Origin of the sequence: Rhizobium sp. AC27/96, assembly GCF_001692325.1 — a bacterium.
Classification (GTDB): Bacteria; Pseudomonadota; Alphaproteobacteria; order Rhizobiales; family Rhizobiaceae; genus Rhizobium.
This window is the reverse complement of record NZ_LXKN01000075.1, coordinates 168,759-226,109: the sequence shown is the minus strand read 5'-3', so window position 1 is coordinate 226,109 and position 57,351 is coordinate 168,759. Positions and strand designations below refer to the sequence as shown.

Here is a 57,351-nt window from a genome sequence, read left to right as displayed (position 1 = left end):
CGGCGGCGGCGAGGCGCCCGCCCTTGATGGTCGAAAGATGCTTACGGATGACGTTCATTGCCGAAATCGGCGCGCCGGAGGCGAGCAGCGCCTTGTTGACGGCGATCTCGTCGGCGAGCGTCAATGCACCTGCGGGTGAGGGTAGCAGCGCCGAGCCGCCGCCGGAAATCAGGGCGATCACCAGATCGTCCTCTGTCAGGCCCTCGACAAGCTTCAGCAGCCGGCCGGAGGCGACAAGCCCCGCCTCGTCGGGCACGGGATGGGCGGCCTCAATGATTTCGATCTGGCGGCAGGGCGCCGAAAAGCCATAGCGCGTCACGACAAGCCCTTCCAGCGGACCCTCCCAGCACTGCTCCAAAGCCGCTGCCATCTGGGCCGAACCCTTGCCGGCGCCGATGACGATAGTCCGTCCCTTCGGTTTGGCCGGCAGATGCGCGCGAATGCCGGTCAGCGGATCGGCCGCGCGAACGGCGGCGTTAAACAGCGAAGTCAGGAATGCGCGGGGATCGGAAACGGTCATGTCGAACTGCCTGTCGTGCGATGAGCTTGTAACGATTTGGTGGCTTAACTCGCGCGAAGACGCAAGGGGCGGGATCGGCAATTGTGTCCGATGATGTGAATCCCTATGTTGGTGGGGAGAGTTTCACTGTTTTATTTAAGGGATTTTCGAAATGGCCGAACTGAAAGTGAAGACAAGACAGACAGGTGCTACGGCGACTGTTGGCCGCACCGGCCTTCCGCATGTGACGTCGGTGACCGGCGGGGAGATCGACATCGTCACCTCGCCGTCGCAGCCGGGATTCAACCCGCTCGACCTGCTTTATTCGTCGCTGTCGGCCTGCCTGGTGCTGAGCGCCCGCATGGCGGCAAGCAGCCTCGGCGTGCTGGACAAGCTCACGGAAGTCACCGCCGTTGTCACGGGCGAAAAGGCAACTGAAGGACTTTCCCGCGTCGAAAAGTTCAACATCGCCTTCACCATCAAGGGCGATTTCGGCGACGAGATCCGTAACGCGATCGCGCATGCCGCTGAAGACGAAATCTGCACCGTGAGCAATACGATCCGCGGCAATCCGAAGTTCGAGACGGTGATTTCGGGGTGAGGTTTGTTTTTATCCCGCCCCTTGCGGGCGGGAAAGCAAAATCAGCATTTAGCCGGAAGGCTAAGTGCTAGATTTTGCAAGGGCGGGGGCAGGTAGGGGCGCACTTGCTTGCCAGAATTAGAGCACTTCCAGGAAAAGTGCGTAGCGGTTTTCCGTCCGGAATGCGTCAAGAAACAAAAAGATAGGGCGTTTTCGCGATTCGAAGAAAGGTGGAAATGCTCTAGAATGAGCTAGAAGCAGTCCCCCTCTCTTGCAATTTCAATGGCTTAGTAATTGCGCAAGGCTTCGAGCATGTAGAGCGTCCTGTGTCGCAATTCCTAAACCAATGAAATTGCTTTCTCGCCCGCCAGGGGCGAGATGGGATCTCACCGTTCCGGCAGCTCAAATCCCTCAAGATAAGGCCCAAGCTCGGGATCGATATCCACCTTCACGGCATTGGTGTAGATCGCGGTGGCGATCATGATGCCGGCGAAGGCGACGAGGTTGACGAGCGTGGACTCGTCATAACGTGCCTTCAGCCGTTCCCATAGGCCTTCGGGAATGGCGTTGGAATCCCTGGCGATGGCCTTGCCGAACTCGATCAGCAGCGCTTCGTCTTCGCTCGGCACGATCGTCTCGGGCGTCAGGCCGGCATTGATCAGCGCACGGCGAAAAAAGCCGACGGGGATGATCGAGCGGCATTCCGTTGCAATGGTTTGGCAGAGCAGCCAGACGGCGCGGTCGTCCAGCGCCGGGCGCAGCTCCTCGCGCAGCGGGAACCATTCGGCATAGATGCGATGCGCCACCGGCGAATGCAGTAGCGTCCGCTTCATGTTCGTCATGCGGCCACGCAATTCGACCTCGCGGTCATGCTCGGCACGCACCGCGTCGGAGGCGGTCTCGTAATCGATCGGCGTAATATGGCTCATGTCTGTCTCTCTTACTGCGCTGCCGCAGGTATTGCCTTGAAGAAGCGGTTGTCCGGCCGCGGCAGGCCCAGATGTTCGCGCAGTGTCGTGCCTTCGTATTCGCGGCGGAAAATGCCGCGGCGCTGCAGCTCTGGAACGACGCGGGTGGTGACGTCAAGCAGGCCCTGCGGCAGGAAGGGGAAGACGACGTTGAAGCCGTCCGAACCTTCCTCATGCAGCCATTGCTCCATCTCGTCGGCGATCGTCTGCGGCGTGCCGACGAAGGCAAGGCCGGCATAGCCGCCGAGACGCTGGGCAAGCTGGCGAACGGTCAGCTTCTCCGCCTCGGCAAGCGCGATGACGCGTTCGCGCCCGCTTTTGCTGGCATTGGTTTCCGGCGTTTCCGGCAATGGTCCATCCGGGTCGAAGTTTGACGCATCGTGACCAAGTGCGATCGAGAGCGACGCGATGGCGCTGTCGTAGTGAACGAGGCTGTCGAGCTTGGCGCGCTTGGCCTTTGCTTCCTCGACGGTGTCGCCGACGACGATGAAGGCGGCCGGCAGGATCTTCAGGTGATCCGGGTTGCGGCCGATCTGTTTCATCCGTCCCTTGATGTCAGCAAAGATCGACTTGCCATTAGCGAGATTGCTTGGGGCGGCGAAGACGGCTTCCGCCGTCTCGGCGGCGAGCTGGCGGCCGACGTCGGATTGTCCGGCTTGCACGATGACAGGCCAGCCCTGCGGCGAGCGGGCAATGTTGAGCGGGCCGCGAACGCTCAGTTCCTCGCCCTTGTGGGCAAGCACATGCATCTTTTCCGGGTCGAAGAAGATGCCGGTCTCGGCGTTACGGATGAAGGCGTCGTCGGCGAAGCTATCCCAGAGGCCGGTAACGACGTCATAAAATTCGCGGGCGCGATGATAGCGCTCGCCATGTTCGACATGTTCCTCGAGGCCGAAATTGAGGGCCGCGTCGGGATTGGATGTGGTGACGATATTCCAGCCGGCGCGACCGCCGCTGATATGGTCGAGCGAGGCAAAGCGGCGGGCGATGTGATAGGGCTGGTCGAAGGTGGTCGATGCGGTGGCGACGAGGCCGATCCTGTCGGTGACGGCGGCGAGCGCAGACAGCAGGGTAAAAGGCTCGAAGGACGTCACCGTGTGGCTGCGCTTCAGCGCCTCGATCGGCATATTGAGAACGGCCAGATGGTCGGCCATGAAGAAGGCGTCGAATTTCGCCTTTTCGAGCTCCTGCGCGAAGCTCTTGATGTGCTGGAAATTGAAATTGGCGTCCGGATAGGAGCCGGGGTAGCGCCATGCGCCGGTGTGCAGGCTGACGGGACGCATGAAGGCCCCAAGCTTCAATTGCTTCTGTTCGGTCATGGGCTCTCTCTCGAAAATCGCCGGGTCGCCACGACATCGCGACGCCGTCGCCAGCTGAAATATGCACTACGACGTAGGCGTGCTCCTCGCGCATTCAAAGAGCCGATTTCATTTATTTGATCGGTTGCGCGGAATATTCATCCAGCTCGCGTTTCAACACCGATCTGCCCCGCAAAAACCCTAACCAGCCAGTCTATGAAGACACGGACACGAGGCGAAAGCTGTCGGCTGCGGGGATAGAGCATCGAAACCGGCGTGCGGGTCGGCGGGAAGTCCTTCAGAATATGCAGCAATTGACCGGCTTCCAGAGCATCCTCGGCGTGGTAGCGCGGGACCTGGATCAAGCCGAGGCCGAGCTTGGCGGCGACAAAATAGCTCTCGGCCGCGTTGACGGAGATGGTTGCGGGCAGGGTAATCTCGCGCACGGTGCCACCTACCTCGAACTCAAGCGGCAGCAGCCCGCCTGTTGCGGAAGAGCGGAAGCCGACCATGCGATGGCCGTCGAGCGCGTCCGGATGCATGGGCATGCCGAAACGCTCCACATAGGCCGGAGCGGCAAGCGTTACCTCCTCCAGCATGGCGACGCGGCGCGCGATCATGTCGCTGTCCTGCAGTGTGCCGACGCGCAGCACGCAGTCGATCCCTTCGCGAATGAGATCGACGAAACGATCGCCCTCGGTCATCTGAAATTCGATCTCAGGATAGGTCTCGAGGAACGAGGGTAGGTTCGGCAGGACGAAATGGCGCGCCAGCGTGCCGTGTACATCGACGCGCAGCACTCCTTTCGGCTTGGCGCCGGCGAAGGCGCCTTCGGCGTCTTCTATATCGGAGAGGATGCGCAGGCAGCGCTGATAATAGGCCTCGCCGTCGAGTGTCGGGCTCACATGCCGCGTCGTGCGCTGCAGCACGCGCACGCCGAGCCTTGCCTCCAGCTGCTTGATCGCATCGGTTACCGTCGAGCGGGGCAGGCCGGTGTCTTCCGCTGCCAGCGTGAAGCTGCGTCGCTCCACCACTCGGCAAAACACGCGCATGGCATCGAATCTGTCCATCTTATTTGTTCGCTTATTTCGGATAGTGATGCTGGTTAATGGCTGATTATCCGCTTCATGAAAAGGGGCATCTTCTCCTCATCGAAAGGCGCTGAGGCGCAAAACAAGCAAGGATGAGGAAAATGAGCAGCAATTCCAACAAAGTAGCCATCGTGACAGGTGCATCTCGCGGCATCGGCGCAGCCATTGCAGAGCGACTGGCCGCAGATGGCTTCACCGTCGTCATCAACTATGCCGGCAGCGAGGCTGCCGCCGAGGAGCTGGCCCGCAAGATCGAGGAGAAGGGTGGCAAGGCGCTGACCGCCAAGGCCGATGTTTCCGATGTCGAGGCCGTGCGCCGCATGTTCGATGCAGCCGAGGCAGCTTTCGGCGGCGTCGACGTGGTGGTCAACAATGCAGGCATCATGCAGCTAGCCAAGATCGCCGATGCCGATGACGCGCATTTTGACCGCCATATCGCCATCAACCTCAAGGGCACGTTCAACACGCTGCGCGAAGCCGGCAAGCGCCTGCGCGATGGCGGCCGCATCGTCAACTTTTCGACCAGCGTCGTCGGGCTGAAGCTCGAATCCTATGGCGTCTATGCGGCGACAAAGGCCGCCGTCGAGACGCTGACGGGGATCATGTCGAAGGAGCTGCGCGGCCGCTCGATCACCGTCAATGCCGTCGCCCCCGGCCCAACGGCCACCGACCTCTTCCTGAACGGCAAGAGTGACGAACTCATCGACCGCATGGCCAAGATGAACCCGCTGGAACGCCTGGGTACGCCGGAGGATATCGCCGCCGCCGTCTCCTTCCTCGTCGGCCCCGATGGCGGCTGGATCAACGGCCAGACGCTGCGCGCCAATGGCGGCATGATCTGAGCCATTCGGGCGGCAGGGCAATGCCTGCCGCCACTATCCCCCAGCAAGATTTCATTGTCAGCAACTGACCATCCAAAAGGAACAGGATCATGAGCAAGCAAATCATCGTCATATCAGGCGCATCGAGCGGTTTCGGCGCTCTGACGGCGCGCGCCCTCGCCAAGGCGGGCCACACTGTCTATGCCGGCATCCGCGAAACCAAGGGCCGCAACGCGCCGCAGGTCGAAGCCGTCGCCGCTTTCGCCAAGGAGAATGGTGTAGACCTTCGCGCCGTCGAGCTCGATGTCGCCTCGGACGCATCGGTGGAAGCCGGCATTGCCGAGATCATTGCCCAGCAAGGCCGCATTGACACCGTCATCCACAATGCCGGCCATATGTCCTTCGGCCCGGCCGAGGCCTTCACGCCCGAGCAGTTTGCCCAGCTTTACGACATCAACGTGCTCAGCACCCAACGCGTCAATCGCGCCGCGCTCCCTCATCTGCGCAAGCAGGGCAAGGGGCTGGTCGTCTGGGTATCCTCCTCCAGCACCCGCGGCGGCACGCCGCCCTATCTGTCGCCTTACTTCGCCGCCAAGGCAGCGATGGATTCGCTCGCCGTCTCCTATGCGTCCGAGCTGACCCGCTGGGGTATCGAAACGGCGATCATCGTGCCGGGCGCCTTTACGAAGGGAACGAACCATTTTGCCCATTCCGGCTCGCCCGCCGACAAGGCTCGCGCTGCCGAATATGACAACGGTCCCTATGCCGGCGTTCCCGATCAGGCTTTGAAGGGGCTTGCCTCGCTGGAACCGGCCGATGCCGACGCTGCCTCGGTTGCCACCGCCATCGTCGATGTCGTTGATATGCCCTTCGGTACGCGTCCGTTCCGTGTCCATATCGATCCGTCCGAGGATGGTGCGGAGATCGTCAACGGCGTTGCCGATCGGGTGCGGGCGGAGCTTTTCCGGCGCATTGGCTTGGAGGATCTGTTGAAGCCGCAGGTAAAAGGCTGAGGCCTCGCTCTTCCCCTTCCAGAGTGTCAAATCGCCGCTTCTGTGCCACAGGAGCGGCTTTCGCGTGCTTCCATCGAGATTATTTTGCATCCTGTGGCATTCCAAGCCTGTACGTTTCGTACTAAAGCGAATCCTTTAGAGGGTCGGGAGATATCCATGGACGCGAAGGACATTGGCGAAATTGCCAGCTGGCTCATGCAGGCCGGCCTCAAGGGCATGGCGGAAGTCGATATCCTCTCGGGCTTCTGCGAGCAGTGCCGACAGCATGGTCTCAACCTCGACCGGGCCATGGCGCTGATGGATACGCTGCATCCGGTTTACGAGGGCCGTGCCTTCCGCTGGGACGGTAAGCAAGTGATCGAGCGCGAGTTCGAATATGGCCCGTCGCATCAGGGGATTGCGTCGGAGAATTGGCAGCGCTCCGCCTTTCATCATCTGCTGACCACGGGTGGGGATGAAGTGCGCCGGCGCATCGGCTTTGGCGAGCCTACCGATTTCTACGGGCTCGACACGCTGCTGGCCGATGGCCACACCGACTACATCGCTATGATACACCGCTTCGAAGAGGGCGGTACGATCGGCGAGATGGATTGCTTCTATTCCAACTTCGCCACGGCCGGCGAGGTGGGCTTTCCGGACGAAGATCTGCGTGTGCTGCGCAAGCTGACGCCTGCGCTCGCACTGGCGATCAAGTGCACCGGCATGAGCCGCATTGCCCGCACCATTGCCGAGGTCTATCTGGGGGAAGATGCCGCCCGGCATGTTCTCGAAGGCAAGATCACGCGCGGCAAGACCGAGCGGATTTCGGCGGCGCTCTGGTTTTCCGATCTCGCCAACTACACGCGCATCTCGGATACGGCCGAGCCGGATGAGATCATCCCGATGCTGAACGCTTATGCGGATGCGGTCATTTCCTCGATCCATGAGGCAGGCGGCAATGTGCTGAAGCTGATCGGCGACGGCACGCTGGCGATCTTCAAGGCGAGGAATTCCGCAGATGCCTGCGCGGCTGCGCTTATGGCGGAATCGCTGCTGCGGCAGAGGCTGCGCGATCTCAATTCCCAGCGGCAGATCGAGGGCAGGCCCGTGACCGACGTCTATCTCGGCCTGCATATCGGCGATGTCTTCTACGGCAATATCGGCAGCATGGACCGGCTGGACTTCACGGTCATCGGACCGGCTGTTAACGAGGTCAGCCGTATCGCTTCAATGTGTCGCTCGGCCGACCGCAATGTCCTGATGTCGTCGAACTTCGTCGAGGCTCTGTCGACGCATAATAGCAACGATCTGGTTTCCGTCGGTCGCTATGCGCTGCGTGGCGTCAACCGGCCGCAGGAACTGTTCACGCTGTTGTCTTCGGCGGCGTAAACGCTCTATTTTTTTGCTTTTATGCAATTGCAGGAAAGCCGCTGTGCAGTTTTCCTGCAATTGTTTTAGCGGCGACCGGCGGCGAACATCGGACCGCCCTTGCTCGAGGGAAAACCGTAGCCGTTGATCATGACGAGATCGATGTCGCTGGCGCGAGCGGCGATGCCTTCCGAAAGCAGGGCGTCGCCTTCGTCGACCATGGCTTTCAGCAGGCCGGCAACGATCTCTTCGGCGGTGAAGCGCTTCGGCACGATGCCTTTCTTGGCGCGGGCGGCTTCGATCATCCCGGTTACTTCGGGATCGACAGTCCGCTTGCCCTCGGGATAGGCATACCAACCACGACCCGTCTTCTGGCCAAAACGGCCGGCCTCACAGAGCCGGTCGGCGATGACGACATAACGTTCCGAAGGATCGCGCGTCGCCGCCTGCCGCTTGCGGCGAGCCCAGGCGATTTCCAGTCCCGCCATGTCGAAGACGGCGAAAGGCCCCATGGGAAAGCCGTAGGCTTCCAGAGCCGCATCGATCTCCTGCGGCAGGGCGCCATCCTCGACCATGTATTCCGCTTCGCGGCGATAGGCGGAAAAGATGCGGTTGCCGATGAAGCCTTCGGTGACGCCGGAGACGATGGGCAGCTTGCCCAGCCGCTTTGCAAAGGCAAGGGCGCTCGCCAGCACGTCCGGCGCCGTCTCCTTGCAGTCCACCACCTCCAGCAGCCGCATGATGTGGGCGGGCGAGAAGAAGTGCAGGCCGACGACCCGCTCGGGCCGCGCGGTGGCGGCGGCGATGACATCCGGATCGAGGTAGCTTGTATTGGTCGCGAGAATTGCGTCGGCGCGGATGATCGTATCGAGGCGCTGGAACAGTTCGGTCTTGACGGTGAGGTCGTCGAAGACGGCTTCGATGACGATATCGGCCTGCGCCAGTTGCTGCATATCGGCGGTCACGCTCAATCGGCCCAGACGGTCTTCACGGCCAGCCGTGTCGAGGCGGCCGGATTGAACGGCCTTGTCGAGTAGGCCGGCAATCCGCTCGCGACCCTTCTCCGCAGCCTCGATGTTCTGCTCGACGCCGATGATGCGGTAGCCGCCGTTCAGTGCTGATACGGCGATGCCTGACCCCATAAGGCCGGTGCCGACGATGCCGACGGTTTCGATCCTGCGCGGGGTAACCGCCTCCAAACCGTCGACCTTGCCGGCGGCGCGCTCAGCAAAGAAGACATGGCGGAGAGCTGCAGCTTCCTCGCTGTCACGAAGCATAATGAAGGTGCGGCGCTCCTCGGCAAGTCCTTCCGCTAGGGGAGTGGTCGCTGCGAGGCACACGAGGCGGACGGCTTCCGTTGGCGCATTCTGGCCGCGCGCCTTGCGCAGCGCGTCGGCGGCAGTCTTTTCGATGGTTTCAATGGGCGCAGCTGGAACGGAAAGCGCACCGGTACGGCGCAAGGAGGAGGCGTCGAGCCCTTTGATATCGGCCATGGCGTCTGCGAGCAGCGCGCTTTCGGAAACACCGTCGACAATGCCGAGCTTGAGGGCTTCCGAGGCAGAGATGATCCGTGCGCCAGCGATCATGTCGATAGCGGCAGAGACGCCGATCAGGCGCGGCAGGCGTTGCGTGCCGCCGGCGCCGGGAACGATGCCGAGCTTGACTTCCGGCAGGCCGATCTTGGCTGAAGGAACTGCATGGCGGCGGTGGCAGGCCAACGCCACTTCCAGGCCGCCGCCAAGTGCTGCGCCATTGATCGACGCTGCGACGGGTTTCGCAAAGGCTTCGATGCGTGCGATGACATCTGGCAAATGCGGCTCGACCGGCGGTTTGCCGAATTCCTTGATGTCAGCGCCGCCGATGAAGCTGTTCCCTGCGCCAGTCAGGACAATGCTCTTAACCCCGCCGTCTTTCTCCGCGTGATCCAGCGCCGCCATCAACCCGGCCCTCACATCGGCGGAGAGCGCGTTGACGGGCGCGTTGTCTATGGTGACGACCAAGATCCCGTCGGCAAGAGCCGCCGAGATGGTGTCCGAAAAACGCAATGCCGACATGATCTTGACCGTCTGTTGGATGCTATTCCGGAATGATCGCGGTTGCCTGGATCTCGATCTTGGCGCGATCCTCGACGAGGGCGACGACCTGTACGGCGGCCATGGCGGGGTAATGGCGGCCGATGGTTTCGCGGTAGGCCTGTCCGATAGCCTTGAGGCTGCCGAGATATTCCTGCTTGTCGGTGAAATACCAAGTCATCGAGGTGATGTGCTTCGGCTCGGCGCCGCCTTCGGCAAGGATGGCGACGACGTTCTTCAACGTCTGGCGTACCTGCTCGGCAAAGTCGTCGCTTTCGAATTCGCAGTTGGCATTCCAGCCGACCTGGCCGCCGACGAACACCATGCGGCCGGTTGCCGCCATGCCATTGGCATAGCCGATCGGCTTGGCCCAGCCTTCAGGTTGCAGGATGGTGTGCATCGGTCTTCTCCAGATGAGAGGTCAGCGCGGCGCGGATATCATCCGGCCAGGCAAGCGATTGATGGTTATCGAGCGAGGTGGCGACGACGCGGTGTTTTGCCGTCCACAACACATGGCCGTTGGCCGAGACCTGGTGTTCCAGGTCGAGAGAGGAACGGCCGATGCCGCGCACCGTCAGCAGGAATTCGAGGTCGTCGCCCTGCAGGCCCGGCTTCATGAAGGTCAGATCGAGCCGTACCGTAGGAACACCGATGCGTCGACCGTCGATCATATGCCTCCAGGAAAAGCCTATCGAGGCGAAGTAATCTTCCAGCACCCCGACGAGGATGTTCAGATAGGACGGGAAATAGGCGATCCCCGAGGGATCGCAATCTCCGAAGCGCAGGGGTCTGGTGGTTTTGAACGCCAAGGCCGGCCTCAGTTCGAAAAGGCGGCGATGCCTGTAATGGCGCGGCCGAGAATGAGGGCGTGGATGTCGTGCGTGCCCTCGTAAGTGTTGACCACTTCGAGGTTGACGAGGTGGCGGGCGATGCCGAACTCGTCGGAAATGCCGTTGCCGCCAAGCATGTCGCGGGCTGCGCGGGCGATATCCAGCGCCTTGCCGCAGCTGTTGCGCTTGACGATCGACGTCAGCTCGACGGGCGGATGTCCGTCTTCCTTCATGCGGCCGAGACGCAGGCAACCCTGCAGGCCGAGCGTGATCTCTGTCACCATGTCGGCGAGCTTCTTCTGGATCAGCTGATTGGCGGCAAGGGGCCGGTCGAACTGCTTGCGGTCGAGCACATATTGCCGCGCCTTTGCATAGCAATCCTCAGCCGCGCCGAGGGCGCCCCAGGCGATGCCGAAGCGCGCCGAGTTGAGGCAGGTGAAGGGACCCTTGAGGCCGGAAACGTTCGGCAGCAGGTTTTCCTCCGGCACGAAGACATTCTCCATGACGACTTCGCCTGTGATCGAGGCGCGCAGGCCCACCTTGCCGTGGATGGCAGGCGCCGACAGCCCCTTCCAGCCCTTTTCAAGGATGAAGCCGCGGATGAGGCCATCCTCGGTCTTTGCCCAGACGACGAAGACATCGGCAATCGGCGCATTGGAGATCCAGGTCTTTGTGCCGGTCAGGCTGTAGCCGCCATCGACCTTCTTGGCGCGCGATGCCATCGAGCCGGGGTCGGAGCCATGGTTCGGCTCGGTGAGACCGAAGCAGCCGATCCATTCGCCGGTCGCAAGTTTCGGCAGATATTTCTGCTTCTGCGCCTGCGACCCGAAGGTGTCGATCGGCACCATGACGAGCGAGGATTGCACGCTCATCATCGAGCGATAGCCGCTGTCGACCCGCTCGACTTCGCGGGCGATCAGGCCGTAGGCTACATAGCCGAGCCCGGCGCCGCCATATTCCGGTGCGATCGTCGGGCCGAGCAGGCCGAGTTCGCCCATTTCGCGGAAGATCGTCGGATCCGTCTTTTCGTTGCGGAAGGCTTCGAGCACGCGCGGCGCTAGCTTCTCCTGTGCATAGGAGTGTGCGGTATCAAGCACCATGCGTTCTTCATCGCTCAGTTGCTCCACCAGTCGGAACGGGTCGGCCCAGTCGAAAATCTCGCGGCTCATGCTCTCAATCTCCCATCAGTTTGTCTTTAGAAGTTCGCGCGCGACGATGAGTTTTTGAACCTCCGTCGCACCTTCATAGATGCGAAGCGCGCGGATCTCCCGATAGAGTTTTTCCGTTATCTCGCCTGACCTTACGCCACGTCCGCCGAAGAGCTGGACGGCGCGGTCGATAACGCTCTGCGCGGTTTCAGTCGCCGTCATCTTGGCCATGGCTGCCTCGCGGGTTGTCGGCAAGCGCTGCACGTCGCGACGCCAGGCCGCCCGGTAGGTGAGGAGGGCCGCCGCGTCGATGCCGGTCGCCATATCGCCGAGGGCGGCTTGCGTCAACTGAAGGTCGGCGAGCCTTCCGCCAAACATCGGACGCGCGCGGACATGGGCAAGCGATTCATCGAGCGCGCGGCGGGCAAAGCCGAGGCCTGCTGCCGCAACCGAGGCGCGGAAGATATCGAGCGTGCGCATTGCGATCTTGAAGCCTTCGCCTGGTGCTCCCAAACGACGCGAAGCGGGGATGCGGCAATTCTCGAAGCGGATCGTCGCCAGCGGATGCGGTGCGATCACCTCGATACGTTCGGCGATGGAAAAGCCGGGATCATCGGCGAAGACGACAAAGGCGGAGATGCCGCGCGTCCCCGGCGCCTCGCCGGTGCGGGCAAAGACCGTATAGACATCGGCGATGCCGCCATTGGAAATCCAGGTCTTCTCGCCGTCGAGAACGTAATGATCGCCCTCGAGACGGGCGGCGCAGCTCATGGCCGCGACATCGGAGCCGGCATCCTTCTCTGATAGCGCGAAAGCGGCAAGCCAGTCACCGGCGCGCACTTTCGGCAGCACGGCGGCGCGCAGCTCAGGTGAACCGGAGAGCCCGATGGCGCCGGTTCCAAGCCCCTGCATGGCAAAGGCGAAGTCGGCAAGCCCGTCATACCAGGCGAGCGTTTCGCGGGCGAGGCAGACGAGGCGGGAATCGATCAGCGGCTCTTCATGCGACGAACCCGTTGCGGCAGCGAGTAGCCCGGCATCGCCGAGCGACTTCACCAGCTTGCGGCACGCAGCATCGACATCGGCATGGTCGATGGAGGCCATGGCGGAGGATTTGCCGAAGGCATCGACCTCGGCGGCAAAATGGTGATGGCGTTCCTCGAAGAACGGCCAATCCAGATGGTCCCGCGTCGGGCCGGGGAGGCTGCTTGCCGTCGACATCAGCTAGTCCCCCTGGAATTCCGGTTTGCGCTTGGCGGCGAAAGCCTCGAAGGCGCGGCGAAAGTCCTGCGTCGCCATGCAGACGGCCTGGGCCTGCGCTTCGGATTCGATCATCTCGTCGATACCCATCGCCCATTCCTGGTTCAGCATGGTCTTGGTCATGCCATGCGCGAACCAGGGGCCATCGGCGAGCGAACGGGCGAGCTTGACGGCTTCCTGTTCCAGATCGGCGCTGGCGTGCAGGGTGTTGTAGAAGCCCCAGGCATGACCTTCGCTTGCCGTCATCGAGCGGCCGGTAAAGAGAAGTTCTGCGGCGCGGCCCTGGCCGATGATGCGGGGCAGGATGCCGCAAGCGCCCATATCGGCGCCGGCGAGGCCGACGCGGGTGAAGAGAAAGGCCGTCTTGGCCTCAGGCGTCGCGAGCCGGAGATCGGAGGCCATGGCGAGGATAGCGCCGGCGCCGGCGCAGATGCCGTCGACTGCAGTGATAATCGGCTGCGGGCATTTGCGCATCGCCTTGACGAGATCACCCGTCATGCGCGTGAAGGCCAGAAGCTCGGGCATGGCCATGCGGGTCAGCGGTTCGATGATCTCGAACACGTCGCCGCCCGAGGAGAAGTTGCCGCCGGCGCCGGTCAGCACGATGGCGCGGATATCCGACGCATAGGCAAGATCGCGGAAGAGATCGCGCAGCTCCGCATAGCTATCGAATGTCAGCGGGTTCTTACGTTCGGGGCGATTCAGGCGGATGGTGGCGACACGGCCGTCCTCGCTGACTTCCCAGAGGAAGTGCTCAGGCTTGTAATCCTTGAAGGGTTTCAGATGTCCCTTCATCGTCATGTCCCGATCGCTCATCCCTTTAAATCTCCCCACCGGCAACCGCGATTGCCTGTCCATTGATCGATGCCGCCGCTGGCGATGCCAGCCACAGGACGGTGTCGGCGACTTCTTCCGGTGTGACGAGCCGTCCCTGCGGATTGGATTTCGTGAGTTCGCCGAGTGCCTGTTCGGCCGTGCGCCCGGTCTTGGCGACGATGGTCTCGATCGACCGCTGCACGATCGGTGTATCGGTGAAGCCGGGGCAGACGGCATTGACCGTCATGCCGGTCTTGGCAAATTCCAACGCCAGCGAGCGGGTGAGGCCGACGACGCCGTGCTTGGCTGCGACATAGGCGGAGACGTAACCATAGCCCTTCAAGCCGGCGGTCGAGGCGATGTTGATGATGCGCGCGCCGGCGCCATGTGCTTTCAAATCGGGCAGGACGGCCTGCGTCACCAGGAAGACGCCGGTGAGATCGATCGACAGGACATGATTCCATGTCTCCAGGCTGGTTTTCTCGAAAGCTGCGCTCGGGGCTTCGCCGGCATTGTTGACGAGAATGTTGATGGCCCCGAATTTTTCGCGCGCCCTGGTCAGGCCACGGGCAATAGCCTCGGGACTTGTGACGTCGAACCCATCGAGGACGAATGCCTTCGCACCGATTTCGGCGGCGATCGCTTCCAGAGGTTCCTTGCGGCGGCCGGCCAGGGTAACGCGCGCGCCGTCTGCTGCAAGCGCCCTTGCGATCGCCGCACCGATGCCGCTGCCGGCACCGGTGATGAGGGCGTGACGGTTGCCAAGTTTGCCAGAAGTCGTCATCCGATCCTCACTTCGCCGGCGCGGTGGTGGCCGCGCGCGCAAGATTGGTTTCATATTGCGTCTTACCGGAGAGATACTGCTTCGGCCAGGGGATCGATGTCAGGCCGATCTTGGCGGCTTCGTGCAGCGGCCAGGCGGGATCGGCCAGATGTGGGCGGGCGACGGCGCAGAGATCGGCACGGCCGGCGGCAATGATCGAGTTGGCGTGGTCCGCTTCCGAAATCGCGCCGACGGCAATAGTGGGAATGCCGATCTCGTTGCGGATCTTGTCGGAGAAGGGCGTCTGGAACAGGCGGCCGTAAACCGGCTTTTCCTCTTTAGAGACCTGGCCGGACGAGCAATCGATCAGATCGGCGCCGGCTTCCTTGAACATGCGCGCGAAGATGGCAGCATCTTCCGGCGTGTTGCCGCCATCGGTCCAGTCATGGCACGACAGGCGGATGGAGATTGGCTTATCTGCCGGCCAAATCGCGCGCATCGCGTGGAAGATTTCGAGGGGATAGCGGGCGCGGTTTTCGTGGCTGCCGCCATATTCGTCGTCGCGCAGGTTGGTGATCGGCGACAGGAAGCTAGACAGCAGATAGCCGTGGGCGCAATGCAGTTCCAGCCAGTCCGCGCCGGTCTCGATCGCCAGCTCGGTCGAGCGGATGAAATCGGCCTTGACGCGCTCCATGTCGGCGCGGTCCATGGCCTTCGGCACCTGGCTATTCCTAAGGTAGGGGATTGCGGACGCCGAAATCAGCGGCCATTCACCTTCCGCCAGCGGCTGGTCGATCCCTTCCCAGGCGAGCTTCGTCGCGCCCTTGCGGCCGGCATGACCGATCTGGATACCAACCTTGGCGGCGCTGCTCGTGTGGACGAAGTTGACAAGGCGCTTCCATTGCTTGGCTTGTTCTTCGTTCCAGAGGCCGAGGCAACCGGGGGTGATGCGTGCATCCGGGGTGACGCAGGTCATCTCGGCGAAGATCAGGCCTGCACCGCCAAGGGCGCGCGAGCCGAGATGAACGATATGGAAATCGTTCATGACACCGTCTTCAGCCGAATACATCGCCATCGGCGAGACGACGATGCGGTTGATGAGCTGGACGTCACGCAGGCGATAGGGTGTGAACATCGGCGGCAGGCAACGGTCGTTGCCGACGGCAAGCCCGGATTTTTCCGCGAACCAGCGCTCGAAACCTTCCAGCCAGTCCTTGTCGCGAAGCCTCAGATTCTCGTGGCTGATGCGCTGCGAGCGTGTCAGCATCGAATACATGAATTGCGGCGGTTCGAGCGTGTCGGCATAGCGGCGTCCGACGACCTCGAACCATTCCATCGCGTTGCGAGCGGCATTCTGGATGCGGGCGACGTCGACGCGGCGGATTTCCTCGTAGGTTTCAAGAACGGCCGGTATCTTGTCCTTCTCGTGTCCGTGGATCTGGAACTGTCGGGTCAACTCGATGGCGTCATCTATGGCGAGTTTTGTGCCGGAGCCGATGGCGAAATGCGCGGTGTGGGCGGCGTCGCCCATCAGCACGACATGCGAATTGCCGTTGAAATGGCTCCACTTGCCGCAGATCAGGCGGTTGAAGTTCAGCCAGGCCGAGCCGCGGATGTGGCGGGCATTGGTCATCAGCGATGCGCCGTCGAGTACTTCGGAAAACAGGTTTTCGCAGAAGGCGATGGAGCCATCCTGATCCATCTTGTCGAGACCGTGGGCGAGATAAGCTTCTTCCGTCGTCTCGACGATGAAGGTCGAAGTCTTGTCGTCGAATTTGTAGATATGCGACTGGAACCAGCCGTGCTCGGTCCGCCGGAAATCGAAGGTAAAGGCGTCGAACAGCTTGTCGGTGCCGAGCCAGATATAGCGGTTCGGCCGGGTGATCATGTCCGGCTGGAAGACCTCCGGATAATGATTGCGGATGCGGGAATTGAGGCCATCCGAACCGATGACCAGATCGGCGTCGGGATAATCGAGATCGGAATTTACGTCGGTCTCGAAGATCAGTTCGACATCGAGGGCCTCGCAGCGCTTCTGCAGGATATTCAGCAGCTTCTTGCGGCCGATGCCAACGAAACCATGGCCTGACGTGCGCTGACGCGTGCCCTTGAACAGGACTTCAATATCATCCCAATGATTGAACGCGTCTTCGATCTCGGCGGCGCTCTCGGGATCCCATTGGCGCATCGATATCATGGTGGCATCGGAGAAAACGACGCCCCAGCCGAAGGTGTCATAGGGGCGGTTGCGTTCGACGACGCGGATAGAATGTTCGGGATGCAGCTTCTTCATCAGAAGCGCGAAGTAGAGGCCAGCCGGGCCGCCGCCGATACAGACGATGCGCATCGCTTATCCCTCCTCCTGCGGCCGAAGCTCGCGTCGAAATCATTTAAGTTTAAAATATCTCGTCGTCTCCGTTCGTCAAGGCTTGTCTTGCCGGAATCTGTGGTCCGCCGAGGGCCACAATAGCTGAAAATTCTCAAATTGCCTTTTTAAATCAAGGCGAAGTCAAAAATATTTTAGGCTTAAAATTTCTTGCTTGAACATTTCGATCTTCGGTGCGATCTTTTTTGTCATGAGACACGGGCTGCAGGGGAAAGCGGCCGTCGTGGTGAGTTGATCGAGAAGAATGCGGGAGCAAGGCAATGCTGGGACCGACCGGTCACACCGATACATTCACACGAGACAATCTGCCGCCCTTCGGCGAGTGGCCCGAGCTGTTGATGGATGGTTTCGACTATCCGGAATGGCTGAATGCCGGCTTCGAGCTCAGCGACCGGATGGTCGAGAAGGGCTTCGGCGATCATGTGGCGTTGATCGGCAATGGCCGCCGCCGCACTTATAAGGAGCTGGCGGACTGGACGAACCGCATTGCCCATGCGCTGGTCGAGAATTTTGGCGTGAAGCCCGGCAATCGCGTCCTCATCCGCTCCGGCAATAATCCGGCGATGATTGCATGCTGGCTCGCCGTGACGAAGGTTGGCGCCGTCGCCGTCAACACTATGCCGATGCTGCGGGCGGGGGAGCTTTCCAAGGTCATCGATAAGGCGGAAATCTCGCTTGCGCTCTGCGATACAAGGCTGCTGGAGGAGCTGGTCGCCGCGGCCAAGGACAGCCGCTTCCTGAAGCAGGTCATCGGCTTTGACGGCACAGCCAATCACGACGCCGAACTCGACCGCATCGCCCTCAACAAGCCGGTCCGTTTCGAAGCGGTGAAAACCGGGCGCGACGATGTGGCTTTGCTCGGTTTCACGTCGGGATCGACGGGTGTGCCGAAGGCCACGATGCATTTCCATCGCGATATCCTGATCATCGCCGATGCCTATGCCAGGGAAGTGCTGCAGGTCACGCCTGACGACGTCTTCATCGGCTCGCCGCCGATCGCCTTCACCTTTGGCCTTGGCGGTCTGGTCGTCTTCCCGTTGCGCTTCGGGGCGTCGACGGCCCTGCTCGAAAATGCCTCGCCGAAGAACATGGTCGAGATCATCCAGGAATATGGCGCGACGATCAGCTTCACCGCACCAACAGCCTATCGCGCCATGCTGGCCGCGATGGAGGAGGGGGCGGATCTCTCCTCGCTACGCATTGCCGTTTCCGCTGGCGAGACGCTGCCCGGGCCAATCTTCGAGGAATGGACCCGCAAGACCGGCAAGCCGATCCTCGATGGCATCGGCTCGACCGAGCTGCTGCATATCTTCATTTCCAATCGTCTTTCTGATGCCAAGCCGAACTGCACCGGCAAGCCGCTGAGCGGTTATCAAGCGCGCGTCGTCGATGACGACATGAACGAGGTGCCGCGCGGCATGATCGGCAAGCTGGTGGTTCGCGGGCCGATCGGCTGCCGCTATCTCGCCGACCACAGGCAGGCTGACTATGTCCGCGATGGCTGGAACCTGACGGGAGACAGCTTCATCGAGGACGAGGACGGCTATTTCCATTTCGCGGCCCGTTCCGACGACATCATTCTTTCCGCCGGCTACAATATTGCCGGGCCGGAGGTGGAGGCTGCACTTCTGTCACATGCCGATGTGCTCGAATGCGCCGTGATCGGCAAGCCGGACGAGGATCGTGGCCATATCGTTCAGGCTCATGTGGTGCTGGTGGCCGGCGTTACCGGCTCGGATCTGCTGGTCAAGACGTTGCAGGAGCACGTCAAGGCCATCATCGCTCCCTATAAATATCCCCGTTCCATCGTCTTCGTCGACGCTTTGCCGAAGACGGAATCGGGCAAGATCCAGCGCTTCCGCTTGAAGTAGCGGAAGCAGCCTTTTCAGGCTGCGTCTTCTTGCTCCGCATCGCGGCCGAGCCATGTCGGGTCGATTTCCGGCAGCGGAATGGCGTCGAGCAGCATGCGCGTATAGGCGGAGGCGGGTGCGGTGAAGACGCGCTCGCAATCGCCTTCCTCTTCCACACGGCCGTGGCGCATCACATAGACACGGTCGCAGATGGCGCGGATGACCGAGAGATCGTGGCTGATGAAGGCCATGGACAGGCCGAGGTCTCGTGACAATTCCTTCAGCAGATTGAGCACCTGTGCCTGGGTCGATACGTCGAGGCCGGAGACGATCTCGTCGGCAAGCACGAAATCCGGTTCGAGCAGGGCGGCGCGGGCAATGCCGATGCGCTGGCGCTGGCCGCCGGAGAGTTCGTGCGGGTTTCGGTCGAGGCATGCTTGCGGCAGCGTCACGCGCTCAAGGATGGCGGCAACGCGGCGTTCGGCGTCCTTCCGGTCCGAAGCCAGTCTATGCAGGAGCAGCGGCTCCACCAGGATGCGGCGGATCGTATGGCGCGGGTTGAGCGAGGCCATCGGGTCCTGAAAGATCATTTGCATGCGCCGGCGCAGTGGCCGCATCTCGCTGTCAGGCAGCCGCGTGATGTCTCTGCCGTCGAAATGGATTGAGCCGGAAGAGGCGTCGACCAGCCGCAACAGGGCACGGCCCAGCGTCGTCTTGCCGGAGCCGCTTTCGCCGACGATGCCAACGGTTTCGCCGCGACGGATATCGATGTCGACGCCGTGGAGCACCTTGATGCCAATGCCCGGTGGTCCCAAGAGATGCCGCTTCGCGCCATAGGTGACCTCGATGCCTCTGGCGGACAAGAGATTATCGGTGCCGCTCATCTGCCGCCCTCCGGAATGCCGATCTCGCGGCGCAATTGTTCGAAGACGGCTTGCGGCACTGGCGTCAGTCCTGCATCGGGCCGGTCGTAACGCGGGCCGGCGAATAGCAGCGATTTCGTGTAGATGTGCTGCGGGCGCGCAAGCACGTCGCCGGTCTTGCCCTGTTCGATGACCTTGCCGGCGTAGAGCAGGGTGACGCTGTCGCAGATCTGGGCGACGACGCCGAGATCATGGGTGACGAAGATGACGGCGGTGCCGTGCGCCTCCTGCAGGCCGCGGATCAGCCGCAGGATCTGCTTCTGCACGGTGACGTCGAGTGCCGTGGTCGGCTCGTCGGCGACGACCAGTTTCGGCTCCAGCGCGAAGGCGGCGGCAATCAGGATTCGTTGGCGCATGCCGCCGGACAATTCATGCGGATAAGCACGCAGCACGCGTTCGGCATCGCGGATGTGTACTTCTTCGAGCAACTTCAGTGCACGCTGCCGGGCATCGCGCGACGACATGCCCCTTTTCAGCCGCAAGCCGTCGGTCAGCTGCGCCTCGATGCGGCGGCCGGGATTGAGCGCGGTCTGCGGGTCCTGCGGGATCAGCGAGATGTCGCTGCCCATGATATCTCGCAATTCCCTGGCGGGGAGGGTGAGCAGGTCGCGGCGCTCGAAGAGTATGGAGCCGCCGGTGATGCGGACGCCGCGCGGCAGGATGCCGAGCAGGGCCTTGGCGATGGTCGATTTGCCGGCGCCGCTTTCGCCGACAAGGCCACGTACCTCGCCGCGCTCCAGCGTGACGGAGACATCGCGCAGGATCGGCGTGCCGCCATCGCGGTCGGACACGGCACTCAGGCCTGTTATGGAGAGAAGCGTAGATGTCATCGGCGCATCACCGGATCGAGGGCACGGCGCAGGCCGTCGCCGAGCTGATTGAAGGCAAGCACGGTGGCGAAGAGGGCGATCAGTGGCACGAGCAGCACCCACCATCCCTCATAGATGATCTGCCGCCCCTCGGCGATCATGCCGCCCCAGGTCGGCGTGTCCGACGAGACGGAGAGGCCGACGAAGGACAGGATGGCCTCGACGATGACGGCGATGCCCATTTCCAGGCTGACAAGCGCGATCAGGACCGGCATGACATTGGGCAGGATTTCGCTAAAGAGGATCCTTGCCCGCGAAAAGCCGATCGTATGGGCGGCGGTGACGTAATCCATGTGTGCCTGCGCCTGGGTTTCCGAGCGCACAACGCGACAGAAGCGGGTCCAGTCGATGATGACGATGGCGGCGATCACCGAATGCACGCCCGAGCCGAAGACGGCGACCAGCAGGATCGACAGCAGCACCGGTGGGAAGGCCATCCAGATATCGACAAGCCGTGAGATCACCTTGTCGATCCAGCCGCCGTACCAGCCGGCCAGAAGGCCGAGCAGCGTGCCGATGAATGCCGCGAGCCCGGCCGCGACGAAGGCGACGGTCAAGGCGGTGCGCGTGCCGAAGATGACGCGCGACAGCACGTCACGGCCGAGATCGTCCGTGCCGAGCAGGAAGCCGGGGTCCGAGCCCTCGACCCAGGCCGGCGGCAGGGTGCCGGACATCAGGTCCTGCTCCAGCGGATCTTTCGGCGCGAGATAGGGCGCAAAGATTGCGAGAATGATCAGGATCAGGATGAAGCCGCCGCCGAAGATCACTTTCGGCTGGGAAAGCAGCGCTCGAATGCGTTTCGCCGCTATTGAGGGTGTTTTTGGCATGGCGAGCGAGATGTTGTCAGCCATGGGCTAGCCTCGGATTGAAGGCTGCGACCAGCAGGTCCACAGCCAAATTGACGAGGATGAAGAGAGCTCCGAAGACCAGTACCAACCCCTGGATCAGCGGCAGGTCGCGGTTGATGACCGCGTCGATCGCCATGTTGCCGATACCGGGATAGGCGAAGATGCGCTCGACGATGACAGTGCCGCCGATCAGGAAGGTGAATTGCACACCCGTCAAGGCGATGGTCGGGCCGACAGCATTGCGCAATGCTTCCTGAAGAACGAGCCGCAGATCGGACATGCCTTTCAGCTTGGCGAGCAGAATGTAATCCTGCACCATGGCTTCCGAGAGTGCGGCTTTCAGCACGCGGGCGATGATGGCCGCGAGCGGCAGGCCGAGCGCCAGCACCGGCAAGACCATATGCGCGCAGATATCGGCGAAGACCCCGAAGCGGAACGTCAGCAGGCTTTCGAAGAGATAGAAGGGGGTAACGAACTGCACGTCCGTGCTCGGATCGATGCGGCCGGAGAGCGGGAAGAGTGGAAAGAGCACGCCGAGTACCAGAACCAGCGCCAGCGCCCAGACGAAATCCGGCACGGCAAGGAAGAGGCCATTGAGGCTGTCGAGGATCGGTTCGAAGAGGGTGCGACGGGCGAGTGTGCCGATGATGGCGATGGCGCCGCCGAGGAGAACCGCGAGCACGAGGGCGGCAAAGGCGAGTTCCAGCGTCGCCGGCAGGCGTTCTCCCAAGAGCGACAGCACGTTGCGCTTCAGCGAGATCGAGGTGCCGAAATCACCTACCAGTACCGATTTCAGCCAGATTGCGAACTGGGTGGTCAGGCTTGCATCGAGGCCGTAATGAGCGCGGAGTGCGGCGATATCGGCGGGGCTTGCGCCGGGCGAGATCATCATGGCGATCGGATCGCCGGGCACGACGCGCAGCAGCACGAAGACGATCAGCGCCACGCCGAAGAGCGTGACGGCGGCCATGATCAGGCGGTTGAGAATGGTGACTGCTATCATTCGTTATGAAATCCGATCGCACGGCTGGTGGCAAATGGAGAGTACAGATCCCTCATCCGGCCTATCGGCCACCTTCTCCCCGTCTTGACGGGGAGAAGGGGACAGAAGCACTTACAGCCTCCCTTCCCGTCGCCTTCTTAGGCGAGGGCACAGAGGTCGTTCCCTCTCCCCGCAAGCGGGGAGAGGGCTAGGGTGAGGGGCAAGGCCACACGGTCAAAGCTAGAGGTATCAACCCTTCGACACCAGCGTCGGCTGCAGCGCGCCGGATACGTTCGGCGTCACTTTCAGGCTCGATTTATAGACGATCGGCTGAACATATTGCAGCAGCGGGATCACATAGCCCTGTTCGGCGATGTACTTGATTGCAGCCTTCCAGCCGGCAATGCGCTTGGCCTCGTCCTTTTCCACCCAGAGCGGGCCGAGCATGTCGTCGACATCCTTGGTCTTCCAGGCCGAATGCGGCGAGGGGCCGAACATGGCGAAACCCGTCGAGGTCGTGGGGTCGCCGATGGCATTGCCCCAATTGTAGAAGGCGGCGGGGCCGAGCTGGTGGGCGGCGCGCAACTCGTAATGCTTGGCGATTTCGTAGACTTCGATTTCAGCCTCGATGCCGACCTTGCGCCACATGCCGACGATCGCCTGGATCATCTCATAGTCCTTCGGCTTGAAGCCGCGGGTGGTCTTGATTGCAAACTTGACCGGCTTTGCCGGCGAATAGCCACTGGCGGCCAGGAGCTTCTTTGCCTGTTCCGGATCATAAGGGATTTTGACTGATGCGTCGTAGGCTTCGTACTCAGGCGCCTCCAGCGTCGACAGCGGCTTGCCGTAGCCGCGCAGCAGACGCTTGATGATCGCTTCCTTGTCGATCGCCATATTGGCGGCGAGGCGCACGTTCTTGTCGAGCATCGGGTCGACGTTGCTGATGAATATCATGCCGATATCGGAGATCGGCGTGGCAACACCTGCAAGGCCGGACTTCTTCTTCAGCCGATCGAAATCCTCATAGGGGATTTCCAGCGTTACGTCCGACGAGCCGGATTCGATCTCGGCCACACGGCTTGTCGTGTCGGGCACGAACTTGAAAATGACCGTGTCGAAGGCCGGCTTGCCGCCGAAATAATTCGGGTTCGCCTTCAGGCGCAGATAGGAATTGCCCTCATAGGCATCGACCATATAGGGGCCGGTGCCGACAGGCTTCTTCTCAAAGCCTTCGGCGCCCACCTTGGTGTAATAGTCCTTCGGCAGGACATAGCCGGTGAGGAAGGCCATCCATTTGAAGAAGGTCGGCTCGAAGCGGACGACATCGCCGGTGATGCGGTTGCCTTCCACCTTGTAATTATTGGTGGTCGACCAGATGAACTGGATCGGGTTGCCGGTCTCCTGCTTGGCGGCCCGCTCCAGCGACCAGACGATATCGTCCGGCGTGAACTTGGAGCCGTCATGCCAGGTGACGCCTTCGCGGACGTCCATCCAGACCTTGGTCTTGTCGTCGTTCCAACCCCAGGCGGTCAAAAGGCCCGGCTGGAATTTCAGGTCCGGTCCCTGGCCGATGAACTGATCGAAGACCGAGCGATAGATCGCCTGGATCGACGGATTGACCGCCGACGGTCCCGTGGTCGGGTCGAAAGAAGGCAGGTTGACGTTGAAGGCGATGGTCAGCGTGCCGGCTTCGGCAGCTTCCACATGCGTCCTGCCCGCCAGAATTCCAGTCAAGAATGCAGCTGCGCCGAGGCTCAGGGCCTCGCGCCGAGTAAGCTTAGTCATGGTCACTCCGTTCCCCTGTTAAGCGGCAGAAAAGCATGACGCTCCACCTGCCGCTGGCGATTTATTATCGGAATGTTTTAATCCTAAAATAAGTATTTCAGAGCGGCAAGCGCTTTCTCTGGACGTTCGCCAAAATCGCGATCTTCGTTTCCCAGCGTGTCCAGCAATGCGCATATATTTTATGCATTTGCATATATAGACATAGTTTGCGATGATTTCTTGGGACCTTCTTATCGGAGGAAGGCGGCTTGCTTCCCATCCGTAAACGCGAATCCGTTTCGCCATGCCGCATATTTGCTCGTTGACAGTCTGCGGAAGTTCAAAATATGATTTTGCAAATGATTTAGAAGAAGCCCATAGGGCAAAGGGGTAACGTTATGGCCGAGCGGTCTTTTGCGCGCGAGGTCGAGGATCTGAAGCTCGGGGAAGGTGATATCTTCCGGGGCGAGGGTATTCTCGCGATCACCAAGGCACTCCTGCAGTCGGGCGTTTCCTATGTCGGCGGCTATCAGGGGTCGCCGATTTCCCATCTCATGGACGTGCTGGCCGATGCCAAGGACGTGATGGAAGATCTCGGCGTCCACTTCGAGACTTCGGCCTCTGAGGCGGCCGCCGCCGCAATGCTGTCAGCCTCCGTCATGTATCCGGTGCGCGGCGCCGTCACCTGGAAATCGACGGCGGGCACGAATGTTGCCTCCGATGCGCTTTCCAACCTGTCCTCGGGTGGCGTCACCGGCGGTGCGCTGATCATCATCGGCGAGGATTACGGCGAAGGCTCCTCGATCATGCAGGAGCGCAGCCATGCCTATGCGATGAAATCGCAGATGTGGCTGCTGAACCCGCGCCCGAACCTGCCGTCGATCGTGCAGGCTGTCGAGGAAGGCTTCGAGCTGTCGGAGGCGTCCAACACGCCTGTCATGCTGCAAGTCGGCATCCGCAGCTGTCATGTCCACGGCCAGTTCGTCGCCAAGGACAATAAGCGGCCGGACTACACACTGAAGCAGGCGCTCGAAAATCCGATCCGCGACGTCAACCGTATCGTGCTGCCGCCCGCATCCTTCCTGCATGAGAAGGAGAAGCTGGAGAAGCGCTGGCCGGCGGCTGTCGAGTTCATCAAGCAGCGTCAGCTCAACGAATATTTCGGCCCGTCCGAAGGCGAGGTCGGCATCATCCTGCTCGGCGGCGCCTATAATGGCGTCATGCGTGCGCTCCAGCAACTTGGCCTTGCCGATGTCTACGGCAATTCCGCCGTGCCTCTCTATGTCCTCAACGTCGCCTATCCGCTGATCGATGATCAGATGGCCGAGTTCTGCGCCAACAAGAAAGCCGTGCTGCTGGTCGAGGAGGGCGCGCCCGAGTATATCGAGCAGTCGCTGAACACGATCCTGCGCCGCCGCGATATCCAGACCAAGGTTGCCGGCAAGGATGTCCTGCCGATGGGCGGGGAATATACCGCGCCTGTCCTGATGAAGGGCATCAAGAACTTCCTGGAGATGCATCAGCGTGTACTGCTCGGCAACCAACCGCCGCTGCCGGATCCGTCGCCTGTTCTCAACGATCCGAAGATCAAGGCGCTCGCCGAAGTCGTGCCGCCACGCCCGCCGGGCTTCTGCATCGGCTGTCCCGAACGGCCGATCTTTGCCGCGATGAAGATGGTCGAGGGTGAACTCGGTCAGCATCACATCTCCGGCGATATTGGCTGCCACCTGTTCTCGATCCTGCCGCCGTTCAATCTGGGCAGCACGACCATGGGCTACGGGCTTGGCCCGGCTGCCGCCTCGGCCTTCAATGTCGCGGCAGACAAGCGTGCCATTTCCGTCATGGGAGACGGCGGTTTCTGGCACAATGGTCTGGCGACCTCGGTCGGCAATGCCGTCTTCAACAAGCAGGATGGCGTCATCCTCGTCGTCGATAATTTTTACTCGGCAGCAACCGGCGGACAGGACATCCCGTCCTCGCGAGCGCTGAACCCGCGCCGCAAGACCAACAATTCCATCGTCAATGCGGTGAAAGGCATCGGCGCCACCTGGGTCCGCCAGATCGACCGCACCTATGATGTCGCGAAGATGCGCGACACGTTGCGCGAGGCGCTGACCTCGAAAGAGCCGGGGCCGAAGATCATCGTCGCTTCCTCGGAATGCATGCTCAACAAGCAGCGCCGGGTGAAGCCGCTATTCGCCAAGGCTGTGAAAGACGGCAAGCGCATGGTCAAGGAACGCTTCGGTGTCGATGAGGACGTCTGCACCGGCGATCACGCCTGCATCCGGCTTTCGGGCTGTCCGTCACTATCGGTCAAGCATACCGACGATCCGCTGAAGGACGATCCGGTGGCGGCGATCGACAATAATTGTGTCGGCTGCGGCAATTGCGGTGAAGTCTCGGAGGCCGCCGTCCTCTGTCCGTCCTTCTATCGTGCCGATATCATTCACAACCCCACGGGCTGGGATCGTTTCGCTGCCCGCCTTCGCTCTGCCGTCATCGGCTGGCTGCAGGCGCGTCGTCGCGCCGGCCGCGTCGTCTTTTCGGATTGAGAGGGCGATATGAACGAGCATGTGAGCATGAGTGATCTTGGCGCAAACAGACTTTCCACGGACAAGCCGCTGTCGCTTGCCGTTCTCGCCATGGGCGGGCAGGGCGGCGGCGTGCTTGCCGACTGGATCGTCGGTCTGGCCGAGGCCGAGGGGTGGATGGCGCAGACAACGTCGGTTCCCGGCGTGGCGCAACGAACGGGCGCGACGATCTATTATATCGAAATGCTGCCGGCGAAGGATGGTCACGCGCCGATCTTTTCGCTGATGCCGACGCCGGGTGATGTCGACGTCGTCATGGCGGCGGAGCTGATGGAGGCCGGCCGTTCCGTGTTGCGCGGTCTGGTCACGCCGGACAAGACGGTGTTGATCGCCTCGACGCACCGCTCCTTCGCGGTGGGCGAAAAGGAAAAGCCGGGCGACGGTATCGGCAATCCCGAGGTCGTTGTCGAGGCGACGGATTTCGCCGCCAAGCGCACTATCGCCTTCGACATGGAAACGATGGCCGTCAAGAATGGCAGCGTGATTTCTGCCTCGATGTTCGGCGCGCTGGCCGGCTCCGGTGCCTTGCCGTTCGGTAAGCCCGCTTTCGAGGCGATGATCCGCGCCGGCGGCAAGGGCATCGAACCGAGCCTCAAGGCATTCAATGCTGCCTTTGATCGGGCCAAGGACAAGCCGCGCGATGCTGTCTCGGCGACGCCGCCGAAGCATTTCGATGTTCTGCCCGAAACGGCCGGCCATCCGGCACTCGACCGCTTGGTCAATCGCATCCGCTCGGAATTTCCGGAAGCGGCTCACCCGCTGCTGTTTGCTGGCGCGAAGAGGCTGACCGACTATCAGGACCCTGCTTACGCCGACGAGTATCTGACCCGCGTGGCAGCTCTTCATGCGCTCGACCGCAAGGCCGGCGGCGCGGACAAGGATTTTGCCTTCACCGTGCAAGCGGCGAAATATGTTGCCGTTGCCATGGCCTATGACGATGTCATCCGCGTTGCCGATCTGAAGGTGCGTGGATCGCGCTTCGAGCGCGTGCGCAAGGAGGTCGGCGCCAAGGACGATCAGATCGTCTACATGACCGAATACATGCATCCGCGCATGGAGGAAGTCTGCGGCACCATGCCGAAGGCTTTGGGTCTGTGGATCGAGAACCGGCCGAAGCTCTTCGATCGTCTCGATCGCATGGTCAACAAGGGCCGTCGCGTCAAGACTGGCACGCTTTTCTGGTTCCTCAGCCTCTATATGGTTTCAGCGTTGCGCCGTACACGCCGTGGTACGCTGCGCCACTTGCGCGAGGTCGAACATCGTGAGGCGTGGCTGACGGCGGCGACCAACCTGCTGGCCGTGAACTACGATCTGGCCGTCGAGGTGCTGAACAATCGTCGCCTCGTCAAAGGCTATTCCGATACGCATGCGCGCGGTCTGTCGAAGTTCGATCGCGTGATGTCGGCGGTGTCAATGTTGCGCGAGCGCGAAGATGGAGCCGCTTGGATGAAGCGGCTTCGTCAGGCGGCGCTGCTGGATGAAAATGGGGTTGCATTGGATGGGGCGCTGAAGACGGTTGAGACGTTGTAAGCGCCGCCTATCGCCCGCGTAGGCAGCGCGCAAGGCGAAAAAATCCGGAAGAAATCATTGGGAAGTCGGGCCTTTTCAATCGAAGGCCCGGCATTTCGTCGTGATTTCCCTTGTGTCTTCCCAATGTCTTACATGGGGTGGACAAAGGCGAGCCCTGTCTTATGTGAAGAAGGCAATGGGACGCCAATGGGGAGGAAAACCAATGTCCAAGAACACGATCTGCTTGTGGTACGACAAGGAAGCTGAGGCCGCCGCGCGGTTTTATGCCGATGTTTTTCCAGACAGCAAGGTGACTGCCGTTATTCGCGCGCCGGGAAATTATCCGGCCGGCGAACAGGGAGACGTGCTGGTTGTCGAATTCACGGTTGCCGGGGTCGCCTGCATGGGGCTGAACGGCGGCTCGGGGATCAAGCACAACGAAGCCTTTTCCTTTCAGATCGCAACGGACAGCCAGGAAGAAACCGACCGCTACTGGAATGCCATTGTCGGCAATGGCGGCCAGGAAAGCGAGTGCGGCTGGTGCAAGGACAAATGGGGCATCTCCTGGCAGATCACGCCGCGCGTGCTCACTGAGGCACTTAAAGTCGGTGGCGATGAAGCAAAGCGCGCATTCGATGCGATGATGACCATGAGGAAAATCGACGTTGCGGCGATCGAAGCCGCCCGACGCGGCTGACGCCTCGTCAGATCTCGTGCTTGCGGATGTTATGAAGCACCTTGTGCAGGGTCGAGATGAAGCCGCGATATTCGGCTTCCTCGACCCCGTCGAACATCTGCAGGAACAGATCGTACATGGTTGGCCAAACCCTCTCGAAGGCGGCGCGGCCTTCTTCGGTGATCGAGACGTCGCGGATGCGCATGTCTTCGGCGCGCGGCTGGCGGCGGATGAAGCCCTGGCGCTCGAGAGAGTCGAGCGTGCGGCTCATCGTCGATTGTTCGGTGACGGCAAAGACCGAGAGTTCGTTGATCGTGAGGCTTGACGAGACGCTGAGGACCGCGAGCGCCCGCATCTTGGCGGTCGTCATGTCGTATTCGCGCAACTCCTCCGACAGATTGGCGTTCCAGCGAGCCATCAGCCGGTTCATCAGATAGGGCGCGAAATGATTGAGGCCGATTTCGCCCATGGTCGGGCGCTTTGCGGTTTCGTCCCGCTTGCGCCTCAAAACGGTGCCTGAAAACCGCTCTTCCATCGACGATCCTCCCCAGGAAACTTGTTATTTCAGCGATGATGCGAGCAGAAAACCGGAGCCTCCACCCAGGCCCGGACCGGGATGCGCGGAGGCACCGATATGGTAGAGCCCCGTTATGTGGGTGCGGTGGTTAACAGATGACTTGAAGGGCCGCCAGATGAAAAACTGGTCAAGGCCGCAATAGCCGCCATAGGGGTCACCGCCGACAAGGTTCATGTTCATGGCTTCGAGATCACCCGGCGAATAGGCGCGGCGTGCGAGCTTTATGCCGGCGAAATTCTCGATATGACTTGCAAGCAGCGCGTCGATGCGGTCGGCATAGTGCTCGCGCACCTCTTCCGTCCAGCGGCCGTCTGCCGGCGTCGGGATCTCGCCCGCAGCATCTCCCTTGATGTGGCGCGGCGCTTCGGGAAGCTGCAGCCAGAGGATCGACTTGCCTTCCGGCGCGCGGCTCGGATCAAGCGCGACGGGTTGGCCGACGCAGACGGTGGGTTCGGCGGGCAACAGCCCCCGTTCGCATTCATTGGCGGCTCGGGAGACACCGTCAAGGCCCGGCGTCAGATGCAGCAGCGCCACCTTGCCGAGTTCGGCATTGGACTTCCAGCGCGGCGGTTCGGACAAGGCGTAGTGTATCTGCATGTCGCCCTTGCCGTAGCGATAGTTGGCGACGCCAGTTTTCACTTCGGCCGGCATCGGATCCGGCCAATCCTTCATCAGCCGATCGTAGAGTTGGTTGGGTGTTACCGAGCAGATCACGCCCGACTTGGCGCTCAGTGTTTCGCCAGTTGCAAGACGCACGCCGTCGGCGCGGCGATTAGGGCCTGGAATGACGGCCTCGACGTCGGCGCCGACGCGGATTTCGCCGCCATTGTCGGTAATCAGCCGCTCGAAAGCCGTCAGCAGAGTTCCCGCGCCACCCTTGACGATCGGTGCGCCGCCAAGCTCCAGCGCAAAGCCGATGACCTTCAGCATTTCTGCGGAATAGGCACTCTCCGGGCCAAGGCCGCAATGCAGCACCCAGGGCGCCCATAGCGCGTGGATATCTTCTGACCGGTAGCTGGTTTCAAGATAGCCGCGCGCCGGTGTCAGGGCTTCTCCGAACCAGGCGGCGAGCTTGCGCAGGCCGCGATTCCAGCCTTGGCCGGCAACGCTCTTCAGCGTCGAGCCCGACCACAAGGAACCGCCGAGTAGGGAAAAGAGAAAGGGAGCATCGGCGGCAAGCGCATCCATCTCGCGGGAGAAGGTCTGTCCGTCGCCGAGCGACAGTTCGTCGAAGGTGGCGATGTTCCGCCGCCTGTCCTTGGAAAAGATAACATGCGAGCCATCGGGCCGGACCACACCTGTGGGAAGATCGGCATGGGCGAATTCGAGGCCGCGTGCCTCAAGGTCCTTGCCGATGGCGCCATAGGCCGGCGATGTCAGGAACAGCACCATGGTCGTCGCCATGACATCATGGATAAAGCCGGGCTCGGTGATCTCCTCGGTGCGCAGGCAACCGCCAATGCGGTCGTTGCGCTCGAGGACGAGCACCTTGTGGCCCTTCTTGCCAAGCATGGCGGCTGCGACAAGCGCATTTATGCCGCTGCCGACGATGATGTAGTCATGATCGCCCATTGCCATCGCCCCTCGCCGGCAGAATGAGTGGAAAGGCGGAGCCTAACTCGCCCCCGGACTCCAACCTTTCCAGCCTATCACGCAATCAATGCCAGCGCACGAACCGGCGAGCCCGTGCCCTTGACGAACTTCAGCGGAGCCGCGATCAGCACGGCGCCCTTGGCGGGAAGCTGATCGAGGTTGGAGAGGCTGGCGAGACCATAGCGATTGGCCTTGTGCATGAGATTATGTGCCGGGAAGGGCGGGTTCATGCCGCCGGCGGAACCGGCATCGGTACCGATCGTTTCCTGACCCCAGCCGATAATGCCCTTGGTCAACAGATATTCGATCGCTTCGGCGGTCGGGCCGGGAGAATGTGGACCGTTTTCGTCGGCATTCAGGAAGGTCTCGGTCGAGCCGTTGCGCTTGTACCAGTCGGTGCGCAGCAATACCCAGCTGCCAGCCTCGATCGCGCCGTTCTGGGCTTCCCATTCCTTGATGCTCTCGACGGTCAGCAGATAGTCGGGATTAGCGGCAGCTTCCTTGGAGCGGTCGATGACATTGACCGGTGCCACGAAGTTCTGCGGCGGAATAGTATCCGTCGTGTTGTTCGGGTGATCCTTGCCGGTGATCCAGTGGCAGGGCGCATCGAAATGCGTGCCGGTATGTTCGCCGAGTTCCAGCCAGTTCCAGGCCCAGAAGGGGCCATCCTGATTATATTCCGAAATCGTATGGACCTTTACGTTCGGCGTGTTCTTGCCGAACTGTGGCGGCAGGTAGAGTACCGGTGTATCCGGGCCGAGCGGCGCTGTGAGATCGACGACCTTGACGGAGCCCGAAATCAGGGCCGAGGCCAGGCTGGTGAGTGTGTTGGCGGTCATTTTAGCGTTCCCCTTGTTGTTGCATGACCCCGTGCCAAGAGCCGCGTTGCGGATCTTCTATCGGGATCGAGCATGAAGCCATCGCCGCCATGCGCGGGGTGCCTTTCCTCCTGGCACCTGGTCCGCGCGGCGGCGGAATGAAGGGAGCCTATGTCACAATATATGATATTGCAAGCATTCCGGCGTGGTTCCAAAGCCCATATTTGACCTGGAATCGACGGCGTGGGACCTACCGATAAAGTATTGAAATCGCACGGTAATCGATAGGAAAAGTCGGGACGAGTCCGCTTTTGATCGGCCTCGTTCCCTCGAATTCATGGTGATAGGTACTTGAAGCTTAAAGCTCAGGATGTATGCATGTACAATAATAGTCATCAGGGAAAGAGGGGCAGTCGATGAGCTATGATGCGATCATAGTGGGGGCGGGCCATAATGGCCTTGCAGCGGCGGTGCATCTTGCGGCGAAGGGCTGGAAAGTTGCCGTCATCGAAGGCAGTGCCGAGCCGGGCGGGGCGGTCAAAACCCGCGAGGTGACGTTGCCGGGCTTCCGCCACGATCTCTGTGCGATGAACCTCTCCATGTTCGCCGGTTCGGCGTTTTTTGCCCAGTACAAGAACGAGCTTTCGGCCGAAGGTCTCGGTTTCGTGCCGGCGGCGGATTGCTTTGCCAGCGTCTTTCGTGATGGCACCTATCTCGGCGTCAGCACCGATCTGGAAAAAACCACTGGCGCCATTGCCGACATGTCGCCACAGGATGCCGCCGCCTGGCGGCATATGCTTTCGGAATTCGGCGCGGATGCGCCTCATATCTTCGGCCTGCTTGGTTCTCCGATACCATCGATGGCGGCTGCCAAGGTCATCTGGAAGGCTTGGCGCGCGAAGGGCACGGGGTGGCTCTACGACACGGCGCGCATGCTGTTTGCCTCGCCGCGCGATTTTCTCGATGCACGTTTTCAGAATGCCAAGCTCAAGACGATGATGGCCGCCTGGGGGCTGCATCTCGATTTCGCGCCCGATGTCGCCGGCGGTGCGCTGTTTCCCTATCTCGAATCCATGGCCAATCAGGCCTTCGGCATGGTGATCGGCAAGGGCGGAGCCGATACGATCGTCAAGGCGATGGCGGCCGTGCTGAAAAGCAAGGGCGGCGAGTTGATGCTCGGCACGTGCGTCGACAAGATCGCCACGTCCGGCGGCAAAGCGACCGGCGTCATCCTCGCCGATGGGCGCCGCTATGAAGCCAGGCGCGCCGTCATCGCCAATGTTCATCCGCAGATCCTGTTCGGCAAGCTTCTCGACCAAGACCCGGCGCGTGAGGAGTTCGACAGCAAGGTCAAGCGTTTCCGGGCTGGCCCCGGCACGATGATGATCCATCTGGCGCTATCGGGACTCCCGGACTGGACGGCGGGCAAGGCGCTGCAGAATTTCGCCTATGTCCATATCGCGCCGGATCTCGAGATGATGTCGCGCGTCTATGCCGAGGCGATGGGCGGGTTGCTACCTGCCGAGCCTGCCCTGGTGATCGGGCAACCAACGGCGATCGACCCGTCACGCGCGCCTGCTGGACAGCATGTGCTCTGGATCCAGGTGCGCGTCCTGCCGGCGGAGTTTCGCGGCGATGCGGCAGGCGAGATCAGTGGCCAGAACTGGGACGAGATCAAGGATGCATATGCCGAGCGGGTGCTCGATATTGCCGAACGCTATACGCCGGGATTGCGTGGCAAGATATTGGCAAGATCGGTGTTTTCGCCCGTCGACCTCGAACGCGAGAACCCGAATCTGATCGGCGGCGACAATCTTTCCGGCAGCCATCATCTCGACCAGAACTTCCTGTTCCGCCCTGTCGCTGGCTATTCGCGCTACAGGACGCCTGTCGGATCGTTGTTCATGTGCGGGGCTTCCACCTGGCCCGGTGCGGGCACCGGAGCCGGTTCCGGTTTCATGCTGGGGAAGATGCTGGCCAAGTGACGCCATTCGGCTTGACGGGCAAACCTTTGACATTTCAAATGTTGCTCCCTAGATCGTTCAGGTAAGCAATGCAAAGCGGTGGATCGAGCTGACGTGATGACAGAGTCTGAAAGTGCAACCGTCGACCTGGAGATCATCGTTCAGGGTACGCAGGAAGGCAAAAAGCAGGAGCTGCGGCTCTGGCTGCGCATGCTATCGACCACCAAGCTGATCTCGCAGGAAATCCGCCGGCGGCTGCGCAATGAATTCGGCGCGACCCTGCCGCAATTCGACCTGATGGCGCAGCTCTATCGCGAACGCGATGGTCTGCGTTTGGGCGAGCTTTCCAAGCGGACGATGGTCACCAATGGCAACGTCACGGGTCTGGTCGAGCGGCTGGAAACGGACGGGCTGGTGCTGCGCGCGACACCCGACGGAGATCGGCGCGTAACCGTCGCGAAGCTGACCGCAAGAGGGGAGACGCTGTTCAGCGCCATGGCTGCTGCCCATGAGGGCTGGCTGCGCGATATGATGGCTGATGTCGATCCCGCTATCATCAGCGAACTCTGGCAGGATATCGGCGCGGTGAAGTCTTCGGTCAGCAATCACCTTTCGGGTGCCGACTTCGATTGATTTACGCGCCGCCCGCCAGGAGTGCCCGCGCATTTTTCAACGTCTCATCGAGCCGAATGCGGTTTTTGCCTTGACCCATCTTATGGCGGTATTCCGTGGCTGAAACTTCGACGAACTCTTTAGCTTGCAATGACCTTTGACCACGGGGCACCTCGAAGGAGATAACGAGTTGGTCGTCGCACAGCAGTGTGTAAAGGTCTTCGCCCTGTTCGAGTACCTCGTTCAGGATATGAAAAACGGAGCCAGCTACTCCGAGCGAACGAACAAGCTCTAAAAGTGCCGCGTCTTGCTCAGAATTCTCCGCTTGAAGTCTCGGATGTCCTTCGAGACGATTTGTGAGGCGCGAAACCATATCCAGCTCCATGGCTCAATCATCAACTTCTTAGTAATCCGTCCGAAGCCGCCCTACAATGCCTGCCTAAGGCCTGTAGACATTTTCGGTACCGCCGTCGTTATCAAAATGTCATTGAGGGCTGTGATTACCGTAGAAGAAGAACAGCGCTTGCCTTCCCGGAAGTTGCTCTAGCGCGCCCGCTCGTTCTTGAATTTCTTCTCGAGCACGCTGACGAGACGGACCATCGGCCAGAGCAGGATGATGTAGATCAGCGCGGCCATGATCAGCGGTGAGGGGTTGGCGTAGAAACCCTGAGCATTTTGCCCTTCTTTCAGCAGTTCCGGCAATGCCACGGTCGAGGCGAGCGACGTGTCCTTGAACATGGAGACACAGTTGCTTGTTGTCGGTGGGATGACGATGCGGACTGCCTGCGGCAGCACCACCTTGTAGAGTGTGATCAGAAAGGGGATGCCGAGAGCTGCGGCAGCCTCGAACTGGCCGCGCGGCACGCTTTCGATGCCGGAACGGAAGACCTCGGCCGAGTAGGCAGCCAACACGATGGAAAAGCCGAGGATCGCCGACCACCAGGCCGAAAAGCTGATGCCGACGAAGGGTAGTGCGTAATAGATCAGGATCAGCACGACCAGCACCGGCATGGCGCGCATGATGTCGATATAGGCAATCATCAGCAACTGCAGCGGCTTGGGGGCGTAGAGGCGGATGAGGCTGACGATGAGGCCGGCAGTGACGCCGATGAGGATGCTGACCAAGCCGAGCGCGATGGTCATCCAGAGCCCGCGCAGCAGCTGCGGGAAAGCCGAAATCATGACGTCGGAGTTGAGGAAGGTATCGACGAAAGACATAGGCACTCCCGTGAGCAGGACGAAGATGGAATTTCCCTATAGTTACGCCGGCCGAGATGGCCGGCGTAAGCTTATTTCAAGGATGATCTTTTGATCACGCCTTGGGGATAGGCAATTCGGTGACCGTGGAGGAGCCGGCCGGTGCCTTGCCGCCGAACCATTTCTCGTGGATCTTTTCGAGCGAGCCGTCCTTCTTCATCGCGGTGATGGCGTCGTTGATCTTGGCGACGAGCGGCGAATCCTTGGTCATCATCAGGCCGTACTGTTCGCCGGTCTTGATGCGATCCTTGATGGCGAAGCCCTTGGTCTTCACGAAGAGATACTGCATGCCGGGGATGTCGCTGACGACGGCATCGATGCGGCCGGCGCCGAGATCGAGGAACATGTCCTGCTGCGAGTTGTAGCCCTTGACGTCGGCAAAGCCCTGCGCGGCCTTGTTGTCATTGACCCATTTTTCGCCCGTCGAGCCCGAGAGTACGCCGACGACCGAACCCTTGAGATCAGCAAGCGACTTGATCGAGCTGGCCTCCTTGGTCGCGACACCCATGTCGGAATCGTAATAGGGCTGGGTGAAGGACTGCGACTTCAGGCGTTCCGGCGTGATGGTGATGGACGAGATCGCCACGTCGATACGCTTGGAGGCCGTTGCCGCGAACAGAGCCTGGAAGCCGTAGTCGGCGATGTTGGTGGTCATGCCGGCGCGCTTTGCGGCTTCATTGACCACATCAACCTCGAAGCCTTCGAAGCCGCCGCTCGCGGTCTTGTATTCGAAGGGCGGGTTGTTCGGGTAGGAGCCGACATTCAGTACATCGGCGGCATAGGCGAAGTGGCTTCCGCCGGCAAGGCCGACGGCGGTCATTAGGACCAATAGACTGCGACGAGTTACAGGCATTTTCTTAGTCTCCCTCTGGTTATGGCTGCGGGCTTTTCCTCTTACCCGCGGGTATTCCCGTCCGCCCGGTGGGCAGCCGTCTCATGTCATCGCATCGACCATGCGGTCGAGGGCTATGCGCATCTGTTCGGTTTCGCGGAAGGTGCACATGCGCAGGAAGGCGCGGGACGATTCGCCGAAGTGATATCCGGGCGCCAGGCCGACGCGGGCCGTCTCCAGAATGCGTTCGCACAGCGCGGTCGCGTCGGCTTCTCCCTGCAGCGCGAAGAAGGCATACATGCCGCCGCGAGGCTTTTCGGGCAGGATGATGCCCGGTATCTGCGGCAGCTTTTCATAGGCGAGGTCGAGGCCGGCCTTGATCCGGCCGCGGATCTCGGCGACCAGCGGTTCGCCCTCGCGCAATGCCGCAGCGGCGCCCGCCTGGACCATGGCCGATGTGCCGCTGTTGACATATTGCGTCATCGCGCCGAGCTGATCGGCAATCGCCGATGGGTGCGTGAGCCAGCCAACGCGCCAGCCGGTCATCGCCCATGCCTTGGAGAAGCTGTTGATCGCGATCACGCGATCGCCGTCTTCCGCCACTTGCAGGATGGAGGGTGCGATCTCGCCGTCGAAATAGAGGCGGGCATAGACTTCGTCGGAGATGATCCAGATGCCGGTGCGGCGGCTGAAATCGAGCAGCGCCTGCATCTCCTCGCGTGAGGCTGTCCAGCCGGTGGGATTGCACGGCGTCGACAGGAAGATAGCGCGGGTGCGGGCATCACAGCGGGCAAAGAGCTTGTCGAGATCGAGGCGCCAGTCGGTGTCGAAATCGAGCGATACGGCGCGGGGCTCGCCGCCGATCAGATGGATGGCGTTGTGGATGTTCGGCCACTGCGGCGCCACGTAGACCACATTCGTGCCGACATCGACGAGCAGCTCGAGCGCCATGTAGAGCGCCTGCATGCCGCCAGGGGCGACCGTGGTGCGCTCGATGGGGATGGGGCGACCGTGCCAGTGGGTCTGATAGTCCGACAGCGCTTCGTTCAGCGTGGCGAGGCCGCGCATGTTCGGAACATAGAAGGTCGCGCCATCGTCGAGCGCCTTCTTTGCGGCGTCGCGGATAAAGGCCGGCGTCACCACGTCGCCCTCGCCGAACCAGAGCGGGATGACGCCGCCGAGTTCGCGGGCGCGCTTGGCGAGCACGGCTATGTTGTCGGTGCGCATGTCACGAATCTGGGCGCGAATGCCTTCGAGAGCGTCGCGGCCTGATATCGCGTTCGGCAGGTTATGCTGCGGCAGAAGAGACAAGGAATTTCCCCTTGGAACCCGGTGCTGAAGAGACGAGGCGATTGCTGAAACCAGCCCTCGACTTGCCCTTAATTTTAGAATGGTTATCCAAAACCGGCTGCATTTCAAGGATAAAGTTTAAGCTTAAAAAGTCTGCCGTTTCATTTGATTCAACCGTGACGATCGCATGTCTTAAGCGGCTGGGATCATTCATTTTTTCTTCGATCTCGAAATGGCGTTTTGCGACTTTGCCTCCGTGACGCCGGCAGCCAGGCTGGCGCCGAGAAACATCGTGTCGCTGGCCACAAGAAAGAAGCTTATTCCGGCCGCCGACCATGCGCCGACGTCATCCGGCGACGGGCGGAAGATACCGACCGCGCGACCGGCCGATAGCGCCGTTTTCGCGATGGTCTGGATGGCGGCGTCGAGCTTCTCCTTGCCCGCCGGCCCCATTGCGTCGATCGAGACCGAGAGATCGCCGGGACCGATGAAGATGAGATCGATGCCTTCGACTGAGGCGATATCAGCAATATTCGCCAGCCCTTCGGCGGTCTCGACCTGGATGGCAAGCACCAGTTCGGAGTTGGCCTTGGCGAGATAATCCGGAATGCGATAGCCATAGGCCGCAGCCCGGCCGGGACCGACGCCGCGTGCGCCGAGTGGCGGATAACGGGTTGCCTTGACGGCCGCTCTTGCCTGTTCCGCTGTCGAAACCCGCGGCACCAGAACGCCGGCAGCGCCGGCATCCAGCACGGCTGCGATATCCTCGGCCGCATGGCCGGGCACGCGAACCATGGCGGGAACGCGATGGACGTCGGCGGCGCGGATCAGATCCTCGATGCGCTCGCGGCTGATCTGCGAGTGCTCCCAGTCGATGCAGAGGAAATCAACGCCGGAAGCGGCGGTCACCTCGATGACGACCGGATGCGGGATGGCGGCAAATGTGCCGATCAGCAGCCTGCGCTCGATACAGTTCCGGCGGAAATCGCTCATCGTCTTCCTCACATTTCAGTGGTCCTCTCAACGAGGGATAGACCGAAAAGACATAGCTGCGAAGCGGCAATCTGCCTTGAATTCCGGGCGGCCTCCCGTACCGATCAAGGCCCCGGTACGGTGGCATTGCGGTGGCGGAGTTGTTCGGGCGCCGCCACCGCTCGTGGCCGCTGCTTATTTGCGCCGCGCCATGATCTCGGTCAGGACCGCATCGAAGCGGGCGATTTCCTCGACCTTGTTATAATGCACCAGCGACACGCGGATGGCGCCCGTTTCCATGGAAAGACCCAGGCGCTTCATCAGGCGGGGCGCAAACATATGGCCGTCGCGCAGGCCGATGCCGGCTTTCCCCATCTCGGCGGCGAAGTCCTGCGGCGTGATGCCAGGCATGTTGAAGCAGATGGTGGGAACACGCTGTTCGAGATGAGCTTCGTCGGAAATGCCGTAGATGACGGCGCCGTGGCGCTTCAAGACCGCGATCATTTCGCGCGACAGCATCAGCTCATATTGGCGGATCGCGCCCATCGCTGAGGCCAGGGCCTGACGTCGGGTATGCTCGCCGGCAGGCAGGAAGCGCCGGCCGAGAGCTTCGAGATATTTGACCGCGGCGTTCATGCCGGCGACGTTTTCATAGGTGAAGGTGCCGACTTCGATCTTGTAGGGCGGTACATCGGGAATGAAGTCTTCCTTGAATGTGGGAAGCTTGACCAGCGCGTCGTAGCGGCCCCAGAGGAAGCCCATATGGGGCGAGAAATTCTTGTAGCCGGAGCAAACGAGATAGTCGCAGCCCCAGGCCTGAACGTCCATGAGCCCATGCGGACCAAAATGGACGCAATCGAGGAAGGCTTCGGCACCCGCTTCATGGGCCAGTTTGCAGACGGCGGCGACATCGACGATCGTGCCGATGGAATGTGCCGTGACGGTGCAGGCGACGAGGCAGGTCTTGTCGTTCAACAACGGCTTCAGATCTTCCACGTGCAGCGTGCCATCCTCGCGCATGCGCCACCATACGATCTTGGCGCCGCCGGCTTCGAGCGCGAGCCAGGTGGCGATGTTGGCATCGTGATCCATGTCGGTGACGACGATCTCGTTGCGCTCGCCGAGCAACTTGGCGATGCCAAGGCTTACGAGGCGAATGAACGAGGTGGCGTTCTGGCCGAAGGAGATTTCCTCCGGTCTGTAGGCATTGACCAGCATGGCGACGCTTTCGCGCGCCTCTTCGAGATTGCGATCGACGCCCTGGCTGTGCTGATATTTCGCCATGCGCTGGACGTTGAAATCGATGAGGTGGTTGGCAACGGCGTCCACTACCGTCTGCGGGACCTGCGAGCCGCCCGCATTGTCGAGAAAGACGAAGTCCCCCGCCTTCTGGATGGCCGGGAACATGGCGCGGACTTCATCGACCGGAAAGCTGTTATGGCCGACGAATTGGTTTGTAGAAGGGGCGGAACTCATGGGGATCTCGCTCTGAACGATGGGATTGAAATCTTTAGTTTGATCATTTGATCACAAACTAGTTTAAGGTTCAACCAAATTCCGTTTGATGATGATCGCAGGCTAGCGGCGGAACGCGGAGCCGGATCCCTTGCTGCGTGGTTCGTCCTGAGTGACCGGGCAATATTCACGCAGAATTTCGTGCGTGCGGCTGATATCGGCAACGACTCCATCACGGGCAGCGGCAAAATCGCCCGCCTTCAAGGCCTCGACAATCGGGACATGCTGCCCGGCGGGATCGAGTTCGCCGCTACGCATCAGCGGTTCGACTGAGGCGGACAGCATGCGCATGTAGGGGCCGAAGCGCAGCCATAATGTTTCGATGAGCTGCAGCAGCACTTCCGAGCCGGAGGCGCTGTAGATGGTGAAATGGAACTGCTGGTTCTTCGCCATCAGGTCGTAGACATTGCTGCCGAGGCCGATTGCGTGCTGATCGACGGCAATACGCTCGAGCGTGGCGATGTCGGTCGGGGTGAGGTTGGGTATGCCAAGCTCGGCGGCCAGGCCCTCCACGGCGATGCGGGCGCGACAGAGATCGTCAAGCCGGGCCAGCGTCACCATCGGAATCCGTGCCGAGCCGTTGGCGGCCACTTCGAGCGCATTTTCGGCGGCCAACCGGCGCAGGGCTTCGCGGACCGGCATGTTGCTCGTGCCGAAGGTCTCGGCGAGTGAGGCGATGGTCAGCGTCTGGCCGGGATCGAAATTTCCGGCCATCAACGCATTTCTGAGCTGCTGGTAGACGCCCTCCTGGATCGTCGTTCTGGAGGACACCGGTTCCAGGGCTATGCGCACACTTGCTTCCTTTTCGCTTGGGGACTCGTTCATGGTAGAACGAAGACCAGGCGAATGGAAAGAGTTTCGCTCGGAAGCCTCAGGCTTCCTCCGCCTCCCAGCCTGTTTCGTCGGCTTCAAAAGAGGCTTCCTCTGCCGCCGTCGGCGCCTTTCGCAGGCCAATGCCGACGCCGAGGAGGGCGAGCGCGCCACCGATGGCGTGATAGGCGTGCAACTGTTCTCCGATAAGCACCCATGCGAGCGCCGCGACGACGATCGGCAGGAGGTTGATCAGCAAGGAGGTCCGGCTGGCGCCGAGTTGCTGGATGCCGATCATCCAGCAGAGCGGGGCGACGAGCGATGTCGGGATCGCGGCGTAAAGGATCAGCGGCAGATTGGACGTCGTCACCGGCGAGATCTCGCCCATCAGGAAGACCGGCAACAGCAACAATGTCGAAAAGCCTATCTGCCAGAAGAGCTGCTGCCACATCGGCATCGGCATGGCCCAACGTCTCAGCATCACGCCATAGAGCGCGTTCGACAGGACGGCGATGATCATCAGGCCGTCGCCGATATGCAGGCCGCCGTTCACCAGCCGCATCAGGTCACCCTGAGACGTCAGATAGACGAGCCCAATCAGCGAGATAGCGCCGCCCGCGATGCTGGAAACACTCAGTCTTTCTCCGGCGAGCAGGCTGGCGAAAAACGTCGACAGCAATGGCATCAAGGCGAGCATGACGCCCATGTTGACGGCCGAGGTGGTCTTGGCGGCCTCATAGGCAAGGCTCTGGTAGATCACCATGCCGAGGGCTCCGAGGATTGCAAGCTTCAGCCAGTGCTCGCGCAACAATGCCCGGTTGCGCCATGCCGCGCGACCGACGAAGGGCAGCAGCACGACGAAAGCAAGCAGCCAGCGATAGAAGGAGATGGAGCCAGGTGAAATCAGACCGGCGGATGCCTTGGTGACGACGACGTTGCCCGACCAAATCAGCACGGTGAGCAGCGGTGCAAGGCCTGCTGTGCTGATGATGGATGCGGATGCGTTAGGCTGGGTGTTCATATGGTCGTCTCCCGACGTCATTCTGGCTTATGCAGAGCAATCAATGGCGGACATCCGTTCGCCTATTATGAGTTTTTTATCGCCTGTCCGAATTTTGGTATATAACGAGATTAGGACAATCGATAATGAAATGATGACATGACAGAGAGGCTTCCGCGCATTGAGGGCGATCCGCCGCGCCCCGTTTCCTTTCGGACTGAAAATTTCAAGGCAGGCACGGTTTTTCCGAAGAAGAGCCAGCCATGGGGTGAGCTCAACTATGCGCTGATCGGTGTTTGTGAGTTCGATATTCAGGGGGTGCCCTATCTGTCGCCGCCGCATTACGCCATCTGGCTGCCGCCGGATACGATGCATGGGGCTCATAACCAGCACGATCTGCGCTATGTCACCGTCTATGTCGAGCGCGCCCTTTGCGCCGATCTGCCGGCCGAACCTTCGACGCTGAGTATCAGCCCATTGCTGAAGGCGATCCTGGCGGATTTCGCGGCGCGGGACATCACCATGCCGGAAACGACCGAGGATTTACGGCTTGCCCAAGTGCTGGTCGATCAGATTCGCCTGGCGCCACGCTGCGAAAGCTATCTGCCGTTCTCAGACGATCCGTTGCTTGGTCCGGTGTTGACTGCCTTGCAGGCCGATCCCGGCGATCGGCATTCCCAAGCGGAATGGGCACGCCGGATGGGTACCACCGAGCGGACCTTGTCGCGCCGATGCCAGGACGATCTCGGCCTTTCCTTCAACGAATGGCGGCAGCGGCTGAAGCTGGTTGCCGCATTGTCGCTGATCGAAGCGGGGGAGCCGGTGCATCGGATTGCATCGCAGCTGGGTTACAGCAACGCCTCCGCCTTCATCGCCATGTTCCGCCGGCTGACGGGCACGAGCCCGACACAGATGCGGTAGAGATCATGGCTCGATCATCATGACGTCGAGCCTACGCAATTCCTCAGGATCGGCCAGGGCGTCGACGGCGGTGATCATGCCGTCCGCGGCGATGGTGAAGCGAAGTGCGATGCGCAACTGTCCGCCGAGAACCACAACGGCGCCGATCGAGCCATCGATAACGGCCGGCCGGGCGGCTTGCGCACGACCACGGAAAGCCTCGGCGACTGCGGCCTGCCCGTGGATATCGCTCACGGAGCCCATAAGCGCGGCGACGGCGTCGGGCCGGAAGACGATTTTGGGATCGAGGACAGCCAGCAGCGCCTGCATGTCGCCACCGCGCGAAGCCGTCAGGAAGGCATCGACAACATGCCACTGGCGGGTGAGGTCGGCCTCTGTTGCGACCGGTGTCTCCTGAACGCGGCGGCGCGCGCGGCTGGCAAGCTGGCGCGTAGCAACGACGCTGCGTTCAACGATCGGGGCGATGTCGTCAAAGGGCATGTCGAACATGTCGTGCAATACGAAGGCGAGCCGTTCGGCCGGGTTGAGCCTCTGCAGCACCACCAGCAGGGCAAGACCGACGGAATCGGCCAATAGCGCATCCTGTTCCGGATCGGTGCCGTTGCCGGCATCATGCGTCACGGCCGGTTCTGGGATATGGGCCGTCAACGGTTCTTCGCGACGCGATTTTCGGGCGCGCAGCCAATCGAGGCAGATGCGCGCCGTCACCGTCGTCAGCCAGCCGCCGAGATTTTCGATCTCGGACATGTCGGTTTTAAGAAGACGGAGCCACGCTTCCTGCACGGCATCTTCCGCCTCGGTTCGCGAGCCGAGCATGCGGTAGCCGACGGCACGCAAATGCGGCCGGTTCGCCTCGAATTTCTCAGCCTGCCAGTTTCTTTCGTCCATTGGTCACATTCCCTCACGCTGTTCCGTCAAACCCATGACGAATGCAGCACGGCCGGTGTGACACAGGACCGGCGGGAAAATGAATCGTCAAGCGGGGAGCCATCGTGGCGCCCGAACAATCAAAGGATAGAAACATGCAAGCTCGTATGAAGCACCCCGCCCTTGTCCTGCCGGAAACGCTGCAGGCGCTTCTCGCCGTCAGCAACTCCATCAGGGATCGTGGCCTTTCGGAAAATACCATGGACCTTGTGCATCTGCGCATCAGCCAGATCAACGGCTGCAGTGTCTGCACAGACATGGGCTTTCGCAAATTGCAGAAGGCGGGCGAGCGCATCGAGCGCATCGTCGGCGTCTCCGCATGGCGGGAAATGCCTTATTTCTCGGATGCCGAGCGTGCGGCGCTGGCTCTCGGCGAGGCCGTCACCCGGCTTGCCGACCGCCCGGATGCCGTCAGCGACGAGATCTGGAACGAGGCTGCCCGACACTATGATGAACAGGCACTGTCCGCCCTTATCATAGCGATCTCGGTCGACAATGTCTGGAATCGGTTGAACGCTACAATCCGTCAGCAGGCAGGTGTCTCCTGGAGCTAGGCGGCCAGCGAACGGTCATCCTTCTCCCCGCTGATCGGGGAGAAGGCCAGCTGCAATCTCAGGCTTCTCCCACCCGCGACGTCACGAGCAATTTCGCCAGCCAATCGACGAAGACGCGGACCTTGTTGCTCAGGTGCCGGTTCGGCGGGTAGACGATGTGCATCGGGAGTGCCGGCCGGGTCCAGCCGGAGAGGACTGGTACGAGATCGCCCTTGGCAATCGCATCCCGCGCCATGAAGCTGGGGACCTGTGCAATGCCGAGACCGGTCATGGCCGCCTGGAGATAGCTGCGGCTGTCATTCACCGAAAGGATGTAGCGCGGAGTGATTTCCAGCGACTCGTTGCCGCGGTCAAACAGGAAAGGGACCGTGCGGCCGGTTTGAGCGCGGAAATAGCTCACCGCATAGTGGTTGGTTTCCAGATCTTCCGGACGCTCGGGGATGCCGTGCTTTTCGATGTAGATGGGAGCGGCGCAGGTGATGAGATGGATCTCGCCGACGCGGCGGGCGATCAGCGACTGGTCGCTCGGCATGCCGGCGCGCAAGGCGCAATCGACATTCTCGGCCAGATAGTCCACCAGCCGGTCGCCGACGCCGAGGTCGATGTGAATGTCGGGATAGCGCTGATGGAAATCGCACAGCGCCGGCATGACGATCTTCTCGGCGAAGGCGCCCGCCATCTCGACGCGCAGGCGACCGCTGGGCAGGCTCTGAGAATTGCTGATGCTGCCGTCCAGTTCCTCTATTTCGGAAAGGAGCTGGATGGCACGCTCATAGTAGAGCGCGCCGTCGGTCGTCACCATGACGCGGCGGGTCGTCCGGTTCAGAAGCTTGGCATGCAGATGGGCTTCGAGCGACTGGATGAGCGTCGTCACCGTTGCCTTCGGCATGGAGAGGGCTGCTGCGGCGCGGGTGAAGTTACCCGTCTCCACCACACGCGCGAAAGCCCGCATTGCTGATAACTGGTCCATTCCATGGTGTCCCTCGACCGCCAAGAAAGGGGTCGATTGTTTGTAATGGTGAATAGTCTGATCGAATATAGGCTACTTATGCTCTGATCGGAATAACAATATGTTGTTTCCAAGATTGTTGCAATGCGGCACGGGGCGCTGAAGACCGCATTATCGAGAATATGGTTCCAAGGCGTGCTAAGCCGCTACCGGAAGAGATCATATTCGTTCGAACAGATAAGGATTTGGGTCGATGGATGCGCCGTGGAAAGATGTTGTGCTGGAAAACGTGCCTACGGGGCCGGTGAAAGCGCGGATCTATAACGGCGAAGGTTTGAAGAAGGCGGCACCCCTCGTGCTCTATCTGCATGGAGGCGCCTTTCTCGATACCTGTCACGCGACCGAAAGACCGGTGGCGGCAAGCCTCGCTGAGGCCGGCGCCATCGTGGTTGCGGCGGATTATACGAGTTGCAATCAGAATGCTTTTCCGAAGGTGCTGGAATGCGCCTACGGGCTTCTTGCCTACCTCAGCAACAAGCGAAACATGCTTGCGCTGGGTGGGGCAAAAAAATCGCTGCTGTTTGTCGCCGGAGAGGAATCGGGTGGCAATGTTGCAGCGGGTGTCGCTTTAAAGGCGCGTGATCAGATACCCGGTTCGTTGGACGGACAGGTGTTGATATCGCCTTTGCTCGATCCCTTCATGGGATCAAAATCTTTCCTCCAGGCGGAGGAAAGCGGCATGCGCGAGCGCTGGACGGAGGGTTGGAACCGCTACCTGGGTTTTCTGGGCGGTGTCTGCCATCCTTATGCAGCGCCTCGATACTGTTCGCGGCTTTCGGGCCTCGCGCCGGCATTGGTGCTCACGGCCGAGGACGACCCGCTCCGCGACGAGAGCATGGAATACGGCAGTCGGCTGAAAGCGGCTGGCGTCCGTGTTCGCCAGCAAGTCCTTCCCGCCGGGACAGGCTGGCCCACCCTCTACGGCGGGCAGTCGAAAGACAGGCCCTCATGGCAGCAGGATGTCTGTTGCTGTTTCAAGGGCTTTGTCGAAGACGTGCAAGCTTGATCAACTAGAGCATCCCGAGCGCGAGGGAAATCGCGGAATTGGACGAGGTGCTGGAGGCAAAGGCCGAAGCGATCCCCGCATCGATGCGCGGTGCTTTGGAGCCCTGCCTATATTGAGGCAATAGGAATTTTCGGTCCCCGTGTCCCAAGAGGGGGCCAAAGGAGAGACTAACATGAAATCCAACGGTAAGCGCTGGGCCCTGTGGGGCGCCGGCATGAGTGTTGCTGTGGCCGTTGTGGGTGCAGCCTTCTATCTGGAACTGCCGCGCGGTGCCCAGGCAACCGAGGCAAGCGGCCCGGCGGCGATGCCGCCAACCCCTGTCACCGTTGCCGCGGTGGAGTCGCGCGACATCACGTCCTGGCAGGAATTTTCCGGCCGGCTCGAAGCTATTGACCGGGTCGAAGTCCGGCCGCGTGTGGCTGGCGCAATCCAGTCCGTGCAATTCCGCGAAGGCGCCCTGGTCAAGCAGGGCGACCTGCTTGTCACCATCGATCCCGCACCCTACGAGGCGGCCGTTGCCCAGGCTCAGGCGCAGGTTGGAGCTGCAAAGGCGAGGCTCAATCTGACCAAGGTCGAAGTCGACCGCGGTCAGAAGCTCTTCGACAACAAGACGATCTCGCAGAGCGACATGGACACCCGCTCCAGCAACTACGCCGAAGCGGATGCCAATCTGAAGGCAGCGCAAGCTACCTTGCAGACGGCTCAGCTGAACCTCGACTATACGCAGGTTCACGCTCCGATCGCCGGCCGCGTCGGCAAGATCGCCGTGACCGTCGGCAATCTGGTCGCTGCCGGCTCATCTTCGCCGGCTCTGACCACGCTTGTTTCGGTCGATCCGATCTATGCAAGCTTCAATGCCAACGAGCAGACCGTGACCCAGGCCCTGGCAGAGTTGCCGGCGACCAATGGCGCAGTTCCGCCGGTCGAACAGATCCCGGTTCAGATCGGCACGGCCAGCGATAGCGGCACGCCGATCAAGGGCAAGTTGCAGCTGATCGACAACGAAGTCGATGCGGCAAGCGGCACCGTCAGCGTCCGCGCCGTCTTCGACAATCCCGGTGGACGTCTCATCCCCGGCCAGTTCGTGCGGGTTCGCATGGGCCAGCCGAAGGCCGAGAGCAAGCTCGTCATCAGCGACCGCGCAGTCGGCACCGACCAGGACAAGAAGTTCGTCTTCGTGGTTGATGGCGACAATAAGGTCAATTACCGGCAGGTCCAACTCGGTTCGCTGGTCGATGGCGAGCGGGTGATCGAGGACGGCCTGAAGGTCGGCGAAAAGGTCGTTGTCAACGGGCTGCAGCGCATCCGTCCCGGTGCGGTTGTCGCACCGCAGTTGGCAGAGAAGGTCGCGACCGCTCAGTAAGACTTGGCCTTCTGCCCATGCGGAGAAGGCCGACATCCGAATTCACATGATCCGCCGGCGGCTCTCAGCTCGCCGGACAGGGATTTTGCATCCGCTTTCACCCCGGAGAGGGCTTTGATATGAACATCTCCAGATTCTTTGTCGACCGCCCGGTCTTTGCCGGTGTTCTTTCGGTCCTCATCGTGGTCGCCGGCCTTATCGGCCTCAGGGCGCTGCCGATCTCCGAATATCCGGAGGTCGTGCCGCCGTCGATTGTCGTGCGCGCCACCTATCCCGGTGCCAACCCGACCGTTATTGCCGAAACGGTGGCGACACCGCTCGAAGAGCAGATCAACGGCGTCGAGGGCATGCTCTACATGTCCAGCCAGGCAACGTCCGACGGCGTTCTCAACGTGACGGTCACCTTCAAGCTCGGCACCGATCCGGACAAGGCGCAGCAGCTCGTGCAGAACCGCGTTTCGCAGGCTGAGCCGCGCCTGCCCGCGGAGGTCCGTACCCTCGGCATCACGACCGTCAAGAGCTCGCCCGACTTCATCATGGTCGTCAACCTCGTCTCGGACGGGGCCGACCACGACATCACCTATCTGCGAAACTATGCGACCTTGAACGTCAAGGATCGGCTCGCCCGCATCGAAGGCGTCGGGCAGGTGCAGGTCTTCGGCGCCGGCGACTATTCCATGCGCGTCTGGATCGATCCGCAGAAGGCGGCGGAGCATAATCTTGCCGCCAGCGACATCAGCAATGCGATCGGCTCGCAGAACGTCCAGGCTGCGGCGGGCATCATCGGTGCCTCGCCCAGCCGGCCGGGCGTGGATCTGCAGCTCAACGTCAATGCCCAGGGCCGCCTGCGCACGCCCGAGGAGTTCGGCAACATCATCGTCAAGACGGGCGCCAATAGCGAGATCACCCGCCTTCGCGACGTCGCTCGCGTCGAGTTGGGTGCGGAAGACTATACGCTGCGTTCGCTGCTCGACGGCAAGCCGGCCGTCGCCGTCGCGGTTCTCCAGGCGCCTGGTTCGAATGCGATCGAGATCGCGAACAATGTGCGCGCGACCATGAACGATCTGCAGAAGGCCATGCCGGCGGGCGTCAAGTACGAGATCGTCTACGATACGACAAAATTCGTCCGCGCCTCGATCGAGAAGGTCATCGACACGCTGCTCGAGGCCATTGCGCTGGTCGTCCTCGTCGTCATCCTGTTCCTGCAGACATGGCGCGCCTCGATCATCCCGCTGATCGCCGTTCCGGTGTCGATCATCGGCACCTTTGCGGTGATGTATGTCTTCGGCTTCTCCATCAATGCGCTCAGTCTGTTTGGCCTGGTGCTGGCGATCGGTATCGTCGTGGACGACGCGATCGTGGTGGTCGAGAACGTCGAACGCAATATCGAGAACGGGCTCAGTCCGCGAGACGCCACCTATAAGGCGATGAAGGAAGTTTCCGGTCCGATCATCGCCATCGCGCTGGTCCTCGTCGCGGTCTTCGTGCCGCTTGCCTTCATCTCCGGCCTGTCCGGCCAGTTCTACCGCCAATTCGCGCTGACGATCGCCATCTCGACCGTCATCTCGGCCTTCAACTCGCTCACCTTGTCTCCGGCACTGGCATCCCTGCTTCTGAAGGGCCATCATGCGCCGAAGGATCGGTTGACGCGGGTCATGGACGCGGTCTTCGGCTGGTTCTTCCGTGGTTTCAACCGGGCGTTCGGAAGCGGTTCGAAATACTACGGCAAGGGCGTCGGCGGCCTGCTGTCGCGCAAGAGCATCGTCATGGTGATCTATTTCGCGCTGGTGGGAGCGACCTATAGCCTGTTCACAACGGTTCCAGGTGGTTTCGTGCCATCGCAGGACAAGCAGTATCTGATCGGCTTCGCACAGTTGCCGGATGCCGCAAGCCTCGACCGCACGGAAAGCGTGATCAAGCGCATGACTGATATCGCGCTGAAGCAGCCTGGCGTCGCCAATGCGATCGCCTTCCCGGGCCTGTCGATCAACGGTTTCACCAATTCCTCGAACGCCGGTATCGTCTTCGTCACGCTGAAGGACTTCGACGAGCGCAAGACGCCCGATCTTTCGGGCGGGGCGATCGCCATGGCGCTGAACCAGAAGTTCGGCGCCATTCAGGATGCCTTCATCGCCATGTTCCCGCCGCCGCCAGTCAACGGTCTCGGCACGACAGGCGGCTTCAAGCTGCAGATCGAGGATCGCGCCGGCCTCGGCAACCAGGCGCTTGACCAGGCGGCCAAGGCAGTGATTGCCAAGGCCTACCAGACACCGGAACTCGCAGGCATCTTCTCGAGCTTCCAGATCAACGTGCCGCAGCTCTTCGCCGATCTTGACCGCGCCAAGGCCGAGCAGCTCGGGGTCTCCGTCACCGACGTCTTCCAGACGCTGCAGATCTATCTCGGTTCGTTCTATGTGAACGACTTCAACGCCTTCGGCCGCACCTACAGCGTCCGCGTACAGGCCGATGCCAAGTTCCGCGCCCAGCCGGAAGATATCGGCCAGTTGAAGGTTCGTTCGGCATCGGGCCAGATGATCCCGCTTTCAGCCTTGCTGAAGGTCGATGCCACCACCGGGCCGGAGCGTACGAACCGCTATAACGGCTTCCTTGCTGCCGACATCAATGGCGGCCCGGCGCCCGGTTTCTCGTCGGGTCAGGCACAAGCGGCGATCGAGAAGATTCTGCATGAGACGTTGCCCGCCGGCATAGACTTCGAGTGGACGGATTTGACCTACCAGCAGATTCTGGCCGGCAATTCCAGCATCGTCGTCTTCCCGCTGGCGCTGCTGCTGGTCTTCCTCGTGCTGGCCGCCCAATACGAGAGCCTGACCTTGCCGCTCGCCATCGTCATGATCGTGCCGATGGGTGTACTGGCGGCGCTGACCGGCGTCTGGCTCACAGGTGGGGACAACAACATCTTCACCCAGATTGGTCTGGTGGTGTTGGTGGGCTTGTCGGCGAAGAACGCGATCCTGATCGTGGAATTTGCCCGCGAGCTGGAATTTGAAGGCCGCACGCCGGTACAGGCCGCAATCGAGGCCAGCCGTCTGCGTCTGCGTCCGATCCTGATGACCTCCATGGCCTTCATCATGGGTGTCGTGCCGCTGGTCACATCGACCGGTGCCGGTGCCGAGATGCGAACCGCCATGGGTATCGCGGTGTTCTCGGGCATGATCGGCGTTACCTTCTTCGGTATCTTCATGACGCCGGTCTTCTACGTGCTGATCCGTACTCTGTCGGGTAACCGCCCGCTGAAGCAGCACCATCACAACGATAATGACCATTCGGCGGAGGTACTCCCGATCGCCGCCGAATAGGGGGCCGTGCCGAGCGGTACTCCAGTGCTCGACACCCCATGGGCGGGACCGCAAGGTCCCGCCTTTTTCTTTTGTACCGGCCCAATTTTCGGGCCGCTGCTTGGCCGCGTGTTCGGTTGCTGACAGAATTTGTCGCATGCGCACGGATTTCCTTTGCATGCGGTCACCATAGGTTTATCAAGCTCTTGGGTGAGTTGGTTGACGTGTACGGGGGCATGGGGAGCTGCCCATCGGCACCCAAGACTAGGGATAGTGGTGTGCATGCGGTTGTTGTCGGGTCGGCTGGGTTGAATGACCGCTGCAACGTTGCAGGTTTCACATGCTTATAATTCGGAGGACGTCGCTGTGAGCGGCAGAAAGATCGCTTTTCTCGGGACGGGATTGATGGGAGCGCCGATGGCACGGCGGCTTCTTGATGCCGGCTTTCCGCTTACCGTCTGGAATCGCGACCGCAGCAAGGCCGATCCGCTCGCTGAGCATGGCGCGACCGTCGCAGTTACTGCCTCAGAGGCGGCAAGGGGGGCATCGATCGTCTTCACCATGCTCACCAATGGCGGTGCCGTCAGCGAAGTCCTGTTCGGTAGCGGAGTGGCTGATGCGCTGGAATCTGGAGCCGTCGTCATCGACAATAGCTCGATACCGCCGGCGATTGCCCGCGAACATGCATTCAAGCTTGCGGAGCGCGGTATCAGGCATATCGATGCGCCGGTGTCCGGCGGCGTGGTCGGTGCTGCGGCCGGGACGCTGGCAATCATGGCCGGCGGCGATGCCGACGTCATAGACAGTGTTCGCGATATCATGGCGCCGCTTGGTCGTGTGACCCGCGTCGGCCCAAGCGGCACCGGTCAGCTTGCCAAGCTCGGAAATCAGCAGATCGTCGCGGTGACCATCGGCGCCGTTGCCGAGGCGATGCTGCTTGTCGAAGCGGGCGGTGGCTCTCGCGAGGCATTTCGAGCCGCCATTCGCGGTGGTTTTGCCGAAAGCAGGATCCTGGAGCTGCACGGCCAGCGCATGATCGAGCGCAATTTCGAGCCGGGCGGAACCGCCCGCAATCAGCTGAAGGATCTCGATACGGTCCTTGCCGCAGCCGAGAATCTCTCGCTCCAGCTGCCGTTGACGGAGGCCGTCCGGGCCGAGTTTGCGGAATTCGTCGAAAATGGCGGTGGCGAGCAGGATCACAGCGGGTTGCTGCAGTATCTGGAAGACAAGAATGGCCAAGGAAAGGCTTGAGGAAGAGATGAGCGATAAGGGTGCATCCAAGCGCCGCCTGCGTTCGCAGGACTGGTTCGACAATCCGGATCATATCGATATGACGGCGCTCTATCTGGAGCGGTTCATGAATTACGGCATCACGCCGGAAGAGTTGCGCTCGGGCAAGCCGATCATCGGCATTGCCCAGAGCGGCAGCGATCTGACCCCCTGCAACCGCCATCATCTCGATCTTGCCAAGCGCGTGCGCGACGGCATCCGCGATGCCGGCGGCATTCCGATCGAGTTCCCGACCCATCCGATCTTCGAGAACTGCAAGCGGCCGACGGCGGCACTCGACCGCAACCTTGCCTATCTCGGTCTGGTGGAAGTGCTCTACGGCTATCCGCTCGATGGCGTGGTGCTCACTACCGGCTGCGACAAGACCACCCCCTCGGCGCTGATGGCCGCCTCCACCGTCAACATTCCGGCGATCGTGCTCTCCGGCGGCCCGATGCTTGACGGCTGGCACGATGGCGAACTTGCCGGCTCCGGTACAGTGATCTGGCGTTCGCGCCGCAAGCTGGCGGCTGGAGAGATCGACGAAGAGGAGTTCATGGAGGCGTCTCTCGCCTCGGCGCCCTCGATCGGCCATTGCAATACGATGGGAACGGCCTCGACGATGAATGCCATGGCCGAGGCGCTCGGCATGTCATTGACCGGCTGTGCCGCCATTCCCGGTGCCTATCGCGAACGTGGGCAGATGGCCTATCGCACCGGCCGCCGTGCCGTCGAACTTGTGCTTGAAGACATGAAGCCATCCGACGTGCTGACGCGTCAGGCTTTTCTCAATGCCATTCGCGTCAATTCCGCCATCGGCGGATCGACCAATGCGCAGCCACATCTGGCTGCCATGGCCAAGCATGCCGGCGTCGAACTTCACCCGGATGACTGGCAGGTGCATGGTTTCGACATTCCGCTGCTTGCCAATGTGCAGCCGGCGGGCGCCTATCTCGGCGAGCGCTTCCATCGCGCCGGCGGTGTCCCCGCCATCATGTGGGAGCTACTGCAGGCCGATAAGCTCGACGGAAGCTGTCCGACCGTGACCGGCAAGACGATGGCGGAAAATCTTAAGGGCAGGGAGGCGACGGATCGCGAAGTCATCCTCCCGTTTGCCGAGCCCTTGAAGGAGCGCGCCGGTTTTCTCGTGCTGAAGGGTAATCTGTTCGATTTCGCCATCATGAAGATGAGCGTTATCTCCGAGGAATTCCGCAGCCGTTATCTGCAGGAGCCGGGCCACGAAGGCATGTTCGAGGGGCGGGCCGTGGTCTTCGACGGATCAGAGGATTATCACAAGCGCATCAACGACGCCGATCTGGGGATCGACGAGCGGACGATCCTCGTCATCCGCGGAGCAGGGCCGATCGGCTGGCCGGGGTCGGCCGAAGTGGTGAACATGCAGCCGCCGGATGCGCTCTTGAAGCGCGGCATCCGCAGCCTGCCCACAATCGGCGACGGGCGCCAGTCGGGCACCGCCGACAGTCCCTCGATCCTCAATGCCTCGCCGGAGAGCGCTGCCGGCGGCGGCCTTGCCTGGCTGAGGACCGGCGACATCATCCGTATCGACTTCAATCATGGCCGTTGCGACATGCTGGTGGAAGAGGCGGAGATCGAGCGCCGCAAGGGCGATGGCATACCGCCAGTCCCGCCGGACTCGACGCCGTGGCAGCGCATCTATCGCCGTTCGGTCACGCAGCTTTCCGATGGCGCCGTGCTTGAAGGCGCTGCCGAGTTTCGCAATCTCGCGGCCATACCGCCCAGGCATAATCACTAGTGGCATTTTGGCGCAAACTGTTGGCAGATAGCCGCTCGGGCCGTCGTTAAAGTTCGCGAAAGGCAGTAGTGCAAATCTATTGAGTAGCATTTATGTAATCTCTCCAATTTCCGAAGGGGGTGGAGCTCTTTGGCAGAGACGGCATCAGGGCGAACCGAAGAAGAGTTCCAGGACCTTTTAAGAAGGTTGGAGCTGGCGCTTGAGGCGTCTCAAATCGGCGTCTGGCAACACAACGTCAATGACAAGGAATTGCTCTGGGACCAGCAGATGCATCGGCTCTATGGAACCGGCCTGCAGGATCGCAAGGTATCGTCCGACGTCTGGATGAAGGCGCTATATCCCGAGGATGTCGAGAAGGCGGTCAACGACTTCCAGATCGCTCTCGATGGGCGCGGCTTCTATAATTCCCAGTTTCGCATCGTTCTGCCCAGCGGAGAGATACGCCATCTGCGCTCCAGTGCGCATTTCTATGAGGATCACGACGGTTCGCCATCCTTTATCGGCGCGGAATGGGATGTCACCGCCGACGTCCAGCTCAATCGTGAACTGACCAGCCAGACGGCGATCGCCGAGGCGCGGGCCGTGGCGCTCGAACAAAGCCGCGCCCGTATCGAATATGCCGCCGACCATGATTACCTGACCGGCCTTCCCAACCGGCGTTATTTCGACCGGCGGCTGGCCGAACTGCGCAAGGCTTCGGATGTCGAGACCTTGGGTGTGCTTCAAATCGATCTCGACGGCTTCAAGGAGATCAACGACAAATGGGGCCATGCGGCGGGTGATGCGACGTTGCAGAGCGCGGCTGCCCGCATTTCAGCGGCGATCACCGCCGGCGATCTCGTCGCGCGTATAGGCGGCGACGAGTTCGTGGCCGTGTTGGTCAACGTCGGAAATGCCGAGAGGCTGGAGGCCATCGCCGACGACATTCTCTCGCGGCTGCGGCGCGAAGTGCGCTTCGGCAATGACATGCTTCGGATCGGTGCATCCATCGGGGTGGCGTCGAGCCGGTCCGACAATGCGGGCAGCCTGCTGGCCGAATCCGATGTCGCGCTTTTCCAGGCCAAGAAGCTCGGCCGCAACCGCGTCGAGTTCTTCACGCCGGAGCTGCAGGCAGATCTGCATGCGGAGCGTCGGTTGGCCGACGAGCTGCGGCTTGCGCCGATGCTGCAGCAGATCGAGCCATTCTATCAGATTCAGGTGGACGCACGCAGCCGCCGTATCGTCGGGCTGGAGGCCTTGGCGCGCTGGCGGCATCCGGAGAAGGGATTGCTGTCTCCGGTGGCGTTCCTCAAGCTGGCCGAGGAATATGGGCTTACCGCCGAGATCGACGCGGCCGTGCTGACGCGTGTGCTTGCCGACCGCGCCGCCTGGGTGTCGCAGGGTGTCGAGCCGCCACGTGTCGCCGTCAATATTTCCGGCCGCCGGCTCGCCGATCACGATTTGATCGAGGGATTGCAGGCACTGAAGATACCGCCGCGTGCCATCGCTTTCGAACTGGTGGAAACCATCTTCCTCGATGACCCCGACGATCGGGTGCTCGCCAATATCGACGGGATCAAACAGATGGGCATCGATATCGAGATCGACGACTTCGGTTCGGGTCATGCCTCGCTGATCGGCCTGGTCAAGCTGAAGCCGAAACGGCTGAAGATCGATCGGCAATTGGTGACGGCCGTCACGGTCTCGGAAGAGCAGCGCCGCCTCGTTGGTTCGATCGTCGAAATCGCGCGCGCCCTGAATGTCGAAGTCGTTGCCGAGGGTGTCGAGACCGAGGAACATGCCCGTATTCTGGCGGACCTCGGTTGCGACGAGCTTCAGGGTTATGCCATCGGCTATCCTGCCCCCGAAAACGAGATTGCGGCACTGCTGAAACCGGCTCCTGCACCAGGCAGGCGCCGATCCGCCGTTGCCGGCGGTGGGCGCGCTACTGAATCTGCAAGGCGACGATCAGACCGTAACTGATGACACCCAGCATCAGCAGCGACAGCGTGGCGGCGACGATCACGCGGCCGCCGGCATGCGCAACGGAACGGATATTCACCGATAGACCGAGTGCGGCCATGGCGATAACGGTCAGGATGCTTGAGACCAATTGCATCGGTGCGACCAAAGCATCCGGGATGAGGCCGAAGGAGCGCATTGCCATCAGCCCGAGGAAGCCGCAAATGAACCACGGAACCAGCGAGTGATGATGGCCGCTGCGGCCGTTCGCATCTGTCGTCTCGACTTTGGTGAGGATGCCGAGCATGAAGATGACAGGGCCGAGCATCAGGACGCGGACAAGCTTGACCAGTGTGCCGGTCTGGACGGCTAGTAGACCGACAGGAGCGGTTGCTGCGAGCACCTGCGGGACTGCATAGACGGTCAGGCCGGCGAGCGTTCCATATTGCGGCACGCTCATGCCGAAATAGAAGTAGAGGAACGGCAGTAGAAAGACGGCGGCAATGCCCAGCACGGCCGTGAAGGCGAGGGCTGCGGCAATCTCCTGCGAATCGGCCTCGATCACAGGCGCGACGGCGACGATGGCGGAGTTGCCGCATATCGAATTGCCGCAGGCAATCAGCGTTGCCAGCTTCGGCGGCAGGCCGAGCAGCCGTCCGATCAAATAGGTCGCGGCAATCGACAGAACGACAACGATGGCGATGCCGGCGATCAGCCAGACGCCCGCTCCACGTACTGCCGAAAGGCTTATGGATGCGCCAAGAAGGACGATGGCGATTTCCAGCAGGATCTTGGCGCTGAAATCGATGCCCGGCCGCATGCTAGGCTTCAACGGCTTGATGGTGCAGACGGCAATGCCAAGGGCGATGGCGATCACCAGGCTCTCGATCCAACGGCCGCCAAGGAGGCTGAGTTCCGCATGTTCGCCGGCATAGGCGACAACTGCGACGGCACAGGTGAGTGCGAGACCGGGGAGGATTTTGTTTGCGCGTTGGACGAGGGGCATGTCTTACCGTCGATCTTTTGTTATGACTTGCTGACGGTGGGAAAGTCTCATCTGTCGATGTGGACATCCATCGAATATTATCCTACGTTTCGTTCGATAAATTAGAATGATTTCCCATGACCTTCGAGCAGCTTGCCATTTTCG

51 protein-coding genes (2 of these 51 running past the window's edge) are annotated in these 57,351 nt (G+C 61.3%); 19 read left to right on the top strand and 32 right to left on the bottom strand.

Annotated features, from left to right (window positions below; translation table 11 throughout):
* Positions 1-520: the start of a glycerate kinase gene (locus A6U86_RS34540; protein ID WP_068401722.1), read on the bottom strand. Its footprint begins 746 nt before the window's first position; the window shows 520 of its 1,266 coding nt (coding positions 1-520); the start codon lies at positions 518-520; its stop codon lies off the left edge, out of view.
* Positions 521-671: 151 nt separating this feature from the next.
* On the opposite strand from A6U86_RS34540, the gene A6U86_RS34535 reads away from it, so the two are divergent.
* Positions 672-1,100, top strand: coding sequence for an OsmC family protein (locus tag A6U86_RS34535; protein WP_034503705.1), 429 nt, complete (start codon positions 672-674; stop codon positions 1,098-1,100).
* 365 nt (positions 1,101-1,465) lie between these two features.
* Here the strand turns inward: A6U86_RS34535 and A6U86_RS34530 are convergent, their stop codons facing one another.
* The 3 genes from A6U86_RS34530 to A6U86_RS34520 all read right to left on the bottom strand — a co-directional run bounded on the left by A6U86_RS34530 (position 1,466) and on the right by A6U86_RS34520 (position 4,415).
* A complete protein-coding gene (locus tag A6U86_RS34530; RefSeq protein WP_068401719.1) occupies positions 1,466-2,008 on the bottom strand; it encodes a hypothetical protein in 543 nt (180 codons plus the stop codon).
* Positions 2,009-2,019: 11 nt separating this feature from the next.
* Complete coding sequence (locus A6U86_RS34525) at positions 2,020-3,366, bottom strand: LLM class flavin-dependent oxidoreductase (RefSeq protein WP_068401716.1); 1,347 nt, start codon at positions 3,364-3,366, stop codon at positions 2,020-2,022.
* A 137-nt stretch (positions 3,367-3,503) separates the two neighbouring features.
* On the bottom strand, positions 3,504-4,415 hold the full coding sequence (locus A6U86_RS34520; RefSeq protein WP_068401715.1) for a LysR family transcriptional regulator: 912 nt from the start codon (positions 4,413-4,415) through the stop codon (positions 3,504-3,506).
* A gap of 122 nt (positions 4,416-4,537) precedes the next feature.
* Here A6U86_RS34520 and A6U86_RS34515 point away from each other — a divergent pair, with 122 nt between their 5' ends.
* The 3 genes from A6U86_RS34515 to A6U86_RS34505 all read left to right on the top strand — a co-directional run bounded on the left by A6U86_RS34515 (position 4,538) and on the right by A6U86_RS34505 (position 7,638).
* Positions 4,538-5,278, top strand: coding sequence for an SDR family oxidoreductase (locus A6U86_RS34515; RefSeq protein ID WP_068401714.1), 741 nt, complete (start codon positions 4,538-4,540; stop codon positions 5,276-5,278).
* Between the two features lie 89 nt (positions 5,279-5,367).
* Entirely contained in the window at positions 5,368-6,270 is a 903-nt protein-coding gene (locus A6U86_RS34510) for an SDR family oxidoreductase (protein WP_068401713.1), read from the top strand.
* Positions 6,271-6,426: 156 nt separating this feature from the next.
* Complete coding sequence (locus tag A6U86_RS34505) at positions 6,427-7,638, top strand: adenylate/guanylate cyclase domain-containing protein (RefSeq protein ID WP_068401710.1); 1,212 nt, start codon at positions 6,427-6,429, stop codon at positions 7,636-7,638.
* 65 nt (positions 7,639-7,703) lie between these two features.
* On the opposite strand, the gene A6U86_RS34500 is transcribed toward A6U86_RS34505, so the two are convergent.
* Genes A6U86_RS34500 through A6U86_RS34465 form a run of 8 tightly spaced genes read right to left on the bottom strand, consistent with a single transcriptional unit; the run spans position 7,704 to position 16,850 of the window.
* Positions 7,704-9,671, bottom strand: a complete 1,968-nt coding sequence (locus A6U86_RS34500; protein ID WP_068401707.1) for a 3-hydroxyacyl-CoA dehydrogenase NAD-binding domain-containing protein — start codon at positions 9,669-9,671, stop codon at positions 7,704-7,706.
* Positions 9,672-9,693: 22 nt separating this feature from the next.
* A complete protein-coding gene (locus tag A6U86_RS34495) occupies positions 9,694-10,089 on the bottom strand; it encodes a RidA family protein (RefSeq protein ID WP_068401705.1) in 396 nt (131 codons plus the stop codon).
* The gene (locus A6U86_RS34490; protein ID WP_068401697.1) at positions 10,067-10,498 is read right to left on the bottom strand and encodes a thioesterase family protein; all 432 of its coding nucleotides are present in this window, start codon (positions 10,496-10,498) and stop codon (positions 10,067-10,069) included. Before A6U86_RS34490 ends, A6U86_RS34495 begins: the two co-directional genes overlap by 23 nt.
* A gap of 8 nt (positions 10,499-10,506) precedes the next feature.
* Positions 10,507-11,688 (bottom strand): acyl-CoA dehydrogenase, encoded by a 1,182-nt coding sequence (locus A6U86_RS34485; protein ID WP_068401694.1) that lies wholly within the window; start codon positions 11,686-11,688, stop codon positions 10,507-10,509.
* Between the two features lie 15 nt (positions 11,689-11,703).
* Positions 11,704-12,885: an acyl-CoA dehydrogenase family protein gene (locus A6U86_RS34480; protein ID WP_141683876.1), complete on the bottom strand. Its 1,182-nt coding sequence runs from the start codon at positions 12,883-12,885 to the stop codon at positions 11,704-11,706.
* 3 nt (positions 12,886-12,888) lie between these two features.
* Positions 12,889-13,740 (bottom strand): enoyl-CoA hydratase family protein, encoded by an 852-nt coding sequence (locus A6U86_RS34475; RefSeq protein WP_068401688.1) that lies wholly within the window; start codon positions 13,738-13,740, stop codon positions 12,889-12,891.
* Positions 13,741-13,744: 4 nt separating this feature from the next.
* Positions 13,745-14,524, bottom strand: a complete 780-nt coding sequence (locus tag A6U86_RS34470) for an SDR family NAD(P)-dependent oxidoreductase (protein ID WP_068401685.1) — start codon at positions 14,522-14,524, stop codon at positions 13,745-13,747.
* 7 nt (positions 14,525-14,531) lie between these two features.
* Positions 14,532-16,850, bottom strand: coding sequence for a bifunctional salicylyl-CoA 5-hydroxylase/oxidoreductase (locus tag A6U86_RS34465; RefSeq protein ID WP_068401682.1), 2,319 nt, complete (start codon positions 16,848-16,850; stop codon positions 14,532-14,534).
* Positions 16,851-17,149: 299 nt separating this feature from the next.
* Between A6U86_RS34465 and A6U86_RS34460 the strand changes: the two genes are divergently transcribed.
* Positions 17,150-18,760, top strand: coding sequence for an AMP-binding protein (locus A6U86_RS34460; protein ID WP_068401679.1), 1,611 nt, complete (start codon positions 17,150-17,152; stop codon positions 18,758-18,760).
* Positions 18,761-18,774: 14 nt separating this feature from the next.
* Here the strand turns inward: A6U86_RS34460 and A6U86_RS34455 are convergent, their stop codons facing one another.
* From A6U86_RS34455 to A6U86_RS34435, 5 genes are all read right to left on the bottom strand, one after another.
* Positions 18,775-19,623 carry an ABC transporter ATP-binding protein gene (locus A6U86_RS34455; RefSeq protein ID WP_068401673.1) on the bottom strand — a complete coding sequence of 283 codons (849 nt, stop codon included), beginning with the start codon at positions 19,621-19,623 and terminating at the stop codon, positions 18,775-18,777.
* On the bottom strand, positions 19,620-20,492 hold the full coding sequence (locus A6U86_RS34450) for an ABC transporter ATP-binding protein (protein WP_068401670.1): 873 nt from the start codon (positions 20,490-20,492) through the stop codon (positions 19,620-19,622). The genes A6U86_RS34455 and A6U86_RS34450 overlap by 4 nt, the downstream gene beginning before the upstream one ends.
* Positions 20,489-21,382: an ABC transporter permease gene (locus A6U86_RS34445; protein WP_083197074.1), complete on the bottom strand. Its 894-nt coding sequence runs from the start codon at positions 21,380-21,382 to the stop codon at positions 20,489-20,491. The genes A6U86_RS34450 and A6U86_RS34445 overlap by 4 nt, the downstream gene beginning before the upstream one ends.
* Complete coding sequence (locus A6U86_RS34440; protein ID WP_068401667.1) at positions 21,375-22,382, bottom strand: ABC transporter permease; 1,008 nt, start codon at positions 22,380-22,382, stop codon at positions 21,375-21,377. Before A6U86_RS34440 ends, A6U86_RS34445 begins: the two co-directional genes overlap by 8 nt.
* Positions 22,383-22,610: 228 nt before the next feature.
* Positions 22,611-24,146, bottom strand: coding sequence for an ABC transporter substrate-binding protein (locus A6U86_RS34435; RefSeq protein ID WP_068401661.1), 1,536 nt, complete (start codon positions 24,144-24,146; stop codon positions 22,611-22,613).
* Positions 24,147-24,523: 377 nt separating this feature from the next.
* Between A6U86_RS34435 and A6U86_RS34430 the strand changes: the two genes are divergently transcribed.
* From A6U86_RS34430 to A6U86_RS34420, 3 genes are all read left to right on the top strand, one after another.
* Complete coding sequence (locus A6U86_RS34430; protein WP_068401652.1) at positions 24,524-26,677, top strand: indolepyruvate ferredoxin oxidoreductase subunit alpha; 2,154 nt, start codon at positions 24,524-24,526, stop codon at positions 26,675-26,677.
* Positions 26,678-26,686: 9 nt separating this feature from the next.
* Positions 26,687-28,246: an indolepyruvate oxidoreductase subunit beta family protein gene (locus A6U86_RS34425; protein ID WP_141683875.1), complete on the top strand. Its 1,560-nt coding sequence runs from the start codon at positions 26,687-26,689 to the stop codon at positions 28,244-28,246.
* Positions 28,247-28,448: 202 nt separating this feature from the next.
* Positions 28,449-28,922 (top strand): VOC family protein, encoded by a 474-nt coding sequence (locus tag A6U86_RS34420; RefSeq protein ID WP_068401648.1) that lies wholly within the window; start codon positions 28,449-28,451, stop codon positions 28,920-28,922.
* Positions 28,923-28,929: 7 nt separating this feature from the next.
* Here the strand turns inward: A6U86_RS34420 and A6U86_RS34415 are convergent, their stop codons facing one another.
* The 3 genes from A6U86_RS34415 to A6U86_RS34405 form a co-directional block, all read right to left on the bottom strand.
* Complete coding sequence (locus tag A6U86_RS34415; protein ID WP_068401645.1) at positions 28,930-29,436, bottom strand: MarR family winged helix-turn-helix transcriptional regulator; 507 nt, start codon at positions 29,434-29,436, stop codon at positions 28,930-28,932.
* A gap of 24 nt (positions 29,437-29,460) precedes the next feature.
* The gene (locus A6U86_RS34410; protein ID WP_068401642.1) at positions 29,461-31,050 is read right to left on the bottom strand and encodes an NAD(P)/FAD-dependent oxidoreductase; all 1,590 of its coding nucleotides are present in this window, start codon (positions 31,048-31,050) and stop codon (positions 29,461-29,463) included.
* A 77-nt stretch (positions 31,051-31,127) separates the two neighbouring features.
* Complete coding sequence (locus A6U86_RS34405; protein ID WP_068401641.1) at positions 31,128-31,910, bottom strand: cyclase family protein; 783 nt, start codon at positions 31,908-31,910, stop codon at positions 31,128-31,130.
* Between the two features lie 395 nt (positions 31,911-32,305).
* On the opposite strand from A6U86_RS34405, the gene A6U86_RS34400 reads away from it, so the two are divergent.
* Positions 32,306-33,874, top strand: coding sequence for an NAD(P)/FAD-dependent oxidoreductase (locus A6U86_RS34400; protein ID WP_068401640.1), 1,569 nt, complete (start codon positions 32,306-32,308; stop codon positions 33,872-33,874).
* Positions 33,875-33,970: 96 nt separating this feature from the next.
* Positions 33,971-34,486, top strand: coding sequence for a MarR family winged helix-turn-helix transcriptional regulator (locus A6U86_RS34395; protein ID WP_068401637.1), 516 nt, complete (start codon positions 33,971-33,973; stop codon positions 34,484-34,486).
* A gap of 1 nt (position 34,487) precedes the next feature.
* Here the strand turns inward: A6U86_RS34395 and A6U86_RS34390 are convergent, their stop codons facing one another.
* The 9 genes from A6U86_RS34390 to A6U86_RS34355 all read right to left on the bottom strand — a co-directional run bounded on the left by A6U86_RS34390 (position 34,488) and on the right by A6U86_RS34355 (position 42,162).
* Positions 34,488-34,838: a hypothetical protein gene (locus A6U86_RS34390; protein ID WP_141683874.1), complete on the bottom strand. Its 351-nt coding sequence runs from the start codon at positions 34,836-34,838 to the stop codon at positions 34,488-34,490.
* Positions 34,839-35,008: 170 nt separating this feature from the next.
* Positions 35,009-35,683 carry an amino acid ABC transporter permease gene (locus tag A6U86_RS34385; protein WP_068401633.1) on the bottom strand — a complete coding sequence of 225 codons (675 nt, stop codon included), beginning with the start codon at positions 35,681-35,683 and terminating at the stop codon, positions 35,009-35,011.
* 94 nt (positions 35,684-35,777) lie between these two features.
* Positions 35,778-36,575: an ABC transporter substrate-binding protein gene (locus A6U86_RS34380; RefSeq protein ID WP_068401632.1), complete on the bottom strand. Its 798-nt coding sequence runs from the start codon at positions 36,573-36,575 to the stop codon at positions 35,778-35,780.
* Positions 36,576-36,656: 81 nt separating this feature from the next.
* Positions 36,657-37,865 carry a pyridoxal phosphate-dependent aminotransferase gene (locus tag A6U86_RS34375; RefSeq protein ID WP_068401630.1) on the bottom strand — a complete coding sequence of 403 codons (1,209 nt, stop codon included), beginning with the start codon at positions 37,863-37,865 and terminating at the stop codon, positions 36,657-36,659.
* The gene (locus A6U86_RS35380; protein WP_141683873.1) at positions 37,843-38,058 is read right to left on the bottom strand and encodes a hypothetical protein; all 216 of its coding nucleotides are present in this window, start codon (positions 38,056-38,058) and stop codon (positions 37,843-37,845) included. Before A6U86_RS35380 ends, A6U86_RS34375 begins: the two co-directional genes overlap by 23 nt.
* Positions 38,055-38,837 carry an HpcH/HpaI aldolase/citrate lyase family protein gene (locus A6U86_RS34370; protein ID WP_068401629.1) on the bottom strand — a complete coding sequence of 261 codons (783 nt, stop codon included), beginning with the start codon at positions 38,835-38,837 and terminating at the stop codon, positions 38,055-38,057. Before A6U86_RS34370 ends, A6U86_RS35380 begins: the two co-directional genes overlap by 4 nt.
* Positions 38,838-39,011: 174 nt before the next feature.
* Entirely contained in the window at positions 39,012-40,292 is a 1,281-nt protein-coding gene (locus A6U86_RS34365) for a cysteine desulfurase-like protein (RefSeq protein WP_068401628.1), read from the bottom strand.
* 102 nt (positions 40,293-40,394) lie between these two features.
* Positions 40,395-41,123 (bottom strand): GntR family transcriptional regulator, encoded by a 729-nt coding sequence (locus A6U86_RS34360; RefSeq protein ID WP_083197076.1) that lies wholly within the window; start codon positions 41,121-41,123, stop codon positions 40,395-40,397.
* A gap of 79 nt (positions 41,124-41,202) precedes the next feature.
* Positions 41,203-42,162: a DMT family transporter gene (locus A6U86_RS34355; protein ID WP_068401802.1), complete on the bottom strand. Its 960-nt coding sequence runs from the start codon at positions 42,160-42,162 to the stop codon at positions 41,203-41,205.
* 138 nt (positions 42,163-42,300) lie between these two features.
* Between A6U86_RS34355 and A6U86_RS34350 the strand changes: the two genes are divergently transcribed.
* Positions 42,301-43,062 (top strand): helix-turn-helix domain-containing protein, encoded by a 762-nt coding sequence (locus A6U86_RS34350; protein ID WP_068401624.1) that lies wholly within the window; start codon positions 42,301-42,303, stop codon positions 43,060-43,062.
* Between the two features lie 3 nt (positions 43,063-43,065).
* On the opposite strand, the gene A6U86_RS34345 is transcribed toward A6U86_RS34350, so the two are convergent.
* A complete protein-coding gene (locus A6U86_RS34345) occupies positions 43,066-43,950 on the bottom strand; it encodes a sigma-70 family RNA polymerase sigma factor (protein WP_068401621.1) in 885 nt (294 codons plus the stop codon).
* Positions 43,951-44,084: 134 nt separating this feature from the next.
* On the opposite strand from A6U86_RS34345, the gene A6U86_RS34340 reads away from it, so the two are divergent.
* Positions 44,085-44,543, top strand: a complete 459-nt coding sequence (locus A6U86_RS34340; RefSeq protein ID WP_068401618.1) for a carboxymuconolactone decarboxylase family protein — start codon at positions 44,085-44,087, stop codon at positions 44,541-44,543.
* Positions 44,544-44,601: 58 nt separating this feature from the next.
* Here A6U86_RS34340 and A6U86_RS34335 read toward each other — a convergent pair whose 3' ends face one another.
* Positions 44,602-45,513, bottom strand: coding sequence for a LysR family transcriptional regulator (locus A6U86_RS34335; protein ID WP_068401615.1), 912 nt, complete (start codon positions 45,511-45,513; stop codon positions 44,602-44,604).
* Between the two features lie 232 nt (positions 45,514-45,745).
* Between A6U86_RS34335 and A6U86_RS34330 the strand changes: the two genes are divergently transcribed.
* The 6 genes from A6U86_RS34330 (at position 45,746) to A6U86_RS34305 (ending at position 56,222) form a co-directional block, all read left to right on the top strand.
* Complete coding sequence (locus A6U86_RS34330) at positions 45,746-46,558, top strand: alpha/beta hydrolase fold domain-containing protein (protein WP_068401612.1); 813 nt, start codon at positions 45,746-45,748, stop codon at positions 46,556-46,558.
* 172 nt (positions 46,559-46,730) lie between these two features.
* Positions 46,731-47,921, top strand: coding sequence for an efflux RND transporter periplasmic adaptor subunit (locus tag A6U86_RS34325; protein ID WP_068401609.1), 1,191 nt, complete (start codon positions 46,731-46,733; stop codon positions 47,919-47,921).
* A 119-nt stretch (positions 47,922-48,040) separates the two neighbouring features.
* Positions 48,041-51,238 carry an efflux RND transporter permease subunit gene (locus tag A6U86_RS34320; RefSeq protein ID WP_068401606.1) on the top strand — a complete coding sequence of 1,066 codons (3,198 nt, stop codon included), beginning with the start codon at positions 48,041-48,043 and terminating at the stop codon, positions 51,236-51,238.
* 345 nt (positions 51,239-51,583) lie between these two features.
* Positions 51,584-52,468, top strand: a complete 885-nt coding sequence (locus tag A6U86_RS34315; RefSeq protein WP_068401800.1) for an NAD(P)-dependent oxidoreductase — start codon at positions 51,584-51,586, stop codon at positions 52,466-52,468.
* A 7-nt stretch (positions 52,469-52,475) separates the two neighbouring features.
* Positions 52,476-54,260, top strand: coding sequence for an IlvD/Edd family dehydratase (locus tag A6U86_RS34310; protein ID WP_068401798.1), 1,785 nt, complete (start codon positions 52,476-52,478; stop codon positions 54,258-54,260).
* Positions 54,261-54,389: 129 nt separating this feature from the next.
* Positions 54,390-56,222 (top strand): GGDEF domain-containing phosphodiesterase, encoded by a 1,833-nt coding sequence (locus A6U86_RS34305; protein WP_068401603.1) that lies wholly within the window; start codon positions 54,390-54,392, stop codon positions 56,220-56,222.
* On the opposite strand, the gene A6U86_RS34300 is transcribed toward A6U86_RS34305, so the two are convergent.
* Positions 56,185-57,207 carry a YeiH family protein gene (locus tag A6U86_RS34300; protein ID WP_068401599.1) on the bottom strand — a complete coding sequence of 341 codons (1,023 nt, stop codon included), beginning with the start codon at positions 57,205-57,207 and terminating at the stop codon, positions 56,185-56,187. The genes A6U86_RS34305 and A6U86_RS34300 overlap by 38 nt on opposite strands.
* 116 nt (positions 57,208-57,323) lie before the next feature.
* On the opposite strand from A6U86_RS34300, the gene A6U86_RS34295 reads away from it, so the two are divergent.
* Positions 57,324-57,351: the start of a LysR substrate-binding domain-containing protein gene (locus A6U86_RS34295; protein WP_068401597.1), read on the top strand. The gene runs 920 nt beyond the window's last position; the window shows 28 of its 948 coding nt (coding positions 1-28); the start codon lies at positions 57,324-57,326; the stop codon falls past the right edge of the window.

Coding starts and splice junctions, on each gene's coding strand:
- A6U86_RS34405 (WP_068401641.1), bottom strand. CDS start 31,910: ATGACCGCCAACACACTCACCAGCCTGGCCTCGGCCCTGATTTCGGGC.
- A6U86_RS34400 (WP_068401640.1), top strand. CDS start 32,306: ATGAGCTATGATGCGATCATAGTGGGGGCGGGCCATAATGGCCTTGCA.
- A6U86_RS34335 (WP_068401615.1), bottom strand. CDS start 45,513: ATGGACCAGTTATCAGCAATGCGGGCTTTCGCGCGTGTGGTGGAGACG.
- A6U86_RS34520 (WP_068401715.1), bottom strand. CDS start 4,415: ATGGACAGATTCGATGCCATGCGCGTGTTTTGCCGAGTGGTGGAGCGA.
- A6U86_RS34430 (WP_068401652.1), top strand. CDS start 24,524: ATGGCCGAGCGGTCTTTTGCGCGCGAGGTCGAGGATCTGAAGCTCGGG.
- A6U86_RS34505 (WP_068401710.1), top strand. CDS start 6,427: ATGGACGCGAAGGACATTGGCGAAATTGCCAGCTGGCTCATGCAGGCC.
- A6U86_RS34325 (WP_068401609.1), top strand. CDS start 46,731: ATGAAATCCAACGGTAAGCGCTGGGCCCTGTGGGGCGCCGGCATGAGT.
- A6U86_RS34445 (WP_083197074.1), bottom strand. CDS start 21,382: ATGGCTGACAACATCTCGCTCGCCATGCCAAAAACACCCTCAATAGCG.
- A6U86_RS34440 (WP_068401667.1), bottom strand. CDS start 22,382: ATGATAGCAGTCACCATTCTCAACCGCCTGATCATGGCCGCCGTCACG.
- A6U86_RS34455 (WP_068401673.1), bottom strand. CDS start 19,623: ATGAGCGGCACCGATAATCTCTTGTCCGCCAGAGGCATCGAGGTCACC.
- A6U86_RS35380 (WP_141683873.1), bottom strand. CDS start 38,058: ATGAATGATCCCAGCCGCTTAAGACATGCGATCGTCACGGTTGAATCA.
- A6U86_RS34535 (WP_034503705.1), top strand. CDS start 672: ATGGCCGAACTGAAAGTGAAGACAAGACAGACAGGTGCTACGGCGACT.
- A6U86_RS34355 (WP_068401802.1), bottom strand. CDS start 42,162: ATGAACACCCAGCCTAACGCATCCGCATCCATCATCAGCACAGCAGGC.
- A6U86_RS34515 (WP_068401714.1), top strand. CDS start 4,538: ATGAGCAGCAATTCCAACAAAGTAGCCATCGTGACAGGTGCATCTCGC.
- A6U86_RS34525 (WP_068401716.1), bottom strand. CDS start 3,366: ATGACCGAACAGAAGCAATTGAAGCTTGGGGCCTTCATGCGTCCCGTC.
- A6U86_RS34385 (WP_068401633.1), bottom strand. CDS start 35,683: ATGTCTTTCGTCGATACCTTCCTCAACTCCGACGTCATGATTTCGGCT.
- A6U86_RS34435 (WP_068401661.1), bottom strand. CDS start 24,146: ATGACTAAGCTTACTCGGCGCGAGGCCCTGAGCCTCGGCGCAGCTGCA.
- A6U86_RS34345 (WP_068401621.1), bottom strand. CDS start 43,950: ATGGACGAAAGAAACTGGCAGGCTGAGAAATTCGAGGCGAACCGGCCG.
- A6U86_RS34320 (WP_068401606.1), top strand. CDS start 48,041: ATGAACATCTCCAGATTCTTTGTCGACCGCCCGGTCTTTGCCGGTGTT.
- A6U86_RS34530 (WP_068401719.1), bottom strand. CDS start 2,008: ATGAGCCATATTACGCCGATCGATTACGAGACCGCCTCCGACGCGGTG.
- A6U86_RS34485 (WP_068401694.1), bottom strand. CDS start 11,688: ATGAGCCGCGAGATTTTCGACTGGGCCGACCCGTTCCGACTGGTGGAG.
- A6U86_RS34410 (WP_068401642.1), bottom strand. CDS start 31,050: ATGGGCGATCATGACTACATCATCGTCGGCAGCGGCATAAATGCGCTT.
- A6U86_RS34465 (WP_068401682.1), bottom strand. CDS start 16,850: ATGCGCATCGTCTGTATCGGCGGCGGCCCGGCTGGCCTCTACTTCGCG.
- A6U86_RS34395 (WP_068401637.1), top strand. CDS start 33,971: ATGACAGAGTCTGAAAGTGCAACCGTCGACCTGGAGATCATCGTTCAG.
- A6U86_RS34425 (WP_141683875.1), top strand. CDS start 26,687: ATGAACGAGCATGTGAGCATGAGTGATCTTGGCGCAAACAGACTTTCC.
- A6U86_RS34420 (WP_068401648.1), top strand. CDS start 28,449: ATGTCCAAGAACACGATCTGCTTGTGGTACGACAAGGAAGCTGAGGCC.
- A6U86_RS34480 (WP_141683876.1), bottom strand. CDS start 12,885: ATGTCGACGGCAAGCAGCCTCCCCGGCCCGACGCGGGACCATCTGGAT.
- A6U86_RS34390 (WP_141683874.1), bottom strand. CDS start 34,838: ATGGTTTCGCGCCTCACAAATCGTCTCGAAGGACATCCGAGACTTCAA.
- A6U86_RS34415 (WP_068401645.1), bottom strand. CDS start 29,436: ATGGAAGAGCGGTTTTCAGGCACCGTTTTGAGGCGCAAGCGGGACGAA.
- A6U86_RS34350 (WP_068401624.1), top strand. CDS start 42,301: ATGACAGAGAGGCTTCCGCGCATTGAGGGCGATCCGCCGCGCCCCGTT.
- A6U86_RS34330 (WP_068401612.1), top strand. CDS start 45,746: ATGGATGCGCCGTGGAAAGATGTTGTGCTGGAAAACGTGCCTACGGGG.
- A6U86_RS34510 (WP_068401713.1), top strand. CDS start 5,368: ATGAGCAAGCAAATCATCGTCATATCAGGCGCATCGAGCGGTTTCGGC.
- A6U86_RS34380 (WP_068401632.1), bottom strand. CDS start 36,575: ATGCCTGTAACTCGTCGCAGTCTATTGGTCCTAATGACCGCCGTCGGC.
- A6U86_RS34470 (WP_068401685.1), bottom strand. CDS start 14,524: ATGACGACTTCTGGCAAACTTGGCAACCGTCACGCCCTCATCACCGGT.
- A6U86_RS34450 (WP_068401670.1), bottom strand. CDS start 20,492: ATGACATCTACGCTTCTCTCCATAACAGGCCTGAGTGCCGTGTCCGAC.
- A6U86_RS34340 (WP_068401618.1), top strand. CDS start 44,085: ATGCAAGCTCGTATGAAGCACCCCGCCCTTGTCCTGCCGGAAACGCTG.
- A6U86_RS34310 (WP_068401798.1), top strand. CDS start 52,476: ATGAGCGATAAGGGTGCATCCAAGCGCCGCCTGCGTTCGCAGGACTGG.
- A6U86_RS34365 (WP_068401628.1), bottom strand. CDS start 40,292: ATGAGTTCCGCCCCTTCTACAAACCAATTCGTCGGCCATAACAGCTTT.
- A6U86_RS34475 (WP_068401688.1), bottom strand. CDS start 13,740: ATGAGCGATCGGGACATGACGATGAAGGGACATCTGAAACCCTTCAAG.
- A6U86_RS34500 (WP_068401707.1), bottom strand. CDS start 9,671: ATGTCGGCATTGCGTTTTTCGGACACCATCTCGGCGGCTCTTGCCGAC.
- A6U86_RS34495 (WP_068401705.1), bottom strand. CDS start 10,089: ATGCACACCATCCTGCAACCTGAAGGCTGGGCCAAGCCGATCGGCTAT.
- A6U86_RS34300 (WP_068401599.1), bottom strand. CDS start 57,207: ATGCCCCTCGTCCAACGCGCAAACAAAATCCTCCCCGGTCTCGCACTC.
- A6U86_RS34370 (WP_068401629.1), bottom strand. CDS start 38,837: ATGAGCGATTTCCGCCGGAACTGTATCGAGCGCAGGCTGCTGATCGGC.
- A6U86_RS34460 (WP_068401679.1), top strand. CDS start 17,150: ATGCTGGGACCGACCGGTCACACCGATACATTCACACGAGACAATCTG.